This window comes from Streptomyces sp. NPDC029956 (genome assembly GCF_055574655.1).
This window is the reverse complement of record NZ_JBVHZJ010000060.1, coordinates 1-53,898: the sequence shown is the minus strand read 5'-3', so window position 1 is coordinate 53,898 and position 53,898 is coordinate 1. Positions and strand designations below refer to the sequence as shown.

Here is a 53,898-nt window from a genome sequence, read left to right as displayed (position 1 = left end):
TCCGCGATGTCCGCGTTGGCTCTGGCCGCTCCGCCCTCTCTCTCCTCGTTCTTCCCCCCCCCCCCCCCCCCCCCCCCCCCCTCTCCTCCCCCCCCCCCCCCCCCCCCCCCCCCCCCCCCCCCCACCTCCCCGTCAGGTCACCGCGTGGGCGCGGTCACGGCAGTGTCCACTTCTGGTTCGGTCCGGTGTGGCAGGTCCACAGATGGACGGCGGTGCCGTCGTTCCACACCCCGCCGGAGGCGTCCAGGCACTTGCCGGACCGCGGGTTGCGGAGCGTCCCGTCGGCCTGCGGCGCCCACTGCTGGGCGCCCGTGCCGTTGCAGGTCCACAGCTGCACCCTGGTGCCGTCGGCGCTGCCGCCGTCGGACACGTCCAGACACTTGCCGAGCACCTTCGCGGTCCCGTCGCCGGATACGGTCCAGCGCTGGGCGGCTGTGCCGTTGCAGGTCCACAGCTGGATCTTCGTACCGTCCGCCGTCAGCGAGTTGTCGACGTCCAGGCACTTTCCGTTGACGCCCTTCACCTCGCCCGTCCCCGCGCCGGCGCCGGGCAGCCGGTTGAGCGTGTACCACGCCTCCGTGCTCCACAGTGACTCGCCGCCGGCCGAGCTGAAGGGGCGTGGTGAGCGGACGTGAACGACTCGGTCGGCCTTCAGACCCGGGATCGCGAGGGTGACCGTGCGGCCGTCGGCCGAGAGGGTGGCTGACTGGACGGCGAGGGTCTCCTCGTCGACCTTGGGGCCGCCGTAGTCGGCGGTCGGAACGTACCGCCACTGCTTGACCTTGTAGTGCTCGACGAGGTCGGCGGCGGTCTGGGTGGACAGCGGCTGGGTGTACTCGAGCGCGAAGCCGCCGGGCACGGCCCGCATGGCGCGGATGTCGAAGGCGTCGGCGCCGTTGGGTGTGAGCTTCTGGAGACCGTGGGCGAGCTTGCCCTCCTGGCCCCAGTTGCCGCCCGCGCCGAGTCCGCCGGCGTAGAGCGCGCCGTCCGGGCCGACACTGATCCGCGTGACGCCCGCTTCCAGACCCTGGGTGAGCCGGAAGACCGCGCCCTGGTACTCGCCGCCCACCTTCTCCAGGTAGGCGCGCTATATCCCGCCGTAGGTGACATCACCGAAGAGCATCTGGCCGGCGAAGGGCCCCTCGGTCAACTGCAGAGGTGTGCTGGGTGAGTTGGCGATCTCGTTCTGCGGCAGCCAGAGCACCGGCCTGGTGACGGGCTGGTTGTCGAAGGGGCCGTCGGGGTTGGTGTAGTGGTTGAAGAAGCGGCCCTGCTTGATGTGCAGGAGCTTTGACGAGGGCAGCCAGCCGCCCTGGTTGTCGGTGACGAAGATGCCGCCCTCGGGACCCCATCCGATGCCGTTGGGGGTGCGCAGCCCGCCCGCGACGTAGGAGACCTCGCCGCTCTGGCGGTTCACTTTGATGGTGGTGCCCCGGTTCGACGCGGGCTGGGGGTCCGTGGTCGCTCCGCCGTAGTTGATCGAGACCGACAGGTTGAGGTAGAAGAACCCGTCCTTGTAGAGGAGTCCGAAGCCGAACTCGTGGAAGTTGCCACCGAAGGGCCACGTCGCGACCCTGCGGTACTGGTCGGTGACCTCGTTCCCGTCGGTGTCGTTCAGTTCGGTCAGTTCGTGCTTCTGCGACACGTAGAGCTTGCCTTCGACGTACTTGATTCCCATGGGCTCCTTGAGGCCCGAGGCGATCTTCTTGTACGTCACCCGGCCGGGCCCGGTGCTGCCCGTGACGTTCGACAGCAGGTAGACCTCGCCCGACGTGTTGTTGCTGCCACCCCATGTGGTCACGGCCAGTCGGCCGTCCGGCAGCCAGTCCATGGCGGACACCTGCGGTTCGAAGCCCGGGGGCCGGAGGTCGGTGAGGGTGTAGTTCGGGTGCACGCCGGCGAGGGGGAGGCCGTCGCCGGGCGAGTCCGTGCCGGACTCGCACTCCTTGCGCCCGGGCGCTGTCACGCGGACGACGTCGGCGTCGGTGCTGAGGGCCGAGTTCGGCACGACGGTGAAGGCAGCGGCGCCGGGCGGCTTCCAGGCCAGCGTCAGCTGTTCGCCGCCGCCGCGCTCGAAGTGCTCGATGCGCAGCGCGTGGTGGCCGGCCGTCAGGGCGACGGTGGCCTCCTTGGGTTCGGGTCCGTGCAGACCGCCGTGGTCGATGACCAACTGGTCGTCGATCCAGAGACGGGAGCCGTCGTCGCTGGTGAGCCGGAGGGTGTGGGCGCCGGTGGCGGGGGCGTGCAGATTGCCGACGGCGTGCGTGACGAAGTTGGTGTCGAGGCCGAAGTCGGTGGGGGAGGTCCAGTCGACGACGGGCATCAGCTTGTCGATGTTGGGTGTCTGGCCCGGCTTCAGGGCGCAGATGTCGTTGAGCGGGACCTGGACGTCGAAGACCCGCAGGGTGACGCCGGGTTGCTGCGGTGGCAGGGCGGCCTCGTCGGCGGGGGCCGGTGCGGCCGTCAGGCCGGACAGGCCAAGGGTGAGGAGGGAGACGAGAAGCGTTCCGGCCAGGCTGCGGCGCGGTCGGCGGGAATGCGGCTGTGGATGCACGTGACCTCCTGACGGGCCCCTCGGGAGAGGGGTTCGTTCGGGCGAGCGGGGGATCCATCGCAGCCGGGGCGCGCCGTCGTCCCGGTCAAGTAGAGCCGGAGGATGGGGAGTTGTGAGCGCCCCAGACCGCCGCGCCCGACAGAGTAGGGACTTCCGTCGACACCGTCCATGCTTTGTCCCGAACCTGGGAAAAGTGGCGGGGAGTTGTGCGGCCCGGGTTACGGACTCCGACAAAGCGCGCTAGCTTCCTTGAAATGAACCGGTCATAAGGCGACGGGTCGGTCGCTACGGCGTGACGGCGCGCGCCCGTAGACCCCCCGGCGGCCCGGCGCGACCGGCCGTCACCCCCCTTCACTTCGGGAGATCTTCTGTGCGCACGAGAACGCCCGGACACCAGCGCGTCCGTTTCCTGACCGCCCTCGCCTGCACCGTCGGATTCCTGCTCCCGGTCTTCCCCGCCGCCGCCTCGCCGCCGCTCCACGAGACGGCCGCCCGCGCGGCGGCTCCGGAGTTCCAGCAGGTCACGCTCGCCAAGGGCGTGGCCGAGACGGGTGAACCGATGACGCTGGCCGTGCTGCCGGACCGCTCCGTGCTGCACACGTCCCGCGACGGAACCCTCCGCCTGACGAACGCGGCGGGCACGACGTCGGTGGCGGGCAAGGTCGAGGTGTACAGCCACGACGAAGAGGGCCTCCAGGGCATCGCCGTGGATCCCGGCTTCTCCTCCAACCGACACGTGTTCCTCTACTACGCCCCCAAGCTCGCCACCCCGGGCGGCGACGCCCCCGGCAACGGCACGACCACCGATTTCGCCCCGTACGACGGGGTCAACCGGCTCTCGCGCTTCGTCCTCAGGGCCGACGGCACCCTGGACACGGCGAGCGAGAAGAAGATCCTCGACGTCCCCGCGTCCCGCGGCATCTGCTGCCACGTCGGCGGCGACATCGACTTCGACGCGGCCGGCAACCTGTACCTGTCGACGGGCGACGACACCAATCCGTTCGCCTCGGACAGCTACACCCCCATCGACGAGCGCCCCTCCCGGAACCCCGCGTTCGACGCCCAGCGTTCCGCGGGCAACACCAACGATCTGCGCGGCAAGGTCCTGCGCATCAAGGTCGCCGCCGACGGGTCGTACACGAGCCCGGCCGGGAACCTCTTCGCCCCGGGCACCGCCAGGACCCGCCCCGAGATCTACGCGATGGGCTTCCGCAACCCCTTCCGCATGAGCGTCGACAAGGCCACCGGCACCGTCCATCTCGGTGACTACGGCCCTGACGCCGGAAGCGCCAGCCCCGCCCGGGGCCCCGCCGGCCAGGTGGAGTTCAACCGGATCACCCAAGCGGGCAACTACGGCTGGCCGTACTGCACCGGCAACAACGCCGCCTACGTCGACTACGACTTCGCCTCCGGGTCCTCCGGCTCCTCCTTCAACTGCGCCGCCCCGAGGAACACCTCGCCGAACAACACCGGCCTCACCGACCTGCCGCCCGCCCAGCCCGCCTGGATCCCCTACGACGGCGGCTCGGTACCGGAGTTCGGCAACGGCTCGGAGTCCCCGATGGGCGGCCCGGTCTACCGCTACGACGCCGCCTCCACCTCGAAGGTGAAGTTCCCGCAGGAGTACGACGGAGACTACTTCGCCGGCGAGTTCGGCCGCCGCTGGATCAAGCGGATCACCTCCGACGGCTCGGGCACCGTCCAGTCCATCAACGCGTTCCCCTGGACCGGCACCCAGGTCATGGACATGGCCTTCGGCCAGGACGGCGCCCTGTACGTCCTCGACTACGGCACCGGCTACTTCAGCGGGGACCAGAATTCCGCCCTGTACCGGATCGAGCACGTCACGGACGGCCTCGCCCCGACCGCTCAGGCCACCGCCGACAAGACCTCCGGCACCGGCCCTCTGACCGTCGCCTTCTCCTCCGCCGGGAGCGCCGACCCCGAGGGCGGGCAACTCACCCATGCCTGGGCTTTCGGTGACGGCGGCACGTCCACCGCCGCCTCGCCCTCCCACACCTACACGGCCGACGGGCAGTACACCGCGACGCTGAAGGTCACCGACGTCACCGGCAAGTCCGCCACGGCCTCGGTCCGGATCACCGTCGGCAACACGGCCCCCACGGTCCGCCTCGAACTGCCTGTCGACGGCAGCGTCTACGACTTCGGCGCCGCGATCCCGTTCAAGGTGACGGTCACCGATCCGGAGGACGGCACCGTCGACTGCTCCAGAGTCAAGATCACCTTCGTCGTCGGGCACGACAGCCACGGCCATCCGCAGACATCCACCACCGGCTGCACCGGCACTCTGCGGACCCTGGCGGACGGCGAGCACGACCCCAACGCCAACATCTTCGGCGTCGTCGACGCCGAGTACACGGACAGGGGCGCGAACGGCCAGCCCGCGCTGACGACGCACGACCAGCACCTCACCCAGCCCACCCACCGGCAGGCCGAGCACTACGGTGCCTCCGCCGGTGTCCAGGTGGTCACCCACACCCCCGCCCACGGCGGCAGGACCGTCGGCTACATCGACAACGGCGACTGGATCTCCTTCACGCCGTACGCCCTCGGCAACGTCACCCGGCTCACCGCGCGCGTCTCCTCCGCAGGAGCGGGCGGCACGATCGAGGTCCGGGCCGGTTCCCCCACCGGGACCCTCCTCGGGACGGCCACCGTCCCGGTCACCGGCGGGTGGGAGACGTTCGAGGACGTGACCGCGCCGCTCGCCGGGGGCCCGGCCGGATCGACGACGCTGTACCTCGTCTTCAAGGGCGGCAGCGGCTCCCTCTTCGACATCGACGAGTTCTCCTTCGCCACCGCCCTCGCCGGCTCGGGCTCGGGCGAGGTCAGAGGCGTCGGCGGCAAGTGCCTGGACATCGACAACGCCCAGACCGCCGACGGCACGAAAGTCCAGCTGTGGACGTGCAACTCCAGCACCGCACAGCGCTGGACCGTGGCGAGCGACAACACGATGCAGGCTCTGGGCAAGTGCCTGGACGTGTCCGGCGGCGGCAGCGCCGACGGCACCAGGATCCAGCTCTGGACCTGCAACGGAACCGCCGCGCAGAGCTGGGCCCCGCAGACCGACGGCACGGTCCGCAATCCGCAGTCGGGCAAGTGTCTCGACGCCTCGGGCGGCGTCTGGAACGACGGCACCGCCGTCCACCTGTGGACCTGCCACACCGGCCCGAACCAGAAGTGGACCCTTCCGTGACCCGCAACCGCAGCCGTAGAAGAGAGGGCGACCCCATGCGTCCACGCACGCTCACCCCCCTGCGCACGCTCGTCGGTCTCGTCGCCGGTGCCGTCCTGGCCCTGGCCCTGGCCCCTCAGGCGGCGGCCCTGCCCGCCGCCCCGCACACGACCTCGTACTCCGGGGAGACCGTGGCCACGGCGGTCCCGGCGGCCGACCCCGCCTACAAGATCCTCGTCTTCTCCCGGACCGCAGGCTTCCGGCACTCCTCGATCGACGACGGCATCGCGGCCCTTCGTGGCCTCGGTGCAGCGAACAACTTCACCGTCGACGCGACCGAGGACGCCCAGACGTTCACCGGCGGCAACCTCGCCCAGTACAAGGCCGTCGTCTTCCTCTCCACGACGGGCGACGTCCTCGACGGTGCTCAGCAGACCGTCTTCGAGCAGTACATCCAGGGCGGCGGCGGATACGTCGGCATCCACGCCGCCGCCGACACCGAGTACGAATGGCCCTTCTACAGTGGTCTGGCCGGCGCCCTGTTCCACTCGCACCCGGCGATCCAGCCCGCCACCGTGAAGGTGGAGGACCGGGCCCACGACGCCACCGCGCACCTGGGCACCGGCTGGCAGCGCACCGACGAGTGGTACAACTACCGCACCAACCCCCGCACCTCCGCCCGCGTCCTCGCCTCGCTCGACGAGTCCAGCTACTCCGGCGGCACCATGGGGGGTGACCATCCGATCGCCTGGTGCAAGGACTACCAGGGCGGCCGCGCCTTCTACACCGGAGGCGGCCACACGGACGAGTCGTACTCCGACCCCGCCTTCCGGCGTCACCTCCTGGGCGGCATCCGCTGGGCCGCGGGAATGACCGAGGCGGACTGCCGTCCCGAGACCGGCTACACCAGCCTCTTCGACGGCTCGTCCACGACCGGCTGGCGCCAGGCCGGCCCCGGCGGCTTCACCCTCGCGGACGGAACCCTCACCTCGCAGGGCGGTCTGGGGATGCTCTGGTACGCCGGCCGGGAGTTCACCGGCGACTACTCCGTGAAGCTCGACTGGAAGATGTCCGGAGACGACAATTCCGGGATATTCCTCGGCTTCCCGGCCTCCGATGACCCCTGGTCAGCGGTGAACAACGGCTACGAGGTCCAGATCGACGCCACCGACAGCCCCGACCGCACCACCGGTTCCGTCTACGGCTACCGGTCCTCCGACATCCCGGCCCGGGACGCGGCGCTGAACCCGCCGGGCGAGTGGAACACGTACGAACTACGCGTCACCGGCGAACGACTGGAAGTCTTCCTCAACGGGCGCAAGATCAACGACTTCACGAACACCGACCCGGTCCGCAGCCTGCGACAGGGACACATCGGCATCCAGAACCACGGTGACGGCGACGACGTGTCCTTCCGCAACATCCGCGTCGACCACCGGGGCGGGCAGCAGCCGGACCCCCGCACGGGCGAGGTGAGAGGCGTCGGCGGCAAGTGCCTGGACGTCGACAACTCACAGACCGCCGACGGCACGAAGGTCCAACTGTGGACCTGCAACAGCACGGCCGCACAGCGCTGGACCGTCGCGGCCGACAGCACGGTGAAGGCTCTGGGCAAGTGCCTGGACGTGTCGGGGGGCGGCAGCGCCGACGGCACGAGGATCCAGCTGTGGACGTGCAACGGCACCGGCGCCCAGAAGTGGGAACCCCAGGCGAACGGGACCGTCCGCAATCCGCAGTCGGGCAAGTGTCTCGACGCCTCGGGCGGCGTCTGGAACGACGGCACCGCCGTCCACCTGTGGACCTGCCACACCGGCCCCAACCAGAAGTGGACCCTTCCCTGACACTTCGCACGGAGCACGGAGCACGGAGCACGGAGCACGGAGCACGGAGCACGGAGCACGGACCATGGAGCACGTGCCCGGCCGTCGTCACCGACGACGGCCGGGCACACTCGGTCCGCACGTCAACAGCGCTCGGCCGGCCGATGGGGAGCCGGCTGTAGGACTGCCTACGCGCGTGACCTGGCGGCAGGTGGAGGGCGCGGCGTGGCCTGCGGTTGGCGGTGGGCTGTAACCACGGGCATCCGCGGGTGCGCTTCGTGCCGCGGGACCGGCGGAACGAGCGGCTGGTGACCGTGGCCTGACCGTCGTGACCGTCGTGACCGTCGCGGCTCCAGCTCCCGGTACCGACAGACCTTCGACTTGCCTATCAGGAAAGCCGAGAGTAACTTTCCTTGCAGGAAAGTAATCGGGGACGGGAGGGCGATGGCCGTGAGCATGCGGGTGGATGCCGAACAGGCATGGCAGGATCTCCAGCGCATCCGAGTGCCGCAGGAGCGGGTGTACGACGAGTTCGAGCGCTCCGCGTCCGGCGGGCGCGGCATGACCCACGGCACGGCCGCGCTCATGTGGGTGTTCCTTGCCGGCGTCGGCATGGACCTGCCCCAGTGGGGCGTCGGCCTGTTCGTGGCCGCCTACGTCGGCCTGTTGAGCGTGCTGGTCGTGACGAGCAGCCGCAGGAGTCGGATGCAACTGCACCACACTCGCTGCCCCGGGCGTATGTGGGCCGCGTTCGGTGTGGCGGCGGTGCTGGTCGGCGGGACGATCGTGCTGTCGGACCACCTGACCGAGTCACTGGAGCCGATCTACGCCGCCCCCATCCAGGCCACGGCCGCGGTGGCTGTGTACCTGCTCTCCCTCGGTCCCGCCAACCGGTGGGCGGCCGATTCTGTGCGGAGCGGCGGCGAACCGGCGGCCGCCGAGGAGGCGGGCCGATGAGCACCCCCGCGGGTTTCGACGAGATGATCCACCCCGCCACCCGACTGTCGGTGGTCGCGCTGCTCGCCGCCACCGAGTGGGCGGAGTTCGCGTTCGTCCGAGACAGCCTCTCGCTCAGCGACTCCGCGCTCTCCAAGCAGCTGCACACCTTGGAGGCGGCTGGATACCTGGAGATCCAGAAGGAGGGCGGCGGCCGCAACCGCCGTACGAAGGTACGGCTGACGGACCGCGGCCGCACCGCCTTCGAGGGACATGTGGCGGCACTCCGCGTCATCGTCGACAGCGCCGGACCCGCGATCGGGGCGGCACAACAGCAGCCCCACGCGGAGGCGGGCCGATGACGGCGTTCGGGCGAGCCGACGTCCAGCCTGTGATCCAGGTACGCGATCTGACCATGGCGTACGGTGATGTCGACGTTCTGGGCGGTGTCGATCTGGACGTCCACCGCGGCGAGGTCTTCGCGCTGCTCGGGCCCAACGGCGCGGGGAAGACCACCACTGTCGAGATCCTGGAAGGCTTCCGGCAGCGCTCCAGCGGGAAGGTGAGCGTCCTCGGTACGGATCCCGAGCGGGGCGGTGACGCGTGGCGAGCCCGGATCGGCCTGGTCCTGCAGCCCTGGCGAGACCACCGCCGCTGGCGGGTCGCCGAGCTGCTGACCCACTTCGCGACCTACTACCCCGATCCGCGCGACCCGGCCGAACTGCTGGCCCTGGTCGGCCTCACGGACCAGGCCGGCCGGCAGGTGCACCGGCTGTCCGGAGGCCAGCGCCGGCGCCTCGACGTCGCGCTCGGCATCGTCGGCCGCCCCGAACTCCTCTTCCTCGACGAGCCGACCACCGGCTTCGACCCTCAGGCGCGGCACGAGTTCCACGTCTTGGTCGAACAGCTGGCCCGCGACGAGGGCGTCACCGTCCTGCTCACCACCCACGACCTGGCGGAGGCCGAGCGGCTCGCCGACCGGATCGCCATGCTGGTCGGCGGCCGGATCCGGGCCTGCGGCACACCCGCGGAACTGGCCCGGCGAGCCGCCGCCCAGGCCGAGGTCCGCTGGACGGCCGATGACGGGACGCCCCGCCGCGAACGCACAGAAGACCCCTCACGGCTGGTCTGGGACCTTCACCGGCACGCGGACGGCCCGATCGCCGACCTGGAGGTCCGCCGTCCGACGCTGGAGGACACCTACCTGCACATGGTGCACCGGGAGGCCGACGGCACGGACGAAGTCAACGGCACGCACAGGGACGCGGACCAGGAGGCGCCGGCCGCATGAGGGGGGACAACATGACGAACATGACGAACAGCTGGCGTGCCGGGCTCCAGCGCGGCGGAATCGAGGTGCGGCACCTCCTGCGCAACGGCAAGGAGATGTCCGGCCATCTGACCAACGTGGTCGTCGCGCTGCTCGTCGCCGCCTACATCAGCGACGACGTGCCCGGGACCCGAACCCCGATGACACATCTGGTGCTGGCGGGCTTCGCCGCCTACCTGCTGTTCCAGGTCGGGCTGATCAACCTCCCGCAGATCCTCGTGACCGAGCGGGAGGAGGGCACCCTGCTGCGGCTGCGCGCCACGCCCGGCGGGATACCGGCCTACCTCGTCGCCAAGTGCCTGCTGGTGGTCGTCCTGGCGGTCGGCACCCCGGCGCTGCTCCTGGTCGCCGGGGCGCTCCTGGTGGACGGGCCACTGCCGCACGGGCCGGGCGACTGGCTGACGCTGCTGTGGGTCACCGCGCTCGGGCTGCTCGCCGTCGTACCGCTCGGCGCGGCCATAGGCGCCGTACTGCCCAACCCCCGCGAGGCCCTGGCGTTGATCATGCTGCCCACGATGGGGCTGCTGCTCACCTCGGGGACGGTGTTCCCGATCACCGCACTGCCCCTGCCGGTGCAGCACGTGGCCGCAGCCTTTCCGCTCAAGTGGATCGCGCAGGGCCTGCGTTCGGCGCTGCTCCCGGACTCGGCACGGACCGCCGAGGCGGCCGGCTCTTGGGAACTGCCCATGGTCGCCCTGGTCCTCGCGGCCTGGGCGGTCCTGGGGCTCCTCCTCGCGGTACCGCTCCTGCGCCGCGCCGCACGCCGCGAGTCCGGCTCGCGGCTGATCGCCCGCCACCGCAAGGCGGCACAGAGCGGCGCGGTGGCCGCGTAGGCAGCCTCGCGACCGCCGGGCTACGCCGTGGCCCGCTTCGACGGCACGGGCCGACGCGCCGGCACACGCCCGCAGGCGGGTCGGAACCCGGCCGGCGGCCTGTTCGACCTTGCGATGCGGACCTGCCGCAGGCCCCGCCACCGTGGGAACTCGACGGCGGGGCCTGCTGGCCTGCGCGATCGACGGCGCCTTGATGGCCTTGCCAGCCAGCCCGGCGAACCGTGCTCGCCCGCTTCCCCGGGCAGCCCGAGCGGGGCCGGCACGGTCGGCCTGGCCTGCGCCGCCGCCTCACCGGCCAGCAGCTTCGCCCGCGGATCCCCCCACCTGGAGGAGTTCTTCGCGAACACCTGGTTGCTCCGCAGCATCCGGTGGAACTGCTCCAGCACGCAGAAGCAGAAGGTGCAGGCCTTCCCGTCCGCCGTGCCCGGCTCCAGGTGCGGCGGACGGAGCACCAGGCGCCGCCGCCACGGGCCGGCCGGCAGGCCGGTGTCCATCTCGGCCGGGCCGGCCTTCTTGCCGACCATGAGGTCCGGCAGCGACCTCAACGCGCTCAGGACTTCGAGATCAGTGACAGCGCCGCCATGCGGTAGCTCACCGCAGCTCACCCGGAGCGGACCTCCAAACTCCCGAAGTAGGCCGGCAAATGGGCGGTCAGGGCGAGGCTTGCGGGATTTCCCGGTCGGGCGCGGCCATGTCGAGCAGGAGCAGGGCGTCGTGGTCAGGGGTGCGGGGTTCGGCGGTGTAGACGCCGATGCGCTGGCCGGGGGTGCCTTCCAGATGCATGGACTGGGAGGTGAGCGTGATGGAGCCGACGCGGGGGTGGTGGAAGGTCTTCTGTGCGGGCTTGCGGCCCGTGACCTCGTAACGTTCCCACAGCCGTGCGAAGTCGGGGCTCTTGAGGAGGAGCTCGCCGACGAGGTTGGTCAGGTCCGGGGCGTCCGGAGCGGTACCGGCGGTGGCGCGGAGGCGGGCGACGCAGGCGGTGATCTGGCGGTCCCAGTCGGTGAACAGGTTCCGCGAGGCTGGGTGGAGGAAGAGGTAGCGGGCCAGGTTGCGGTGTTTGGCGGGCCAGTCCTCCAGGCCGGCGTACAGGGCGAGGCCGCCGGGGTTCCAGGCCAGCATGTCCATGCTGCGGCTGATGACGTATGCGGGGTTCGGACGCAGCGATTCCAGCAGCAGTTTCAGGTGGGGGCGCACGGTGCGGCTGGGGGCGGGGGGTGGTTCGGGGGCGTATCGGGCGGCGCGGGCGGCGAGCTCGCGCAGGTGCTGGTGTTCCTGGTCGTCCATGTGCAGGGCACGGGCGAGGGAGTCGAGGACGGCGGGACTGGGGCGGGTCTCCTTACCGCGTTCCAGGCGCACGTAGTAGTCGATGCTGATGCCGGCGAGGGTGGCCAGCTCCTCGCGGCGCAGGCCGGGGGTGCGGCGGATGCCGGCGCCGACGGTGAGGCCGACGTGCTCGGGGCTGGTCTGGGTGCGGCGGGCGCGCAGGTAGCGGCCCAGCTCGGCGCCCTCGCTGTTCGCGCTCTGGGATGCCATGACCCCAGTCTCACCCGGCGGGTCGCCGCGCCGCAGACGGGAGGGTGGCCCTGTCATTACCCCTGAAGAGTCCGCCCTGCCACACCGGGGCGATCCGAGCGACGGTTGATGAGGAAGACGCCGCCCCCCTCGGTGTCGCCAGGGTCCGACCGGCATGACCTGCTGGGCCGGGCGAGAGCGAGGGGACGGGCAACGCCACCGAGCGAAGAAGGCGAGATGCGGTACATCAAGCTGCGTGACCTGGAGGTTTCCCGGATCGGGCTGGGTGCGATGGGCATGTCCCACGGCTACACCGGCTCGGGCACCGATGAGGCGGAGTCGATCAGGACCGTGCACCGAGCCCTTGAACTGGGCGTCACGCTCATCGACACCGCCGAGATCTACGGCCCCTACAGCAACGAGGAACTGCTCGGGCGCGCGCTCAAGGGGCGCCGGGACCAGGTGGTGCTGGCCACCAAGTTCGGCCGGGTGTCGCACGCCGGCGACGGCGCGTGGAACCTGGACTCCGGCCCGGCCAACATCCGCACCGCGGTCGAGGGCTCCCTCAAGCGCCTGGGCACCGACCACATCGACCTCTACTACCAGCACCGCGTCGACCCGAACACGCCGATCGAGGAGACCGCCAGCGCCGTGAAGGAGCTGATCGACGCGGGCAAGGTGCGTGCCTTCGGGCTCTCGGAGGCCGGCCCGGACACCATCTGCCGCGCCCACGCAGTCCAGCCGGTCACCGCGGTCCAATCCGAGTACTCCCTGTTCACCCGCGGCATCGAGGACCGTGTCCTGCCCGTCCTGCGGGAGCTGAACATCGGTCTCGTGCCCTTCTCCCCGCTGGGCCGCGGCTTCCTGACCGGCACCGTCCGCTCCACCGACCAGTTCGACGAGAACGACTTCCGCCGCGACAATCCGCGCTTCACGGGCGAGAACTTCCAGCACAACCTGGCGCTCGCCGACGAGGTCAAGGCCCTGGCCGACGAAGCAGGTGCCACACCCGGTCAGGTGGCGCTGGCCTGGCTGCTCGCCCAGGGTGACGCCATCGCCCCGATCCCCGGCACCAAGCGCGTCAGCCGGGTCGAGGAGAACGCCTCCGCCGATGCCGTCACGCTGACCGCCGAGCAGCTCGACAAGCTCTCCACCCTGCCGTCTGCCGCCGGCGACACCCACACCGAGGCCCAGGCCCGCATGCTCGAACGCTGACCACGCCCCAGCACGCCACGCGTCGCGTGGCGCCCCCACCCTCGTTTGGAGCAACACCTTTCATGCGTGCAGCAGTGATGTACGGAGCCGGCGACGTCCGCGTCGAGGACCGGCCCGACCCGAAGATCGTCCAGCCCGCCGACGCCGTGGTCCGCGTCCTCGCCTCATGCGTGTGCGGCAGCGACCTGTGGCCCTACGCCTCGATGCCCGCCACCGGCGCCGGCCGCCCCATGGGGCACGAGTTCCTCGGCGTCGTGGAAGAGACCGGTTCGGACGTGACCAGCCTGAAGGCCGGTGATCTGGTCGTCGCCCCGTTCACCTACAGCGACAACACCTGCGACTACTGCGCCAAGGGCCTGCACGTCTCGTGCCGCAACGGCGGCCGGTACGGCTTCGACGGTGTCGACGGCGGCCAAGGCGAAGCCGTACGCGTCCCCCACGCGGACGGCACCCTGGTGAAGCTGCCGGTGGCCGCCGACTCCGCGCTGCTGCCGTCGCTGCTCGCGCTGTCCGACGTGATGACCACCGGCCACCACGGCGCCGTCACCGCAGGCGTCGGCCGCGGGGATGCGGTGCTGGTGGTCGGTGACGGCGCGGTCGGCCTGTGCGCGGTGATCGCCGCCAAGCGGCTCGGGGCCGAGCGGATCGTGCTCGCCGGCCGCCACGAAGCCCGCACCGGCCTGGGCCGTGAGTTCGGCGCCACCGACGTGGTCGCCGAGCGCGGCGAGGTGGGCATCGCCCGGATCCGCGAACTGACCGGCGGCGTGGACAAGGTCATCGAGGCGGTCGGCACCCGCCAGGCCCTCGACACCGCGCTCGGGGCGGTCCTGGACGGCGGCACCATCAGCCGCCTGGGCGTTCCCCAGCACGAGCAGGGCCCGATCGGCCCATCCGCGTTCATGCGCAACATCACCCTGACCGGCGGCGCCAGCCCCGCCCGCGCCTACATTCCCGAACTGCTCGCCGACGTCCTGGACGGCACCATCAGCCCCGGCCGCGTCTTCGACCAGACATCCCCCCTCGACCGGGCACCGGACGCCTACCGGGGCATGGCCGACCGCCAGGTCCTCAAGGCACTCCTCCGCCCCTGACCAACGCCCCCACCCCCGCACAGTGAAGGACATCCCGCTCATGCAGACCGTCACCCTCAACAACGGCGTCGAGATGCCGCTCCTCGGCTTCGGCGTCTACCAGATTCCCGCCGAGGACACCGAGCGCGCCGTCTCCGAGGCCCTGGCGGCCGGCTACCGCCTGCTGGACACCGCCGCGGCCTACGGCAACGAGGAAGCCGTCGGCCGTGCCATCAAGGCCAGCGGCATCCCGCGCGAGGAACTGTTCGTCACCACCAAGCTCTGGGTCCAGGACGCCCCCGCCCAGGACAACACCCGCCGCGCGTTCGAGACGTCCCTGACCAAGCTGGGCCTGGACCACCTCGACCTGTACCTGATGCACCAGCCCTTCGGCGACGTCTACGGCCAGTGGCGCGCCATGGAGACCCTCAACCGCGAAGGCCTGACGAAGGCGATCGGCGTCGCCAACTTCTACCCCGACCGGCTGATCGACCTGATCGTCAACAACGAGATCACCCCGCAGGTCAACCAGATCGAGACCCACCCCTTCTTCCAGCGCGCCGACTACCAGGACCTCATGCGCGAGCACGGCGTGCAGATCCAGTCCTGGGGCGGCTTCGCCGAAGGCAAGAACGACCTGTTCACCAACCCGCTGCTCGCCGAGATCGGTAAGGCGTACGACAAGTCCGTCGCCCAGGTCGTCCTGCGCTGGCTCACCCAGCGCGGCGTCATCGCCATCCCCAAGTCCGTACGCGCCGAGCGGATGGCCGAGAACATCGACGTCTTCGACTTCGACCTCGCTGACGAGCAGATGGCCCAGATCGCCACCCTCGACACCGGCAGTTCCCTGTTCTTCGACCACCACGACCCCGAGATGGTCACCTGGCTCGCCGGGCGCCGCCTGGACACCTGAAGGCAAGACACCCCCTGTCGGCCGCGGGTGCCCCGAACGCCGGGGGCATCCGTCCGGCCCAACGCTCATCACGGCGCACCGGGAGCCGTCCACCATGATCACGCCACAGCACCATGCCGCCCTGCCGAGCCGGCGCACCGTTCTGCGCGGCGCGCTGCTGACAGCAGCCGCCGCTTTGAGCGCGCCCCACCTGGCCGGCTGCTCACCGCCCTCACCACCACCCGCCTCCCCCACCCCCGCCCAGTCCGCCACGACGACCGGAAACAACGTGAAGCGAGTCCTGCTGGCCTACTTCTCCCGCCCGGGCGAGAACTACCATATGAGTCGTAACGGGCTGCCCGCCCGGTGACCGCTCGTGCCGGGCACGTCACAGACCGGCCGGATGCAACTGGAAGCCGCAGGGGGCATCAGTCCGGCACGGAACGGATTCCCACGTCGCCACAGCTTCTGGACTTCAGGTTCCGCCGACTCTGTCGATCTGCTTCCCCGCATGGCCGTCCGGGCCGGGGAACACCACCGGGCGAGGGGGGAACGAGGCGCGGGGGCAGTGGGGGATGCATGACAACCACCGAGACCAGACCTCGGCGTGCCGTCGCCGGCAGATCAGGCAGGGGAACTCGGCGATGTCCACTCCATCCGGCAGGACGGGCGCGGGTCGCCCCCGCCGGCCGGTCGTGAACACCGGACAGGCGCGGAATCCAGGGGGATCGCGGAGACTGGAGAGATGACGGAAACCGGGAGGGAGACGGTTCGGCGCCTGGAGCAAACGATCCTGAAGCTCCTGCAGCGCCGCGCTCCTGGCGCGTCGATCTGCCCGTCGGATGCGGCGCGCGCCGCCTATCAAGGGGACGACGACGGCTGGCGCGCCCTGATGGAGCCTGCCCGTCTCGCGGCCCGCCACCTGGTCGACGAGGGAGAGGTGGAGATCACCCAGGGCGGACATCCGGTTGCACCGGGCAAGGCCCGAGGCCCGATCCGCATTCGACGGGCGTGATGACCCAGCCCCACCCCCACAGGCTGACCCGTTGCCGACCGACCGCCTGAGGGCATCGGCCCCTCCCTGGCGAACGGCTCCGCCCGTAGCCATGGGCGTGAACGCCGGCGGACAGGCACCGGGACCGGACGTGGAGTTGTTCCGGAGCGATCCGCCGGCCGGGCGACCTGAGGCGGGCGACATCTGCCGGGTCGGGGTGCCACCGACCGTCGTACACGTGACGGCAGTGGACCACCACGACCCACCCCGCTCGAGATGGGCTGGCTGCCGCGTCCACGTCTCACCGTGAGCGTGCTGGGCCGCGGGGTGTCCTCTCGCGACCCCCGACCGGTACGGCCTGCCGAGATCCGCGGCAACTTCATCAGCCGAATCGCTGAAGCGTCCAAGCCGTCGCCGGCCTGCTGTCCCCTCAGCAGACCGCGGACGTGGGCCCTCGCTGACCGGGGTCGGCACCGGTCCCGCCGAAACCTCCACATCACCGCTGACCGTACTGCCGACGGACTCGGTGGTCTCGATCTCGTACAGGGCCGTGGTGGTCAGGCGCTCGCCGGCGGAAGGTATCGGGAAGCGGAGCAGTTCCCCTCACTCCACGTCGAGCCCCTACCTTGAACTCCGATGGAAGTGGCAAGTGGCTGCGAAGGCAGGTGAGTCGGCTCATGTGGACAGATCCGGCGGATTCGGTGTCCGTCAGCGAGGTCGGGTTCGGGGACTACTACCGGGCGCATGCGGGGCCGCTCGTCGCCCTGTCGCTGCTGCGGGGCGCGGACCTGTTGGAGGCGGCGCGACTTGCTCAAGACGCGATGACAGTGGCTCGTCGGTGGATGGACCTGCTGGTCGCGAACGAGGCTGGGGCCGTCAAGGACACCATGACACCCGTGGTGACCCCGCAGGCGCTGCGGTCCTGGACGTGCCGGATCACCATCGGCGGCGGCTGCGGAGTGCTCTGCCCCGTGGACGGGTCGGTGCCCGCCCTGCTGGGGAAGGGCAGCACCGACGCCCTGGTGCAGGCCCGGACGGTGGTGGCGCGCGCCCCGCTGCGGGATTTGAACCAGCGTCAACTCGACGTCATTGCGTTTCGGCTGGCCGGCTGTGCGCCGGGAGCGATCGGGTATGAGCTGGGCCTGTCCATGCCGAAGGTCCACCGCACCCTGCATCACGTCGGCAAGCTGCTCGCGGCGGCGACGGGAGTACGGCAGGCCGGAGGTGTCGAAGAGCCGGGGAAGGCCGAGGAGTCCGGGGCGTCCGAGGGATCCGCGGAGGCAGACGGCGGGTTCGCAGAGCTGCTGGGCGAACTGACCGCCGCGCTGGATCCCGTACTCGACCTGCGAGCCGGGCTGGAAGAGGTGAGTGGCTCCGTGGCTACGTACGGGACCACTGCTGGCCGCGCCCCCGTTCCACCGCCGTGGAGCCTCAACTCTTCGCTTCCCGTGCCGCCCTTCGGCGTACCAGCGCTGCACTCGCTCGCCGAGCCCGCGCCATCCGGGGTACGGGCGTACGCGGCCGGCCTCGCCCGGTGCGGCGCGCAGCGTCGCGAGGCTGCGCTCGGAGCGTTTCCCGCGGCCGAGGTGGCAGCCGTACGCCTCGGAGCAGCGTTCGCCCTTCAGGTGGACCGATTCCGGAGGGAGGCCGAGAGGTCCGGGACACGGGCCACCAGGGACGAGTTCCGCAGGGAGGACGCCCGCGCGTTCGCGGTCGCACTGGCTCAGGACGCCGCGCTCGCCGCGCCGATGTTCGACGCGGTGAAGGACCTCGACGTCCCGCGCCGGGTCGGCTTCCTGTCGGCAGGCCTTGGCCAGGACGACCCCTGGACGAATGAAGTCTCCTACGACGGGATCGAAGCCTCCCTCGCCCTGGCCCAGTTCCGGCGCGCGGCGGTACGGGCGGCGATGCGCGCGTCGCACCGGCCCGGTGCGGACACCCCTCCTCCGCCCGGCGGCTCGCTCGCCGAGGCCCTGACCCGGTCCCTGAGCGATACCCACCGGATGATCCGCCAGCTCGACGCGCTGAACAGCGACCTCTCGCGTGCCGAGTCGACCCTGCCGGACGGCTACTACGTGGACATGACCCGGGACTTCGACCTCCATCAGACTTTCCACGCAGACCTGGCGCTCGGTATCGACGCCGTACGGGAGGCCCTGTCCCAGCCATGAAGTGTGTCCCCTCGATGGGGCGGTCGTGACCGATGGGCGGGCGGGTCTGCGCACGGCGGAAGGCGGCACCCGGCCCGCAGGCACGCGGGCGCACCGACGCTCGGCGCCGCCGACGACTCCACCGTCGGCCACGGGGTCGAGGGCGCCGCGCAGCTGACGTACGTGCCGTCGGGGGTGACGTCCGCGAAGCGGTTGAGGAGCGCCTCGCGCGGGACGCGGAGGCCGTGGAAGCGGATGCGGCCGTTGTCGACGCCGTTGGGGCCCGTCTTGCGGCCGTCGTCCTCGGTCTCGATGCCCGGCACGACCTCGGCGCCGGAGCCCAGCGGTACGAGGAGGGCGTGGACGCCGCGGCCTCGCCGCCGACCTCCAGCTGGGCGAAGACGACTGCGAGCTCGGCGTGGCGGGCGGCGTTGCCGACGTAGACCTTCCGGGCCGCGTCGCCCTCCGTGGTGACGACGAACTCCCGGGGGTCGGCGTCGTAGCGGGCGACCGTTCCGAGCGCCTGGACCCTGGAGCCGTGTCCGGCCTCGGTCATCGCGAAGCAGCCCATCAGTCGGCGGCGATCAGGTCCGGCAGATAGGGCGTCGTGGTGGCACGCGCTGCCCAGGTGCAGGATCGCGCCGCCGAACAGCCCGAACTGCAACCCGACTTTGACCAGCAGCGAGAGGTCGCCGAAGGCCAGGCTCTCGTAGGCCGCGACGGACGCGCCGACGTCGTCCCCGCCGCCGTACGCCGCCGGGAAGCCCAACCCGGTCTGGCCGGTCCCGGCCATCCCGACCACGATGTCGCGCACCCGCTCACGGAACGCGTCCATGCCGAGCCGTTCAGCGTCCTCGAGGACGGAGGAAGGGGCCGCCAGATTGGTGCGGACGAGGTCGCGGATCTCCGCGTACTCCCCGTCGAGCAGCCCCGACCAAGCCTTGACGTCGATCTCGGACTGTACCTAGCCGCTCGTGGCGGCGGGAAGTGGCGTCAGGTGCCCCGTGATGCCGTACAGGCCCACCGAGAGGTCTGCAGGCCGCCCGGATCGGGCTCTGCGAAGCTTGGAGGCAAGCCCTGTTCGGGACGGAGGACAATGGCCTGCCCAAGCGACTCAGACAGCCGTGGCCGGAGCAGGCACCGGGCGGGGGCGAATCAGGTCGAGGCCACGGGCGGATGGCTGGTACGAGGACTGGCCCCGTGGCCACCAGCCGGATCCGCCACGGGTACGACCCGCCGGACAGAACCCCCAGGAGACGAAGCGTGACCGAGACCAGCGAACCCCGATCCGCCGCCACCGAAGCGCAGGGTGAGCAGAGGGGCCGACTGCAACGTCTGTTGCGCTACCTCCCCTTGATCGCCCCGGTCCTGCTGTGGACCGTGCCGTGCTGGGTCCTCCTGTACACAGGTCAGCACTGGCCGCTCCCCGGCACGCTGATCTCCACCGCCCTGTTCGCCCTCGGCCTGATCGGCATGCCGTTCGCGATGACGCGCGGCCACGGTCGGCGCCAGCACGACCGGGCGGCGATCGTCGGTGACACGCTGCTGGGCGGCATCTGGGTCCTGTTCACCTGGTCCGTCCTGCTCGGTGTCCTGCTGCGGCTCACCCTGACCGTGGCCGGTGTCGGCGACGGACAGGACCGGGCGCGCATTGTCACCTGGTGCGTCCTCGGCGTATCCGCGGTGTTGCTCGCCTGGGGGTACGTCGAGGCCGGACGCGTGCCACGCGTGCGGCGACTCGACATCCGACTCCCGCGTCTCGGAGCCGGATTGGACGGCACCCGGGTCGTTCTGATCACCGACACCCACTACGGTCCGCTCGACCGCGCCCGCTGGTCGGAACGGGTCTGCGAGACGGTGAACAGCCTGGAAGCCGACCTGGTCTGCCACACCGGAGACATCGCCGACGGAACAGCCGAACGCCGTCGCGCCCAGGCCGTCCCGCTGGGCACCGTGCGGGCGGCCTGGGCCCGTGTGTACGTCACCGGCAACCACGAGTACTACGGCGAGGCCCAGGGATGGGTCGACCTGATGGGCGAGCTGGGCTGGGAGCCGCTCCGCAATCGTCATCTGCTGTTCGAACGCGGTGGTGACACCCTCGTGGTCGCCGGTGTCGACGACGTCACCGCCGAGGCTTCCGGGCTGGCCGGGCACCGGGCCCACCTCGCCGGAGCCCTGCGCGGCGTCGACTCCGACCTCCCCGTCCTCCTCCTCGCCCACCAGCCCAAGTTCATCGACCGCGCGGCAGCACAGGGCGTCGATCTCCAGCTCTCCGGCCACACCCATGGTGGTCAGATCTGGCCTTTCCACTACCTGGTTCGCCTTGACCAGCCGGCCGTCGCCGGCCTCAGCCACCACGGCACTCGCACCTTCCTCTACACCAGCCGCGGCACCGGCTTCTGGGGTCCGCCCTTCCGCGTCTTCGCCCCCAGCGAGATCACCCTGCTCGTTCTCCGCTCCCCTCGGCAGCCCGCGTCGCGCTGACGCCGGGGAGCGGGCGTCACGCTCGTTCTGAGCGGTCCACGAGGCGGGGGAGCGGCCGCCCTGGCTCCGACAGTCCGGTGGCGCTTGAGCGGTGAGAGCCGGCCACGTCCGCGTACCGGATCTCGTGGCCCTCGTCGCGAAGCTGGGCGACCGCCTGGCCGATCACCGCCTCGTCACTGTGATGCCCTGGGCTTGATCGAAGGACAGGGCGACGGCGGCGAGGACCAGGTGCTGAAGCCCGATCGGGTCGAGTGCCTCGACCTCCCACTGCACCCGCCGACCGGAGTCGAGCCCGTGCCGGCGTGCGAACCCTGTCCTACGCGGGTCGTCAGCCTTCCCCTCGGCCGCGGGCAGCTCGTGCTCGCGTACCGAGGATGCCGCTATGAACCGTTTCATCAGCCGCAAACGAGCAGTCAGGGCTTCGTGACCGCGGCTCTCTTCGGCTGGCGGGGCACGGTCTTGGACTTGTCGAGATGCCCGTACACCGTCGACCGGGGCACACCGGACAGGTCGGGGATCTCATGGACGGTCTTCTCGCGGGCGTCGCAGAGCTGCTGGGCGAGCGCGGCCTGGCCCTTGGTGAGCTTGGGCAAGCGGCCGCGGGCTCGCGCGTGGGCGAGCCCGTCATCGGTGTTCGCGGCGAGGTGGGGATGTCCTCGGTCGCGACGTTGCCGACGCCCCTGTCCCTAAGCAGATCAGCCCTTCGCCTCGCGCACGTCCTTTCCCTGCTCGGCGAACGCCTTGAAGTCCTGCATGTGCTGTTGAGACTGCTTGCGGAAGGTGCCGGGCATCAGGAGCCCTACCAGCCGCAGCAGCAAGCCGCTGAATCGGTACTCGTTCTCGCTCACCCAGAGCGTCGACTCCGGACCGGCCTCGGTCAGCCGGTCGCGCACGGCGCTCCACATGCCCTCGCCGACAATCTCGCGGTCGAAGTGAACGACGCTCCCTTTCGGGATCCCGTGCAGGTCTGCCGGTTCACGGCGTGTGATTGTCTCGGTGCCCTCGAACTTCTGCTGCCCCATCTGCATCACGACCCGCGACTTGGTACCGACCTGCCCGTGCACCCCACTCAGCGGCTCGTGCAGCACCAGCCCCCGCAGCCACTTCGGCAGGTGTGCCGGATCGGCGAGCAGCAGGACCACCCTCTCCCGCGGCAGGCCGATCTCGATCGAGACGGTGTACTTCATTGGCGGAGCCTCCGGGTTCCTGAGCGAACGGGCAACTTCACCAGAGTGTCGGTGATCTCCCGCTCCCGCTCGTGCAGGAGCGCGGTGGATGGGATCAGGCGCACTGGGACGAGCCGGGAGCACGCCTGTCGGGGGGTGCAGCCACCGACCTCGTCGTGGTTGGTGACGGTGTCGGCGTCGTCGGGTCCGGGAGAAGGCCGCCCTGCCCAGCGAGCCCATCCCGGTCGCCATCGACAAGAGCCAGCACCAGTGGGTACTCACCCTCGATCCGGCTGACCCGGACGAGCCCTCCCGAGGTGCGCGACGGGCATGGCGTCGCCAGGTCCTCTCTGCCAGAGGATCACGCAGGGGAGGCGAAGCCAGGGTGGGTGCGGGGCCACCCTCGACCGGCTGTCCGACGTTCGACCGATCGCCGGCATGGGCGGCGGCTTTCCGAACCCGAGCCCCCGGGCCCAGTCCGCGGCCGCAGGCGTCCCGTTCGGCTCCCGGATCAGTCGCCTTGTGGAGTCCGTCGACGCCATGCGACTGCTCGGGTCGGGAGAGGGTCGCGACGGTTCAGGCACTGTTCGCCGGGACCTCGCGCCAGGCCTTCGGCTGGCTCGACTGCTACGTCACGGCCGGCGCCCGGCACCTGGTGATCCGCCTGGCCACCGACAACCACGAGGCGGACCTGGAGCGTTCTCCGACCCCTTCCTGCCGCTTCTCCGTGAGGAGCGCCCATGACCACGTATGTACTTGTCCACGGCGCCTGGCACGGATCCTGGGCCTGGGACCGGATCGTGCCCCTGCTGCACGCCGCTGGGGCGCGTATGCTCACCCCCGACCTCGGCGCGTCCGGCAACCACGGGGCTCCACCACGACGCCGCTACGGTCGCCGCCGCCCTCGACACCGTCCCGGAAGGCGAGGAGTTCGTCCTCGTCGGCCACAGCCATGCCGGTCTCGTCGTCCGAGAAGCGTGCGGACCTGCGGCCCGACGCCGTCGACCACCTCGTCCTCGTGGACGGCTGGGCCGGACCCGATGGCGCGAGCATGTTCGCACCGGCGCCCGACGCCTCTGTCGCTGCATACGCGCGGCGGCGGCTGCTTCTGGGGACGGGCAGCCAATCCCGTCACCGCCCCCGGCTGCCTTCGGCGTCGTCGACGCCGCCGACGCAGCCTGGCTCGCCCAGCACCTCGTCCCGCAGGCACTGCGTACGTTCACCGAGGTCACTCGCCTGACCGGCGCCGTCGACTAGATTCCCGGCACCGCCGTCCACTGCCTCCCCGCGACCTACCCGTTCGAACGCTTCGGCGCCGATCTCGGTTATCGGGCGGGACGTGGTCGGCGTCGCTGCAGTCGGCTTCCAGAATCTGCTCTGCGGCCGCACCTTGAGGCAGTCGGGGTCGAGCGCACGATGCCGGCACGCCCTGCGGTTCCTTTTGCTCGAACGGCTCTTCTTCCAGTAGCCCTGCAAGGACGTCATGCCCCTGCTGCTTCCCGATCGGCTCGTCAGTGACCTCGCAACCTCACGGTCACCGGTGCGCCGTGCACGCTTCCCCCGGTGGACGTGAGCCAGGATCTCCAGGGTGAGACCGACTCAAGCAGGGGAAGGTTCCCGCGGTGCGGGGAGCGAGGGCAGCAGCGGCGGAGCCGGCCTGGCCTGGTCCGTCCTCGTCACGGGTTTCGCCTTGGGCGTGTTGGCGCCGACGCTGCACAACGCCACCCTGCCCCGCGCCGCCGCCGACGTCGGCATCGACGCCCAGGGCCAGGACCTTGCGCAGGTGCTTGTGGTCTGTGCTTCCTTGGCCGGGCTGTTCTGGGCGGGCCGGGCCGTGGACGTGCACGGCGCGCGCCGGGTGGTGTTGTGGTCGCTGGCCGGGACGTGCGTGGGCGGTCTGCTGCTGGTGGCGGCGGTGGGCCCGGTCACGTACGGCGTGGGGCTGGTCGTGGAGAGTGCCTCGATCATGGGGGTGGTGGCCGGTTATGTGGCCTCGGTTCCCGTGGTCCACCTGACCGGGCGACTCGGCCGGGTGGTCGGTGTCTCCTTCGCGGCGATGGCGATCGCGCTCACCTCGGGTGTCGCCCTGGTGCTGGCGGCCAACGAGGCCGGGGACTGGCGTGTGGCGGAGGCCCTACCGCCACTGCTTGCCGCGGTTCTCTTCCTGCCGGCGTTCCGAACCATGGTGGATGAGCGGCTGCCGACGAGGCCTCCTCCTGACGTCTCCACGGCCTTCAAGGTGGGCTGCCCCGTCGTCGTACTGCTCGGAGGCGTCCTGCAGGCTGCCCCGTTGCGCAGCTGGCTGGATGCCGGGGTGGTCACCCTTCTTGCGGTGACACTGGCGGTGCTTGCAGTCTGCTGCCCACCGGGCCGGGCATTCTTCCGGGTCCGGCCGCGTCAGCGCCGGACGGAGGCCCGCGAACCCGCAGAGGTGGAGTCCCGCGTGCGTGCGGCCGTGTTGGCGGGAGGTGTTTGGGGGTTCGGGCAGTCGGCGCTCGCGACGGTCTTGCTGGTCTTGCTGACCGATCGGGGCGGTGCCCAGGCAGAGGGCCTGGTGGCATGGGCGGGCTTTGGCGTCGGGTTCGCCGTCGCCGGCGTGTATGCCGCCCGCAGCGGAATCGCGGCGCGGCCGGCGGCCGCGCTCGGGCTGACCCTGGCAGCCGTCAGCGTGGCCGTCATGCCTGTCCTTCCTCACGGTCACAGCACTGTGGCCACCGTGATCGCGGTTCTGCTCTCGGTGCTGGTCGGATTCGGGGTCGTCCTGCCCCAGGTGCCCGTCGTCACCCGCTACCTGGTGAGTCTGCCCGCGTCAGGGCGCGGTGTGACGGCCACGGCCTATCCAGCCTCGGTGGTCCTCGGCGGGGCCGCCGTCACCGGGATTCCCTACGAAGCGGTGATCTCGCCCTCGACGCGCGGCGACATCCAGGAGCTGCTGTGGATCACTGTCACGGTCCTCTCGCTGGCCGCCGTCGTACTGGGTAGATCCGCCGTCGCCATCGCGGTGGCGGGCGGGGCCGTGGCCCAGTACGTGCTGGTAAGGGTGGTCAGCGAGGAGCGGTATGCGCAACGCCCGATCTCCCTGGCCGCATTCGCCGCCACCGGCGTGATCGTCGGGCTCGCCGTATGGACCCGCGGTCGTCAGGGCGAACGCCTGGCCCAGGCGCTGGCGGCTGCGACCGCTCTGCAGCAGGCGGTCCTGCGGCCCCTGCCGACCCGGACCGGGGAGCTGGAGACGGCCGGCCTGTACCGGCCCGCCACCGCCGACACCGGCATCGGGGGCGACTTCTACGACGTCGCGAGGACCCCGTTCGGCACGCGGATCCTGATCGGCGACGTCCGGGGCAAGGGGCTCCAGGCGGTGCAGACCGTCACCGATGTCCTGGGTTGCTTCCGCACCCAGGCCCACGAGACGAGTGGCCTCACCGAACTCGCGGCGCGTCTCGACAGGCACCTCGCCCGCGCCGCGCTCTCCCGACAGGACGGCGAACTCTTCGCCACCGCAATCCTGTTGGAACACCACGACGGTACCGGCCACCTCGACGTACTGAACTGCGGCCATCTGCCTCCTCTGGCCGTCGGTCCTGGCCACCAGGTCCGCGAGGTGCAACTGCCCGCCCTCCTCCCCTTGGGGTTCGGCGGCCTCGACCCACACACCGTTCCCTCCCCCGTACGCCTGAGCCTTGCCGACGACACCGTCCTAGTCCTGCACACCGACGGCCTCAGCGAGGCCCGCAACGCAGCCGGCGCGTTCTACCCCGTCATCCCGCGTCTGCGTACGGCCCCCACCAGCCACCCGCGCGACCTGATCACCCACCTGATGACCGGCCTCACGCAGTGGACTCACGACTCCGGAGACGACATCGCCCTCATCGCTCTGACCAGAAGCCCCGAGCCACCGGACGCGGGTGCACCCCCCTCGCCCTGACCACGTTCCTGCGCCCGCCCGCTGCGCCGCGCTCCACCGTTCGCGCGGCCGCTGGTGCGTCAGCGGAGCCTCCATAGTCGTCTGCTGAGTCTGAGCGTGGAATGCTGCCGCGGTGCCGGCTTGATCGAGGCCGGCGCCGTGGTGGTTTCAGCGCAGCTTGTGGAAGAACTCCCGCACGTCGCCGACGAGCAGGTCGGGGGCCTCCATGGCGGCGAAGTGGCCGCCGCGGTCGAATTCGGACCAGTGCACGACGGTGTGTTCGAGCTCGACAGTGCGCCGGATCGACACGTCCGTGGGGAACACCGCGACCCCGGTCGGCACCGTGGAACGCTCACTGGCTCCCCAGGCTCCTGCATGCGCGGTCTCGTAGTAGCTGTTGGCCGAGGACCCGGCGGTGCCGGTCAGCCAGTACAGCATCACGTTGGTGAGCAACTGATCCCGGTCCACGGCGTCCTCGGGCAGTTCGGCAGCGGGATCGGTCCACTCCTTGAACTTCTCCACGATCCAGGCCAACTGCCCGACCGGGGAGTCGTGCAGGCCATGCGCCAAGGTCTGCGGCCGGGAGATCTGGATCATCGCGTAGCCGGACTGCTCGGTCTCCAGATACTGCAGGATCTCCAGCCGCGCCCGCTCGGCCTCGGTCAGTTCTCCCACCTCGTCCGGGTCGACCTCGGTGAACGCGGCCAGCCCGTTCGCGTGCACACCGACGACCTTGTCGGGGCTGAGCCGGCCGAGTCCCGGGGAGATGACCGCGCCGGTGTCGCCGCCCTGCGCGCCGTAGCGGTCGTAGCCGAGCCGGTTCATCAGCTCGGCGAACGCCCTGGTCACCCGGTTGGTGTCCCAACCGGCCTCACGGGTCGGCCCGGAGAACCCGCTGCCGGGAATCGACGGAATCACCACGTGGAACGCGTCCGCCGGGTCGCCGCCATGCGCCCTGGGGTCGGTCAGCGGGCCGATGACGTTGAGGAACTCCACGATCGAGCCGGGCCAGCCGTGGATCAGGATCAGCGGCAGCGCGTCCGGCTCGGGCGAGCGCACGTGCAGGAAGTGGATGTCCTGCCCGTCGATCTCGGTGGTGAACTGCGGGTAGGAGTTCAGCTCCCGCTCGTGGACGCGCCAGTCGTAGCCGTCGCGCCAGTAGTCGGCCAGCCCCTTGAGGTAGCTCACCGGCACCCCGCGGCTCCAGCCGGCATCGGGCAGGTCCGCGGCCCACCGGGTCCTGGCGAGCCGGTCCCTCAGGTCGTCCAGGTCAGCCTGGGGAATGTCGATGGTGAACGGCCGGATCTCGCTGTTGGTGTCCATGCCGACAAACATAGGAGCCGGTTAGGACAGATCCGGTCCTAGCTCGATGGCAGACTTCACAGCATGTGGGAAACCTCGACACGGCTACTGCGACTGCTCTCGCTCCTGCAGACCCGGCGCGACTGGTCCGGCGGCGAACTGGCCGAGCGACTGGAGGTCACTCCGCGCACCGTCCGCCGCGATATCGACCGGCTGCGCGACCTCGGCTACCCGGTGCTGGCCACCGCGGGCACCGCCGGCTACCGACTGGGTGCCGGCGCGGACCTGCCGCCGCTGCTGCTCGACGACGACGAAGCCGTCGCGGTCGCGATGGGCCTGCGCACAGCGGCCAACGGTTCGATCACCGGCATCGAGGAGATCTCGGTGCGGGCCCTGGCAAAGCTCGAGCAGGTGCTGCCCTCCCGGCTGCGCCACCGGATCAACGCCCTGCAGTCGATGACCGTGCCGATGGTCAGCGCCGGCCCCACCGTCGACCCGAGCACCCTCACCGCCATCGCCGCCGCCTGCCGCGACTCGCTGCGCCTGCGCTTCGACTACCGCACCCACGACGGAACCACCAGCATCCGCACGACCGAGCCCCACCGCCTGGTGCACACCGGCCGGCGCTGGTACCTCATCGGCTGGGACGCGGACCGCGAGGACTGGCGCACCTACCGTGTGGACCGTCTCGACCCGCGTACACCCACCGGCCCCCGGTTCACCCCGCGCACCCCGCCAGACCCCGATCTCAGCGGCTACACCTCACGGGCGATCTCCACGTCGGCCTACCGCTACCAGGCCCGGTTCACCCTGCACGTCAGCGCGAAGACCGCGGCCGAGCGGATCGCCCCCACCACCGCAGCGGTGGAGCCGATCGACGAGCACAGCTGCACCCTGCGGGCCGGATCCAACTCGCTGGACGAGCTGGCCATCTACGTGACAACCAAGGGCTTCGACTTCCAGGTGCACGAACCCCCAGAACTTGTCGAGCACATCAGGATGCTGGCGGCCCGGCTCACCAGCGCGACGGATCAGTACGACGGCCAGGCCGAGCCGACGGGGAGGGGCGGCCACGAGCGGGCCGGCGCGGAAGCGGAGGCAGGCCCGCAGCCCGCCGGTGAGTAGCCGGTGGAGAGGGCGACCCCTTTGACCGCTGGGACATCGCCTCCCTTGTCCGATACTCCAGCTGTAGATCGACGAACCACGTGTGCTGCATCGTCTGCTGTCGCCAGGGGCGAGCCGGCGCGGTGGGGCGACAAGGGCCTGTTCGTCTTCCGTTTTCCTCGCCTGAGAAGCGGTCCCGAGGCGGGTCCCGCCAGTGATGACGCGTGCCGCTTTCGGCGTTCACATGAACGGGCTCTGTCGCTGATCTTGTGATGTTGCGCTTGGCGGACACGGCGGGCCCGACACCGGATGGTGACGGACCCGCGGAGTCTTTGCCCTCTGCTCACACACCCGAGGCCACCACCTGCGACCGCTCATGCCAGGGTCGCTCCGCTCGCAGCCCAGGCACGTTCTGGCCCAGGTTGCCACGGCCTGGGTGGGGTTCTGCATGGTGAGCGGGCCGCCGGTGGAGGCGGAAGCCTCTTGGAGTGAGCTAGAAGCTGCCGTTCCTGGCCGGCCAGGTACCCCAGTTCATGCCCGGGTGCAGGCCGCCGGTACCGCGTCCTTGGTACCGGTAGAACCAATCCTCTCCGTTTACGGCGAGGAGGTCCGGGCGGTCGTCGCCGGACGAGTCGCCGACGGCGATGAGGGAGCGCATGGCGTTCCACCCACCGCCGATCAGGACACGGGTGCCGAAGGCGCCGGCCTTTCCGGGGTAGAGCCAGAGCCTGCCGGTGGATGCCTCGCGTGCGTACAGGTCGGCGCGGCCGTCGCTGTTCATGTCTCCGACGCCCAGGAGGGCGTTCATGCTGTTCCAGCCGCCGCTTCCGATCAGCTTCCGTACGCCCAGGGTCCCTCCTGTTCTGCCGGGGTAGAGCCAGAGCTTGCCGGTCGCCTTCTCGACGGCGATCAGGTCGGAGCGGCCGTCGCCGGACAGATCTCCGAAGGCGGTGATCCGGCTCATGCTGTTCCAGCCGCCGCCTCCCAAGAGTTTCCGCGCGCCGAGTCCACCTGTCCCGGTGCCGGGGTAGAGCCAAAGCCTGCCCGTGGTGGCTTCACGGGCGACGACGTCCTCACGGCTGTCGCCGCTGAAGTCCCCGTGCCGGACGAGCGCGTTGAAAGCGTTCCAGCCACCGCTCCCGACCAGCCGTCCTGTCTCATCCCCGGGAAGGAACCACAGGCGCCCCGCAGGATCACGGACCAGGATGTCCGCCTTCCGGTCAGCGTTCATGTCGCCGAATCCAGACAGTGTCGGCGAAGTCTCTGCGTACCAGTTGTCAGGGAAGGACGGCGGCGGAGGCTTCCATTCGCAGTCCCGCAAAGAAGGAACGAACTTGACCGACTGAATGTTGCGGCCTTCGCTCAGACTGAGAAGTGAACCGCTGTCGACGTAGGTGTAGCTGGCTGACCAGTCGTAATGAGGCTTCTCGTACAGGCAGGCGAGCCGTGAAGTCCGGTTCATGACCAGACGGAACGTGCCGGCCCAGGTGCCCAGCGTCGCCCTTTCCCCGCTGAACTTGAGCATCGAGCCCGCGCCGTTGTCGGTCTGCCAGGCGCAGAAGTACCCCGACGGGCAGTCCCGGACGTCGGCGTGTGCGGGCGCCGCTGCACCGCCGACCAGGCCGAGTGAAGTGAGCCCCAGCGCCGCGGCCGTTGAGCCCAGACGCCGAAGCAGTGATGTACGCATGCGTTCCCCTCCCAGATCGCGGGGTTCATACGTCCGCGCGATCAAGGGAGGAGTGTGCCACGGTGGGCCGGCGCGGGGCCCACTGGCTTTGGTGCAGCGCGGAATCTTGGGGCAGCGTCTGGGGACCTTGCTGCCGCGCAGTCAGCGGCTTGAGCCCCGGGTAGCGGCATGTGCCGAAGCGGGACTCGGCATGCACGGCAGGTGCTGTTGCCGTCCGACCCGCTGGATCGCCGCTCTGGTGATGCTTGGTCAGCGTCTGCAGGAAAGCGAGGGAGCTCGGGATGAGGGTTGTTCTCCGTCGTTCGGCTGCCGCTGTTGGCCACAGGCCGAGGCTATGGCGCGGGCGAGCCTGCGCGGCGCTTGGTCATGCGTAGAGAAGGCCCCGCTTTCGTACGAGGCCGAACCGGGCTCGGCCGACCATCTCGCGTTTGAGCATCTTGATCCGTTGACGTGGCCTTCGGCGACGTCTGAGCTCCAGGGCAGGGTGAGGCCAGTGACGACCGCATCGCGGTCACGGTCGATGCCCGCGGCGAGTGTAGGGAGGCTGGGGATGTTGTCTCGCCGAGCGGCATCGAGCCGCTGCGGCAGCCGTTCGCCCTGGCGCCCGTTAGGCATCTGGCCGAAGGAGCGTACGTGGCCGGCCGACGTTGCCTGGCGTCTCAGAGAGGCGGCGGGGGGGGGGGGGGGGGGGGGGGGGGGGGGGGGGGGGGGGGGGGGGGGGGGGGGGGGGGGGGGGGGGGGGGGGGGGTTCCCCCCCCCCCCCCCCAGGTCAGCCGATCAACTTGTGCAGCACGGGCACGCTGGCTCCAATGGCTGTCACGCCCGTCGCGATGGCTGCGGGCGCGGAGTTGTCGTGGAGCATCATGAGTCCGCCCATGGCGACACCGATGATGACCCTCGGTCGTCTGGCGGGTTGTCATCACCGGTACCTCCTGGGCACCTGATCGAGCCCAGTCCCGGCCGTTCTCTTGGGTGGTGCGCGCCTCGTGGCCGGCGGTCCTGCTGCTCTCTGCCTGAGAACACCCGCGCCGATCACGGCTACGCTCAATACGCCACCCTGGGCTCGGGCAGCAGTCCCGCAGGGACCTCTTGCCGGGCACCTGCGGCATGCCGATGGGCACGGGCGATGGTGGAGTCGACCGACACCGCCCACTCGATCGTCCCGACCGCGTCATCGTGCGCCTGGACCTGCGTGAGGATCCGATCCCAGGTCCCGTCCGCCGTTCACCGGCGCAGCCGCTCATGGCAGGTCTTCCACGGCCATACCGCTCCTGCAGATCCCGCCATGACGCCCCCGGGCGTATCTTCCACAAGAGCCCGTCGATGACCTGGCGATGATCCCGCCACCGGCCACGACGCCCGTTGGAGCGCGGCAACAGCGGCATGTTCCGCCCCCAGACCGCATCGGTCAATTCACCACGACGAATCATCCGACCACCATCGAACCCCGACCTACCCCATGTCCTCAAAGGGCGTTCGGGACAAGCCAGGGTCAGCGACGCGGCCTGTCCGATACCGCCGCCTGATCGTTCTCAGGCGGCTCGGCTGACGTCCAGCCGTTCGGACGACGGTTCGTAGCCGGCTGCCTTGTAGGCGGCTACGGCGGCAGCATTCGAGGTCGGGGTGCTGACGAGTGCGCTTGACGCACCCAGTTCACGCAGCGCCGCCGCAGCGGCGAGGCTGATCGCCGTCCCGTAGCCGCGACCGCGATGGTCGGCGTGCACGCCCACCGGCTCCAGCAGGCCGGGCTTGCCGGGCCCGGCCGACCAGACCGTCGCCGCGGCCACCGCGTTGTCCTGGTCGTCGTAGCCGATCAGGCAGCGGGCGTCGGCGTAGACCGGCCCGGCCGCGAGGACGTGCCAGATCTCCTCGGTGAACGCCGGGCTGCCGAACGCCGAGCGGTGCACTGCGGTCCGCACCCCCGCCGTCTCCTGGCCGGCTACCTCGATGCGGAGGCCGGAGTCCTTCACCGGCTGGGCAAGGTCGTGGCGCAGCGGTGTCCACGGCTCGTCCAGAATCCAGCCCGCCTCCAACAGGACCTCGCGGAGCAGGGCGCCGTTGGGGATTTCGAGGCCGACTTTCCCGGGCGGCAGGACCCCGCGCTCCGGATCATCGAGGTCCGCCAGCAGCTGGCGCGCCAGATCACCGTCCTGTCGCAGATCCGGCGCGGTCGTCAGGCGCAGCACATCAGGGTCGTCCAGGTATCCGACGGCAATGAGCCGTCCGTCCACGCTCCAGGTGCGGACGGCCGCGGCCAGCCTCTCCGCGCCCAGCGCCCAGGCCCAGCCGAGGTCTCCCGGATGGAGTTGCAGCGGCGTGCGGTCGTCCTGCCATGCGCGGAGGGCATCCACGACCCCGGTCAGCCCATCGACGCCGGGCTCGTTCAGAACGATCGTCATGTCCCGCATCTCACACCATCGCGGCGACCGGCCGCACCTGGTTTCGCTCAGACAGTCAGATCGGCAGGACACGCCCTGGCTAGCCGGGTGGGTGTGGTCTCGTCCATCGGGCGGCCGTCAAAGGTCCTGCGCCACGGGAAGTGAGACTCCGAAGAACCTGATCCGAGCCTGAGTTCCGGCAGCAGATGTTCACCAGTCACGGTTCTGCGTCTGACACAAGGCGAGGAACCCGGTCATGTCGGGGGTCGGCTTTCCTTGAAAGCCTGCCCTGAGCCACGTGCGAAGGCCGTTTCTGCGGGGACGTCCTCGTAGGGCGGCAGGCCCCGCCGCCTGAGTTCAGCGCGTGGCGGGCCTGCTGGGACAGCCGTGGGTGACCTCGACGACCACCCGCCACCGCCGCCCGTCGGTCTTGCCCTGCGGGCCACCCCGAACAGCGGGCCGCGTAAGACCAGGCCGCTGCGGCGTACCGCCGCGTCACGGGCATCGGCCTCCATCGCGGCCTCTACCGACTCCACCGGAACCCTCACCACCACCGGCCCCCCGTCCTGGCCCGCATCCTCTTCGCGCATGAAGCCGTCCTGGCGGCCTCCGTGCGGTGACATCACGGTTTCGCCGGATCGTCCACCGTCCCGGGTGTCGCCCTGGCAGCGGTGGGGCCCGAGTATCCCGGCTGTGTGCCCGCCGGGACGGTGTGTCAGACCATGGCGAGCCGGTCCACCAACAGCACCACCCTCGGCTCGGCGTCCTCGGGCAGCAGGCGGCCCGCTCGGGTCAGGGTCGCCAGGCCGTGCAGAGCCGCCCAGAACACCTCGGTGAACATCCCCGGGTGGACGCCGTCGCCTGCTACCTCGGCGAGGGACTCGAGCAGGGAGGCGAACGCGTCCTTCAGTGGCTCGGGGGTGTCCTCCTGCGCGTACGCCAGGCCGCCGTCGAGCTGGAACAAGGCGTCGTAGACCGCCGGGTTGTGCTCGGCGAAGTCGAGGTAGGCGTGGGCGAGGGCGGCGACCCGCTCGCGCGGGCTGTTCGCTCTGGAGGTCGCGTCACGCACCGCCGCGGCCAGCTCGGCTGCGCCTTCGAGGGCGACGGCGCCGATGATCTCGCGCTTGCCGCGGAAGTGGCTGTAGAGGACGGGCTGGCTGTATTCGATGCGTTCGGCGAGGCGGCGGGTGGTGACCGCGTCCCAGCCTTGCTGCTCGGCGAGTTCGCGGGCTGTCGCCACGATGAGGCGCTCGCGGTCCGCCCGTTCGCGTTGCTTGCGTTCTTGTACCGACATGATTCGATCCTAGCACTGCTAGACAATCGAGCGGCAGCAGTACTAGCGTTGCCTCATCAGCTAGCAACGCTAGATACCGGAAGGGTCATCATGCTCAACGCACTTGAGGTCGTCACCACGGTGGTCGTCGGCCTGATGGTGGGGGTGGAGTTCTCCGTCGCCTTCGTCATCAACCCGATCTTCAACGCACTCCCCGAGGACAGCGGCCAGCTCGGCCGCGCCCATGGCGGCCGGATGCTCGGCGCCGTGATGCCGGTCTGGTACATCGGCTCACTCGTCCTCGCCGCGATCTGGGCCATCGCCGGATGGAGCCAGGACGGCGCCGGCCTCGTCGTCACCGCCGGCGCGCTGCTGATCGTCAGCGTGATCATGTCGATCCTGCTGCTCGTCCCGATCAACAACCGTGGCAAGACCTGGACTCCCGAGAACCGGCCCGCCGACTGGAAGCAGCAGATGAAGCGCTGGGACCGCTACCACTACGTCCGCGTCGCCGTCATCATCGCCGCCTTCACCCTGCTTGTCGCCGCCCGCACCTGACCGAGGACCGGACGTCGGCACCCTCGAACTCCGCTGGTTCCCCAGACGCCGGCCCCCGCAACACCCGTGGCGCGCTCGGCCGAGTTCGCGTCCCGCGCCGCCTGGCCAGGCCCCCTCCCGTACGACTTGCCAGGCGCTCACTCAGCCCGTAGAGACTCGCAAGGAGAAGCTCCATGTCGCTCAAGAAGATCAACACCGTCCTGGCCGCCACTTTCATCCTGTTCATCCTCTGGTTCGGGACGGAGTACATCCTGAGCCCGGAGACGACGGCGCCGGGCTACGGCCTGCCGAGCTGGCCGTCCGGCGACGGCGACGGCTTCCTGGTCGTCAAGGGAATCCGTGATGTCGTCCTGGCCCTGGTTCTGGGCATCCTGCTGGTGACGGGTCACCGCCGGGCGCTGGGCTGGGTACTGCTGGTTGAGGCTCTCGCCGCCTACGGCGACATGACGAACGTGCTGGCGCACCACGGATCCGTGGCCACCGCGCTCGGCGTCCACGGCCTGACCGCGACCCTGATGGTGGTCAACGGCCTGCTGATCATGCGCGAGACCCGAAACGTCGCGGCCGCTCCGAAAGAGCTCGCCCCGCAGCCCGCCTAGCGCGGATCGGGCCGCGGACCGAGGCTGCGCAGCGCTGCCTGCCGGTTCGCCGTAGCAGATACGCGAACAGGGCGAGATCGGTGAGTCGGGCCGTAGGGAGGGGCGGGGCGTCACCGCGATGAGTCCGTGGGTGGTGGCCGTGCGGGTGATGGTCTCCGCGAGTCGTGTCGTGGACCGGCCAGAAAATCGAACAGGCGTATGATTCAGGTGTGGCTGATACCCCTCCCTTCCCCGATGACCTGATCGAGACCCAGCAGCGTCTCCACCAGGCCCGCGCCGAGTTCACGGCCCTGTGCCGGGCCCTTCCCTGGTCGGTGGAGCCGCTGCCCGGCTGGACCGGCGCGGTACACCCGCACACGGGAGAGGTCACGGGGGGCCGCGCGCCTTCCCCCGGGTACACGCCGGAGGAGCAGGCCGAGGAGAAGCGCCTGTGGGACCTCGTCCGTGAGCTGTCGGTCGCGGTGTCCACGCATCCGTACTGGGCCGCCTTGGGGAAGGATGCCGGCTGGTGAAAGCCCGAGCGGAGCTGAAGCGGCACCCCAAGGCCCAGCCGGACGCCGCACGTGCTGCCGGCGATGCCCAGGCGGCGTGAGTAGGGGGAGTCATGGGGATGCCGGCAGCCGTTCGACTGGAGAAGAAGAGGGTGCTGCTGGGGTGGCTGCGGTACCAGGCCGCGGTCACCGAGCGGGAGTTCCGGGACCTGGAGGCCCAGGACGCCGAGGACAAGCGGCGCAGGGAGGTCACGCGCCGCGAGCAGGCGTGGGTGGTCTCGGCGCCCCGCACTTCCGACGGGCATCCGATGCTCCACCGGGGAAACTGCGGCCCCAGGGCCCATTACAGGGCCGGGGAGCTTCCGGACGTGGACGGTGTGCTGGGCACGGCCGAGGAGTGTCCGGACCTGGAGATGTGCGAGGCGTGCGCGCCGTGGGGGAGTCTCGGCATCGACAAGCCCGTCGGACGACCCGCGTTGCCGGCGGAGGTCGAGTTCCCCTGAGCGGGGCTGGACTCTAGAAGACGACGCCGCCGCGTGCCCTTGCCCTACGGCCACGTCCGGCGGGGGACGCCGCGGGCGGGGTGCCGTAGGCGTAGGTGGTGCGGATGTGCCCATCACGAGCGTGGACGACGACGTGCGCAGGGGTGTGTTCCTTGGCCCGGTGGCGTGCGGAGTCGATCGCGTCCTTCTGCGTCCGGTGCGGCTCGTGCAGCATCCGGCGGCCTTCCCTTCCCTCGACCTGCCACTTCACGCCTGCGGCTGCAGCCCTCTCCCCGGACGGTGCCACGTGATAGACGGTGTGCTTCGCTGCCATGACTCCTCGTTTCCACGTTCAGGCTGACTTCCGGCGCCTCGCCGACGTTGCCTTCTTCGCGGTCTTCTTGGCCGGCATCGCTTTCTTCGCGGCCGCCATCTTCTTCGGCTTCGGCATCTTGTGGACGGTCGCCTCGCCCCCGTCGACGGTCTCGCCGCGGCGTTCGCGGGCGTCGGCGACGGACTTCTCCAGCGCGGCCATGAGGTCGACGACCGGCGCCGCCGCCTTCTCCTCACCCTTGGCGGGCTTTGGCGCCCGGTGCTCGGCCTTCGCCTCGATGACCTCGTGGAGCGCCTCGGTGTACTGGTCGGTCACGTCCAGGTCGGCGAGGGAGGCGACGGTCATCGTCTCCATCAGCTCGAGCGCGCCTTCGAGCTCGTCGTCGGTCAGCTCGGTCTCGGGCGGGGTGATCTCCTCGGAGGAGCGGATCTCGTCTCCCCAGTGCAGGCCGGACAGGAGCAGGGCGTCGCCGAGGGGGCGGAGCAGGCCGAGCCGTTCGCGGCCGCGGAGGGCGAACTTGGCGACGGCCACCTTCTCGTTGCGCTCGAGGGCCTTGCGGAGCAGCACGTACGGCTTCGCGGCCACCTGTCCGTCGGCGGTCAGGTAGTACGAGCCGGCGCCGTACTGGACGGCGTCAACGGAGGACGCGGGAATGAACGCCACGATTTCGATCGCCTTGGCCGTGGGGAGGGGCATGTCCGCCAGGTCCTCGTCCGTGATCGGGATGACGTGGCCCTTGCTGATCTCGTAGCCCTTGCCGATCTCGTCCTCGGTGAGGACCTGGCCGTCGCTCTCGCAGATCTTGCGGTACCGGATCCGGCCGCCGTCCTCCACGTGCACCTGCCGCAGGGAGACGTCATGTCGATCGGTCGCATTCTCAAGCTTGATAGGTACTGTGACCAGGCCAAACGACACTGCACCGGACCATAGCGGGCGGGGCATCCGCACTCCTTCAGGCCCCCTGGACGTGCTCCCAGGCTAGGCAGACCTCGCCCGTGATCGCACGCCCCTGCGGCTACCCGGTGACGCGGACCCGGAGCTCGTACGGCGCGCCGCTGCTGATCGCCTGCGCCTGCTCGAGCAGGCCGCCTCCGGTGAAGCCGAGGAGCGCGTCGTCGGCCGCAGTGCGGTTGGTTCAGCTTCGCGGATCCGCATCCTTGCCTCCCCGGGTGGAACTGCAGCCGGTGGCCGTGCCCGAGACGGGAGTGACGCCGCTGCCCGCCACCTCGGCCATCCGCACCCAGGCCGTGACACTCGGCCCCGAGGAGTACGACGACCAGGACGACCACGACGAAATCGCGCCTGACACATACGACCCTGCACGATCGGGATGGAGGCGGGAACCCGAAGAACGCTTCGGGAGGCAGCGCGAAGTGCTCGGGTCCCTCGGAGGGAGCCCCTCCTACCTCGAGCACGACCGACTGCCCGCATGCCCCTCCTGCGCCGGCACGATGGATTTCGCGCACCTGGAGGAAGGGATCTCCCGGCAGACCGGGATGAACCTGGGCGGCCAGCTGGGCTACGTCTTCGTCGCCTCGCCTGCCGCGAAGGTGCCTTTCACACTGACTGAGCACACCGGACGCCGGGGCCCTCGGTCCAGGACGTGCCCCACTCGGATGGCGTCGGCCCGGCCAGCCTCTGGCAGGCGTGCAGGAGCAGCTGCTCGTTCTCGGACGCTACAACCGAAATGACAGGCTTCGCGCCGTCGGCCGCGCCGCGCCCCCGAAACCGCTGGCGCTGTACCTGGCCGGCGGCCGGGCTCGGCCCCGTGTCGTACCTCCGTGGTACTCATTTCCCATGAGCCAGTTCCGCGACTTCCATTTCAAGTTGCTCGTCATCGAGCAGCTCATGTACGGCCCCGAGCCGCTCCTCCCGGTCTACGACCTGCCCGCACGGCTGGCCGACCGGGGGATCGGCGACCCGGCGTCCCACGTTCTGGAGAACGGTCTCCACGCGGAGATGCTGCCGGAGTCCCGGGCCCATTTCGAGGCCCTGGAAATCCCGGCCGAGCTGCTCGCCGGCGTCGAGGAGCTGTGCTTCGACGCAGGGGCGGACGTCTTCCGACACTGCGCCCCCGCCTGGGACGGCGAGGACGACCTGTTCGACGTCCGCTCGCTCGACGACCTCGCCCTGTTGCCCAACCTGCGGGAGGTCACCTTCGTGGAGGACGGCGTCCTGGCCGTGCCGGACGCGGCGGAGGTCTTCGCCGCGCGCGGCATCGACACCGACTGAGCCCCGTCCCCGTCATGGCTGGTCGACCAGCGACCAGCCATGACGGTTGACTTCCAGGGCTTATGCTGGCAGGAATCCTGCCAGCACAAGCTCTTCTGGCGGGGAGTCAGTTCTGGTTGTCGGGGCGATGCTTCTGTACGCGATGGATTCGTTGCTCACGCTTGCGCCATGATCGTCCGTACAAGTCCTGGATCGCACCGCACCGTCCTGGACGTCGAGGTGTCTCTCTTGTGGAGAGACAGCTTCTTCAATGAGGTGGAGGACCTTACAGAGCAGGTCCACGTGGCGGCCGCCGCTGATGGGGCGCTCGGCCGTCTGGTTCAGGTACGCGAGGTTTCTGTGTGCCGTGCCCTCATTCTCCGTGACTGACGAGCACCACATGGAGCTGTCTCGGTCCGTGAACGCCCTAGACACGGTCGAGTTCGATGTCACTGGTGGCGGAGGGACCGGAGATCCACGTCTGCGGACGGGCCGGGTCGAGACGGGGTAGTGCCTGTGGCACGGAGGCGACGACCTGGTCGGCGCGTACGACGCAGAAGTACAGGTCGGGGGAGAGGGTGAGGGCGCGGCGGCCCTGGCCGGGGCCGCCGTCCAGCACGATGGTTTGAAGGCATGGGCCTCGAGGCCGGGGTCGTCGGCCTGCCGGGCGCTGGCCAGGGCCTCGGATTACTGGGAGCGGACGTCATGGGGGCGGCCTGAGTCGAGGGCGAGCCCCCGCGGCCACGGCGAGGTTTCCGGTCGCGGAGTGCAGTCGGCGCCCCATCGGTTCGCTGTACCGGCCCTGCCGGATCCAGACGTACGCGGTGTCAGCGCGCTGGCCGCCTGCCGGACGGTGCTCCACCGCCCAGGCTCGGCCCTCCGCGCGCGTGAGCCCGGCGCCGGTGGTGCGCGGCCTGGACGATGATTCGGCTGGGGTCCCTTCACCTCTTGCGTCGCCATGTGACTTAACCGGATCCGTTCCTCTCTAGACAACGTTGTCAGCACTCGGCAGAGTAGGACCCTGCACAGTTCGGACGGTTCTAGAGAGGTTGCGCGGATGGTGTACGGAGCGCTGGACATCGGTGGTACCAAGATCGCCGGGGCGCTGGTCGATGCCGGGGGACGCGTGATGGTGCGGGCGCAGCGGCCGACGCCCGCGCGTGAGTCCGCCGAGGCGATGATGGCCGCGGTGACCTCGGTGGTGGACGAGCTGGCCACCCGTCCCGAGTGGGCTTCGCTGTTCTGCCTGGGGATCGGGAGCGCCGGACCGGTCGACACCGCCGCGGGCACGGTCAGCCCGGTCAACATCCCGGCCTGGCGTTCCTTCCCCCTGGTGGAGCGGGTGCGGAGCCATCCCGCCGTCCCGGCGGGCATCGAACCGGTGCTCGTCGGCGACGCGGTCGCCATGACGGCGGCGGAACACTGGATCGGTGCGGCGAAGGATGTGGCGAACGCCCTGTGCATGGTCGTCTCGACCGGCGTCGGTGGTGGCCTGATCCTGGGAGGTTCCGTACATGCGGGTACGACCGGGAACGCCGGTCACATCGGACACATCACCGTCGACCAGAACGGTCCTGAGTGCCCCTGCGGCGCCCTGGGATGTGTCGAGCGCTACGCCAGCGGCACGGCGATCGCGGCCTACGCGCTCGAATCGGGCTGGACGCCCCCGGTCGGTCTTCCCGCCACGGCCCGTGAGGTCGAGGTCTCGGCCCGTGCCGGTGACCCGAAGGCCCTCGCCGCGTTCGACCGGGCCGGCCGCGCCCTGGCCGCCGCCATCGCGGCGACGGCCGCGCTCGTCGAACTCGACCTGGTCGTCGTCGGAGGTGGGGTCTCCCAAGCAGGCGAGGTGTTGTTGGTGCCACTGCGGCACCATCTGAAGTCGTACGCCGTCCTCGACTTCACCCGTGATGTCCCGGTCGCGCCCGCCCGGCTGGCCCTCGACGCCGGACTGATCGGCGCGGCCGCCGCCGGCATCACCGCCCCCGGGCTGTCCCGCGCCGGGGCTGGCACGAGGGGGCGGACGGCCACCTGACGTCCGGCCTCCACCGGTTGCGCGGCCTTCTCTTCGTGCCCGCGCACACCGGAACCGAGCGCCCTCGGCGGGCGCCGTGGCGTCCCCGTCCTCCCACCTCACCGTACGTACTCCAGGAAACGACCATGTACCTGCTCCGCAACACCGTCCAGACCTACGACTGGGGCTCCCGCACCCTGCTGCCGGAACTCATGGGCGTGCCGCCCACCGGAGCACCCCAGGCCGAACTCTGGATGGGTGCCCATCCAGCGGCGCCCTCCCGAGTGTTCAGGGGTGAAGCCCTGATACCGCTGGACCGGGTCGTCGCCGAGGATCCGGAGGGCGAACTCGGAGCGGTCACCATGCGCCGGTTCGGGCCCCGCCTCCCCTTCCTGGTCAAGCTCCTGGCCGCTGATGCGCCGCTCTCCGTACAGGTGCACCCAGACCTCGCCCAGGCCCAGGCCGGATTCGCCCGGGAGAACGCGCTGGGCGTGCCCCTGGACGCGCCGCACCGCAATTACCGCGACGACCAGCACAAGCCCGAGATGATCGTCGCCCTCACCCCGTTCCGGGGCCTTTGCGGCTTCCGGAGCCCGGCGGACGCCGCCGACTTGCTCGACTCCCTGAAGGTGCCCGCGCTGCGTCCGTACGCCGCGACCCTGCGTGTCGTTCGTGGGCCCCAGGCGCTCGCGGAGGTGTTCCGGGCCTTCCTCCGCCCGCCGGCGGGCCTGCTCGACGCTGTCGCCCGGGCGGTGGCGGGCTCGGAAGAGCCTTGCATCGCCGCCTACGACAGAGTCGCACAGGTGTACCCGGGCGACTCCGGGCTGTTGTCGGCGCTGATGCTCCGGTACGTGGAGCTGAGCCCCGGCGAGGCCTTGTTCCTCGGCGCCGGAGTCCCGCACGCGTATCTCTCCGGGCTCGGGGTGGAGATCATGGCGAGCTCCGACAACGTTCTGCGGTGCGGACTGACCTCCAAGCATGTGGACACGGAAGAACTCACCCGGGTCGTCCGCTTCGACGCACCCCCGCCTCGCGTCCTGACCCCTCGGGAGGGGACGGGTGAAGAGGTATATCCGGCGCCGGTGGACGACTTCCGCCTGACGCGGTACGTCCTCCGCGCCGGTGAACCGGGGCGGCGCGTGGCGCTGGACGCCCCGCAGATCCTCCTCTGCATCACGGGGGCCATGACCACCTCGTCCTCCGAGGAGACCCTCGACATCGGCCCCGGGCAGGCCGTGTACGTACCCGCGGGTGCCGAGGCCGTTCTGGCAGGGGCCGGCACGGCCTTCCGCGCCACGACGGGTACGGCGGAACGCCTCGGATGAGCGGTGGTCAGCAAAACCGCCGCTGAACTTAACCGGTTATGTCCAAGCTATTGTTATCGACCGTCACGGCCTCTAGCCTCAACTCGGCCGCCAGAACCGGCAGGAGAACTCGCTGATTCACGAAGGCGACGACCTGACCCGTATCTGCGGTTAATCCCCACTGCCCGGAATCGAGCCGCAGCAATATCCGGGCAGTGGGGACCGGCGGCGGTCCGCCCACCACTCGTGGGCCCACCCGGGGCTACCGACCCCGATCAGCCGCGGTCTCACTCCATGTCAGGCACCACCGCCCCCACATTTCCTCCCGGGGCGCGGTACCGAGTTGGGAGCACCACATGAACAGGACACGGGTCTTCTCGGCAGCGACGCTGCTCGCCCTCGCCGCCACGATCACCTCGGTCCCCGTCACCGCCCAGGCCGCCGAGCGCTCCAACGGCTTCCGCGTCGTGGACGGACGGCTCGTCGACGCGACCGGCAAGGACTTCGTCCTCCGCGGCGTCAACCACGCCCACACCTGGTACACGGACCGCACCGGGCGGTCCCTGGCCGACATCAAGGCCCTCGGCGCCAACTCGGTCCGCATAGTCCTCTCGACCGGCACCCGCTGGACGAAGAACGACGCCGTCGACGTCGCGGCCGTCGTCTCCCAGTGCAAGACCAACCGGCTCGTCTGCGTTCTGGAGGCCCACGACACCACCGGCTACGGCGAGCAGAGCGAAGCAGCCACCCTCGCCGAGGCCGTCGACTACTGGATGGAGGTGGCGAACGCCCTCAGGGGCCAGGAGAAGTACGTCATCGTCAACCTCGGCAACGAGCCACACGGCAACGTCGGCTACACCGCCTGGACGCAGGACACCAAGGACGCCATCGGCCGCCTGCGCGCAGCCGGCTTCGACCACACCCTGATGGTCGACGCGCCCAACTGGGGACAGGACTGGTCGGGCACCATGCGCGAGAACGCCCCCGCCGTCTTCGCCTCCGACCCCGACCGCAACACCGTCTTCTCCCTCCACATGTACGGCGTGTACGACACCGCCGCCGAAGTCGAGGACTATCTCGGCAGTTTCGTCGACCGCGGACTGCCCATCGTCGTCGGCGAGTTCGGCTACGACCACTCCGACGGCAACCCCGACGAGGGCGCCATCATGGCCGCAGCACGCCGGCTGGACATCGGCTATCTGGGCTGGTCCTGGAGCGGCAACGGCGGCGGCGTCGAGTACCTCGACCTCGCCACCGGCTTCGATGCCGACCGGCTCAGTGCCTGGGGCGAACGACTCTTCCACGGTCCCGACGGCATCCGCCAGACCTCCCAGGAGGCCGGCGTCTACCGGCGCGGCTGCTCCATCGCCTACCGCCTGGACGACTGGGGAACCGGCTTCAACGCCGACGTCACCGTCCGCAACACCGGCGAACAGCCCCTCAAGGGCTGGAAGCTCGACTTCGCCCTCCCGGAAGGCACCACGGTGAACTCCGCCTGGAACGCTTCCGTCACCCAGACCGGCCGACAGGTCCGCGCCACCAGCGAGTCCTGGAACGAGTCCGTCCCGATCGGCAGGGCCGTGAGCTTCGGCGTCAACGTCGCGGGCCCCGGTGCCGTGCCCGCCTCCTTCAGCCTCGATGGCGTCCCCTGCGCCAAGGGCTGACCCCCCGTCTCGCACCTGCCGCGCCGGGTGCGTGAGGAGCGGGGTCCGTCGGCACGCCTCTCACCCGGAACCCGTTCCTCGTCTGCTTCCGGCGCCCCCTGGGGGACGCACGACGTACGTCGAGGCGGGCCTGTCGACCCTCTCGGAGTCAGGGACGGAGTGGGTACCTGACGGGCGCCCTTGTGGGTGCCCTCGATGATCTCGAACAGGGTCCGGGCCACCTCCTCCCCGAAGTGGTGCACGTCGTGACTCATCGCGGACAACGGTGGATGCGTCAGCCTGCACAACTGCGAGTCGTCCCACGCCAGGAGGGAGACGTCGTCGGGTACCGAGAGGCCCATCTCCGAGGCGACCGCCGCCCCGGCGACGGCCATGATGTCGTTGTCGTACACGATCGCCGTCGGCCGGTCCGGGGACATGAGGAGACTGCGGGTGGCCCGAGCCCCTTCCTCTCCCACGAAGCCGGTCGCCACCTGCCGCCCTCCGTCCAGGCCCAGCTCGGCCATGGTCGCCTCGAAAGCAGTGGCGCGGATGCCGCTGTGGCCCAGGCCGGTGGGGCCGCCGACGCGGGCGATCCGCCGGTGCCCGAGCGCAGCCAGGTACCGCACCGCCTCGGCGGCTGCGGAGGCGTCGTCCGTCCAGACCGAAGGGAACCCGCCGGTCAGCGACGGGTGCCCGACGGCCACCACGGGCATGCCGAGGGCCCGGAGGGGCGGGATCCGCGGGTCGTCCTGGTGGAAGTCGACGAGGATCGCCCCGCCGACGGTCCTGCTGCGCCACCACTCCTGGTAGAGGGCGGCCTCCTCGTCCAGGTCGCGGACCAGCCGGAGGAGGAGGGAGCAGAAGCGCTCGGCGAGGACGTCCTCGATGCCGGAAATGAACTCCATGTAGAAGGGTTCGAGGCCGAGGAGCCGGGCCGGCCGGCAGATCGCCAGGCCGACTATGCCCGCCCGCTGGCCGGAGAGGTTGCGCGCGGTCTGGTTCGGGCTCCAGCCGAGCTCCCGGGCCGCCGCGAAGATACGCTCCCGGGTCGTCGGGGACACCCCGGGCCGGTTGTTGAAGGCGATGGAGACGGCGCCTTTGGACACCCCGGCCAGCGCGGCGACATCGTTGATCGTGACACGCTGGGCGGGGGCGCGAGAGGCTGGGGCGCTCACACCGCCCCCACGCTGAACAGGGCCCTCCGTACGGCCTCCGGATCGTCGCCCGCCCAGCCGCGGACCGCGATCCGGACCTCCTCGCCCGGCAGCAGGGTGACAAGCCCGCGGTCGGCGCTCGCCGCCGGTGCCAGCCGGTCCGCCTGGAGCAGGAGATCCCGGACGAGGGTTCGTGCGGTGATCACCACGACCGATCCGCCGTCGCCGGTCGGCTCGATCCGGAGGTCGTAAAGCGGCACCGGATAGGCGAACTCCTTGTCGTACACCGGGAGGTGGACCGACCGCAGGCCGTCCGCGTCGGCGACCAGGAGCTCCTTCGCGGAGACGGCGTCCGGCAGCAGCGAGCCCGGGACGACCAGCCGTACCACCGTCCGGGCGGCGGCCTCCAAGTCGAACACGGCCTCCCGCAGCACCACGCCGTCCGCGCCGAGGCGGCGCAGGGTGACGGTGGTGCGCCAGGTGGCGCCGGACTGGTTGTCGAGGACCAGGACCGGACCCTCCTCGGTGGGCACGAGGCTGAGGAGCCGGTCGGCGTAGACGCGGCGCAGCTCGTGATAGAGCGGCTTGAGGTGCCCGTCGCCGTCGATCGCGGCCCAGGAGCTCACCGGCCAGCAGTCGTTCAGCTGCCACACCACTGTGCCGGCGCAGAGGGGCCAGTGAGAGCGCCAGTGCTCGATGCCGGCGGCGACCGCGCGGGCCTGGACGACCTGGGCGAGGTAGTGCCAGCGGTCGAAGTCGCCCTCGGGCAGGCCGAAGTGGCGCTCGATGCCGCGGTTCAGCTTGCCGTTGCCGTCCTCGGCCTTCTGGTGGTGCAGCATGCCGGGGGAGTCGGGGGAGAGGTCCTCGCCCGACAGGGCGCGCCGCAGGGTGCTGATCGCGGGCGGTGCCTGCCAGCCGAACTCGGCGCAGAAGCGGGGGACGTCGGCCCGGTACTCGGCGTAGTCCTGCCGGTTCCACACCTCCCACGAGTGGTGGGTGCCGTGCCGGGGATCGTTGGGGTGGTGGTCCCAGGAGCCGGACCAGGGGCTGCCGGCGGTGTAGGGGCGGGTGGGGTCGAGCTCGGCGACGACCCGGGGCAGGATCCCCAGGTAGTAGCCCTCGCCCCAGGAGTCGCCGCCGAGTGGGGCCTCCCACTCCCAGTCTCGGAACCCCCAGAGGTTCTCGTTGTTGCCGTTCCACAGGATGAGGCTGGCGTGTGGCATCAGTCGGACAACGTTGTCACGCGCCTCCGCCTCCACTTCCCCGCGCAGCGGCTGTTCCTCGGGGTAGGCGGCGCAGGCGAAGAGGAAGTCCTGCCAGACCATCAGGCCCAGTTCGTCGCAGATGTCGTAGAAGGCGTTGTCCTCGTAGATCCCGCCGCCCCAGATGCGGACGAGGTCGATGTTGGCCTCGGCGGCCTGGGTGAGTCGGGTGCGGTAGCGCTCGGGCGTGACCCGGGACGGCAGCACGTCGTCCGGGATCCAGTTGACCCCGCGCGCGAAGATCCGTACGCCGTTGACGACGAAGGTGAAGCCGGTGCCGTGCTCGTCGGTGGAGCGGTCGACGGTGACGGTACGGAAGCCGATCCGCCGCGACCAGGAGTCGAGCGGCGTCCCGTCCTCGTCCAGGAGCTCGACGGCGAGTCCGTACAGCGGCTGGGAACCGTGTCCCCGAGGCCACCACAACTCCGGCTCGGAGACCTCCAGGCGGAGCACCGCCTCCGCCCCCTCGAAGGAGGTCTCGGCGGCCACGCCGGCGACCGTGGCCCGCAGTGTGAGGGGGCGGCCCGCCCCGCTGTCGGTGCGCGCGGCCCCGACCCGCAGCTCGACGCGGCCGGTGGTGCCGTCCACGGTCACCAGCGGGCGGACCTCGGCGAGCCGGGCGGTCGACCAGTGCTCGATCCGCACGGGCCGCCACATGCCTGCGGTCACGACGGTCGGGCCCCAGTCCCAGCCGAAGGAGCAGGCCATCTTGCGGATGTACTGGAACGGCTCGGGGTACACGTTGGGCCGGTCGCCGGTGAGGGCGCGGACCCGCTCGGCCTCGTCGTAGGCCGAGTCGAAGCGAACCTCCAGCGTTCCGGCCCGTCCCGTGACGTCGAAGCGGTGGACGCGGTGCATGTTGCGGGTCGAGCCGAGGGACACGCCGTCGAGCAGGACCTCGGCGGCGGTGTCCAGGCCCTCGAAGACCAGCTCGCTCCGCTCGTGCCCGCCGTCGTGGGCGCCGAGGTCCATCACGTACGACCACGTCCGGAGCCCGACCCAGGCGATCCCCGTCTCGTTCACCCCGAGGAACGGGTCCGGTATCACCCCGCTGGTGAGCAGGTCAGTGTGGACACAACCGGGCACCTGCGCGGGGAGCAGTGCGTCCTCGTGGCGCAGGCTCCACCCCTCGTGCAGCTGGGTGACGTCCTTCATGGTGTGCGGCTCCAATCGCCTGGCGGTGGGCGGGATGCGTGTACGGGCCGACAAGTTAGCCGTACTTTTACTTAACTGTCCATGAACCGGTCAAGCTTGGCCCTCCATGGTGCACTGCCCATCGGGCACGGGGGTATCAGCCCCTGGCAATCGACTGACCCGGGTAACGATTAGGCATCACGCTGGAAATCAGTACTTTACCGGTTCACGACCGGCTGACATAGTGCCGTCATCCCACCGATGACCTGAGCCGTGACTTGAAGGAGTTGGGCCATGGGGAACAAGAAGACGACCGCGCTCTCGGGCGCTGTGCTGGCCGCCGTGACGCTTGCGCTGTCGGCGTGCGGCGGCGGGGGCGGCGGTGCCACCGGTGAGGTGGCCGCTCCTCCGTCGGATCCGAAGGAGGTCTCCGGCGAGATCAAGGTCCTCACTCAGCGGACCGATCTGGCACAGAACGGAACGCTGGAGAAGTACGCGGCTGAGTTCAACAAGATCTATCCCAAGGTGAAGGTCACCTTCGACGGGATCACCGACTACGAGGGGGAGGTGAAGATCCGTATGAACACCAAGTCCTACGGTGACGTGCTCTTCATCCCCGGTGCGGTGGCCAAGAATGACTACCCGAAGTTCTTCGCTCCCCTGGGGACGACCGAGGAGCTGTCGAAGTACCGCTTCAGCGACAAGACCGAGGTGGACGGCAAGGTCTACGGCATCGCCCAGTTCGGAACCGCCAACGGCTTCGTGTACAACAAGGCGCTGTGGAAGAAGGCCGGTGTCACCGCCTGGCCCAGGACGCCGCAGGAGTTCATCGCCGGGCTGAAGGCGGTCAAGGACAAGACCGGCGCGACCCCGTACTACACCAACTTCAAGGACGGCTGGCCACTGGTTCAGTGGACCGCCAACAACGGCTCGGTCGGCTGCGATGCGCAGGCGAGCAACAAGCTGGCCGGGCCGGTCTCGCCGTGGAAGGAGGGTGGCGAGCTGCGCACGATCGACGGCCTGCTCCACGACATCGTCAAGCAGGGTCTGTCGGAGAAGGACCCGACCACCACCAACTGGGAGAACTCCAAGTTGTTGCTGGCCGACGGCGAGATCGGCGCGATGATGCTGGGCTCCTGGTCGATCACGCAGATGCAGGGCGTAGCGAAGGACTCCGGCATGAACCCGCAGGACATCGGGTTCATGCCCTTCCCCGTCCAGAAGGACGGGAAGTTCTGTGCGGCGCTGGTGTCCGACTACCAGCAGGCTGTCAACGTGCACTCGGACAACAAGCCCGCGGCGCGTGCCTGGGTGGACTGGTTCACCGAGAAGTCGGGCTTCGCGGAGAAGGAGGGCGTCGTCTCCGCGGTGAAGTCCGCTCCCATGCCCGCCACGCTCAAGGAGTTCGTTGACAACGATGTCATCTTCTTCGACCGCTCGGAGGCCAAGACGGCCGCGGTCAACGACATCGACGACGCCGCAGAGATTGGGCTCAACAAGCAGGACTACCGCCAGAAGCTGATCGACACGGCCCGCGGCGCCGAAAAGGGCAGCTTGGAAGACTTCTTCGCCGGCCTGAACAAGAGGTGGGACGAGGCGGCGAAGACCGTCGGTAGCTGATACCGGCGGAGTGGGCCCCGGCCGCACGACGCCGGCCGGGGCCCCTGGACCTTCCGCGGCAGCGGACACGAAAGGCCGACATGACCCAGATCACCGACACCGCACCAGAGGGCGCCGCCATGACAGGGCGATCCAGCAAGGACAGGACCAATGCCGACACGGGGAACGACCGGCGCCGCCCGTCGGGACCCCGGCGCGGCCCCGCCGCCGGGCAGACGAGGGCGTGGCGCGACTCGCCACTGCGGCGGATGACGCCGTGGCTCTTCCTCGCGGCCCCGCTCGCCCTGCTGATCACGTTCACGTACGTCCCTGTCGCGAGCATGATCTCGTACAGCTTCACCGACTGGGACGGGGTGAGCCCGGACCGGGAGAACGTGGGGTTCGACAACTACGCTCAGATCTTCACCCGCCCCGAACTCTTCCGGGTGTTCTTCGTGAGCGGCTACTACCTTGCCGCGTCCGTGGTCCAGATCGTGGTCGCGCTGTACTTCGCGGTGATCCTCAGCTTCAACCTGCGGTTCAGGAATCTCTTCAAGGGCATCCTGTTCTTCCCCTACCTCATCAACGGCGTCGCGATCGGCTTCGTGTTCCTGTACTTCTTCCAGGAGGGCGGCACGCTCGACTCCGTGCTCGACTGGTGCGGCGTGACGACCGATCACCCTTGGCTCGGCGACCCCACTTCGGCGAACGTCTCCCTCGCGGGTGTCTCCGTCTGGCGCTTCACAGGGCTCAACTTCGTCCTCTTCCTCGGCGCAATCCAGTCCATCCCCGGCGAGCTGTACGAGGCGGCGGAGCTGGACGGGGCCGGGAAGTGGCATCAGTTCCGGCACATCATCGCCCCGAGCATCAAACCCGTGATCAGCCTGAGCGCGATCCTGGCGATTTCCGGCTCGCTGTCGGTCTTCGAGATCCCCTACATCATGACCGGCGGCGCGACCGGTACCCAGACCTTCGTCATCCAGACGATCAAACTCGCCTTCCAGTTCAACAAGACCGGCCTGGCCTCGGCCGCGGCCGTGGTACTGCTCCTGATCATCCTGCTGATCACCTGGATCCAGCGCCGGCTCGTGCCCGACGACAAGGTGGACCTCGTATGACCTCCCGCGACCTCACCGCCACCCTGCACCACACCCACACCCGCACCCGCCGGCGCCTGCCCGTCGGGAGCGTACTGAACTACCTGTCGCTGATCGCCGCCTCGGTGGTCGTGCTCCTGCCGCTGGCCGTCGTCTTCCTGACCTCGCTCAAGACCTCCGAAGAGGTCGGTGAAGGCAGTGCGCTGTCGCTGCCGGGCAACTGGTTCAACCTCGACAACTACGTCACGGCGTTCAACGACGGCAAGATGCTGATGGCCTTCGGGAACACCGCGTTCATCCTGGTCTTCTCGATCGGCGGGACGGTGATCATCGGTTCCATGACCGCGTACGCCGTTGACCGCTTCGACTTCCGGGGCAAGAAGCTCGTCATGGCCGGCTTTCTGGTCGCCACCCTCGTACCGAGTGTCACCACCCAGGTCGCGACCTTCCAGGTGATCAACGGCTTCGGTCTGGTCGACACCCGCTGGGCGCCGATCCTGCTCTACATGGGCACCGACATCGTCTCGGTCTACATCTTCCTGCAGTTCATCCGGGGCATCCCCGTCTCGCTCGACGAGGCCGCCCGCCTTGACGGCGCCAACGCCTTCACGATCTACCGGAAGATCATCTTCCCCCTGCTCAAGCCGGCGATCGCCACCGTCGTCATCATCAAGGGGATCACGACCTACAACGACTTCTACATCCCCTTCCTCTACATGCACTCCGAGGACCTGGGGACGATCTCCACCGCGCTCTTCCGCTTCAAGGGCCCCTTCGGGGCACACTGGGAGGCCATCTCGGCCGGCGCGATCCTGGTCATCCTGCCGACGCTGGTCATCTTCCTGCTGCTGCAGCGCTGGATCTACAACGGCTTCTCTCAGGGAGCCACGAAGTAGCCCCGGAACGGAAGGACGAGGCCGGGCCGTACGAGGGGACGGCCCGGCCCCGCACGGTCTCCCCGTGGACGGGAGATCAGCGCGGGCTCGGCTCCGGAGGCGGGGCAGAGGTGCTGCCCCGGGGCACGAAGCGGGCGTACCCCTCACGCATGCTGCCGACGTCCTCCCCGCCGATCAGGGCGAGCAGCGCGGTCGCGGAGCGAGCCCCGTACGCCGGGATGTCGCGGGTGACCGCCGACAGCATCGGGCGCACCACCTGCGTCAGGGGCGACTCGTCCCAGGCGACGATCGACACGTCCGCCGGGATCGAGAGGCCCAGCTCTTGCGCCACCGACAGCGCGGCCACCGCCATGATGTCGTTGTCGAAGACGATCGCCGTCGGCCGCCGGGGCGAGATCAGCAGGCCCCGCGCGGCACGCGCCCCCTCGTCACCGGTGTAGTCGGTGTGCACCACGGTCGCCTCCGGGATCCCCGCCTCCCGGCAGGCCTCCGCGAGCGCCGCGTCGCGGACCACCGTGTGCGCGAGCCCGGCCGGGCCCGCCACCCGCGCGATCCGCTGGTGCCCCAGCGTCGCCAGGTACCGCACGATCTCGTGCACGCTCTCGCCGTCGTCGGACCAGATGGCCGGCAGCCCCCCGGCCTCCTCCGGCGGGCCGATCGCCACCGCAGGCAGGCCGATGTCTCGGATGGCGTCGACTCTTGCGTCATCGGTCTGCAGGTCCATGAGGAAGACGCCGTCGACCCGCCGTTCGCCCCACCAGCGCCGGCAGACCTCGATCTCCTGCTCCTGGTCGGCCGCCATCTGGAGCATCAGGGCGAACGCGTGCTCAGCGAGGACGGTCTCCACGCCGCTGATGAACTCCATGAAGAACGGCTCCACCCCGAGCGTCCGCGCCGGGCGCCGCACGACCAGTCCGACCGCCTGCGCAAGCCCGCCGGTCAGCGCCCGAGCAGCGCTGTTCGGGCGCCATCCCAGCTCCTCGGCGATGCCCTTGATCAAGGCACGGGTGCCCTCCGAGACTCCGGGCTGGCCGTTGAGCGCGTATGAGACCGCCACCTTCGACACACCCGCCCGACGCGCGATGTCCGCCATCGTCGGCCGCTTCACTGCCACCCCAGCTCCATCCTGAACCCTCGATACCCCGACCCTACCGCCAGGCCGTGTGCGCAGTGGCAGGTCTCAGCGGGGGCAGTGGGTGGGGCGGCACGCCCCCAGGTTGGGGTTCGACGACGAGGCCTTCGCCCGAACACGCTTTCCACGCAAGCTAGTTGAAGCAGATGACATGCCCCGGCTTCATCTCTGCGGTCGCTCGAAGTTTACCGGTAAATTAGTTTCCCGGGTGAGTCGCCCCGCAGATTCAACACGTACCCTGGACACCCTGCTGACCACCGTCGCCAAGCACAAGACCTGCAGCTCAGTCCGGTCTGAAACGATCAACAAGACGGTTCGGGACCGGACGAGAAGGCCAACGACGCCGCGTCGGTGTCCGCACAGCGGGCCGCCTTGTCGCCTTCTCACTCGGCAGCTGGCAGCAGCGCTGTCCGATCGACTGATCTGCTGCATCCTTCCGGTCCGATGCCTTGGATCTGCGTGAACCTGCGAGGCAGAGGGATGTTCTAAGGGCTGTCCCGTAAAGATCTTTGAGTCGGTAGGCCATGACCGGCTCCTGCCCGCGCGGCTTGCCTATCGGCCGAGTGCGAGGTTGTGCAGGTGGGCGATTCCGCTCATTGCGTGATGGACGCCGTCACCCTTCAATCGGCAGTCTCGGAGGATCTTCCAGGTCTTCATGCGGGCGAAGGCATGCTCGACACGGGCGCGGACCTGGCGATGGGAAGTGTTGTGCTCTTCCTTCCAAGTCGGCAGTTTGCTCTGCCCGCGCGCGCGCGGCGGTGCGGGATGACCAGGCCGGTGCCTCGGTGGCCGCCGTCGGCGATCACGGTGGTGCGGCCGACTGCGTCTTTGGCTCCGGACAGCGCCCACGCCTTGCAGTCGTTGCGGTTGCCGGGCGACGGCCGGCCGACCACGACGACGCGTCGGTTGTCGGCGTCAATGACGACCTGGTGGTTGGTGGAGTATCGGTAGTTCTTCGACTGCTCGGCTACTGCGTGGTCGTGGGTGGGCACCAGCGTGCCGTCCACGATGAGCACCGTGTCCTTGCGGAACCGTCTGCGGGGCTTGAGCGCGAGCAGGGGGCCGAGGTGGCCGATGATGCGGTCAGCCGCGGACTTCGAGATATCGAGCAGTGGTGCGAGCTGCCGTAGCGTCAAGTTGGTGCGCCAGTAAGCCGTGACCAGCAGTACCCGGTCTCCAGCGGCAAGCTCCACGGTCGGCCTCTGCGGACCGCGTCAGCTCCTTCGCGCCGCAACTGTGTCACCAACGTGTCACAACAGAGGGGACTCAGCCCAGTGAACGGGGCTATCCAGGAAGGCCTTGACGCCGTGATCACGCCAGACACCGCAAGATCTCTTCACGGGCCGCAGTGCCGGCTTGCGGGTAGTCAGGAGGGACATCGCTGCGATTCCACAGCCCTGAGCAGACGCTCGCGGTCGTCCACGCTGATCAATCCGTCCGGAAGGGTCCCTTCCTCCAGCAACGCGCGCAGGTCAGAAGCGTGTGCGGCGAAGGCAGCCCTGCACCACTCGCGTTCCGGCTGATCGCAGTCCTTCCCGAACATCATCACCTGGCGTTCATCGTCGGCGTTGACGGGCAGAGACAGCTCCGCGGCAAGGATCAAGAGTTCTACAAGGTCGGGCCGCACCACGATGCCAGGGACGGCTGCCAGGCGGATCAGGAAGGGCAGGACGGCCGGCATCACGGCGCTCACGCGGAAGGCGCTGTTCATCAGGACGTTCTCCAGTACGGGCAGAGCCGCGGGGCCGGCTACCTCATCCAGGAGACTGCGGAGCAGGACCGGGATCCCCGCAGGGCACCCGGGAATCCGCGACCAGTCGACATCCGTGCAGCCCAGCAGCGCGGGGTGGTCGCATGCAGCTCGCTCCATCTGCGGATACTTGCGGAGGAACTGAGCGACGGCAGCCTCTTTGACCGCCGCATCCATCACGCACATCTCTCTGCCCCTGCCCTCACGACTTCGCCCCGAACGGCGTCCGCGAAACTCTTCCCGGGGCAGGCGCCAAACGCAAGTGCCAGGCCAGTAGCCGCCACCTCCCGCCCTAGGGTAGCGGCGCCCCAGCCCGGCACTGGATTTCGGGACAGCCCTTAGAGGTCGTTTTCGTCCAATGTTTCATCCCGAGATGGGATGCTCTGTGACTTTCTTCGGGTCGCGCCAGGAGATGGTGTTCTCACTGGTGAGGCG

At 69.9% G+C, this 53,898-nt stretch carries 41 protein-coding genes and 7 pseudogenes; 27 read left to right on the top strand and 21 right to left on the bottom strand.

Annotated features, from left to right (window positions below):
- Positions 1 to 154: 154 nt before the first annotated feature.
- Positions 155 to 2,554, bottom strand: a pseudogene (locus tag ACZ4XX_RS33470) (lectin).
- 370 nt (positions 2,555 to 2,924) lie between these two features.
- Here ACZ4XX_RS33470 and ACZ4XX_RS33465 point away from each other — a divergent pair.
- From ACZ4XX_RS33465 to ACZ4XX_RS33440, 6 genes are all read left to right on the top strand, one after another.
- The gene (locus tag ACZ4XX_RS33465; RefSeq protein ID WP_468511616.1) at positions 2,925 to 5,771 is read left to right on the top strand and encodes a PQQ-dependent sugar dehydrogenase; all 2,847 of its coding nucleotides are present in this window, start codon (positions 2,925 to 2,927) and stop codon (positions 5,769 to 5,771) included.
- Between the two features lie 35 nt (positions 5,772 to 5,806).
- Positions 5,807 to 7,591: a ThuA domain-containing protein gene (locus ACZ4XX_RS33460; protein WP_468511615.1), complete on the top strand. Its 1,785-nt coding sequence runs from the start codon at positions 5,807 to 5,809 to the stop codon at positions 7,589 to 7,591.
- A 423-nt stretch (positions 7,592 to 8,014) separates the two neighbouring features.
- On the top strand, positions 8,015 to 8,527 hold the full coding sequence (locus tag ACZ4XX_RS33455) for a hypothetical protein (RefSeq protein WP_468511614.1): 513 nt from the start codon (positions 8,015 to 8,017) through the stop codon (positions 8,525 to 8,527).
- Positions 8,524 to 8,868, top strand: coding sequence for a transcriptional regulator (locus ACZ4XX_RS33450; RefSeq protein WP_468511613.1), 345 nt, complete (start codon positions 8,524 to 8,526; stop codon positions 8,866 to 8,868). Before ACZ4XX_RS33455 ends, ACZ4XX_RS33450 begins: the two co-directional genes overlap by 4 nt.
- Positions 8,865 to 9,797, top strand: a complete 933-nt coding sequence (locus tag ACZ4XX_RS33445; protein ID WP_468511612.1) for an ABC transporter ATP-binding protein — start codon at positions 8,865 to 8,867, stop codon at positions 9,795 to 9,797. Before ACZ4XX_RS33450 ends, ACZ4XX_RS33445 begins: the two co-directional genes overlap by 4 nt.
- Before the next feature lie 20 nt (positions 9,798 to 9,817).
- Entirely contained in the window at positions 9,818 to 10,669 is an 852-nt protein-coding gene (locus ACZ4XX_RS33440; protein WP_468511620.1) for an ABC transporter permease, read from the top strand.
- A 221-nt stretch (positions 10,670 to 10,890) separates the two neighbouring features.
- Here ACZ4XX_RS33440 and ACZ4XX_RS33435 read toward each other — a convergent pair.
- A pseudogene (locus ACZ4XX_RS33435) lies at positions 10,891 to 11,226 on the bottom strand (Tn3 family transposase); the annotation flags it as partial.
- A 94-nt stretch (positions 11,227 to 11,320) separates the two neighbouring features.
- Positions 11,321 to 12,205 (bottom strand): helix-turn-helix transcriptional regulator, encoded by an 885-nt coding sequence (locus ACZ4XX_RS33430; protein WP_468511611.1) that lies wholly within the window; start codon positions 12,203 to 12,205, stop codon positions 11,321 to 11,323.
- Positions 12,206 to 12,421: 216 nt separating this feature from the next.
- Between ACZ4XX_RS33430 and ACZ4XX_RS33425 the strand changes: the two genes are divergently transcribed.
- From ACZ4XX_RS33425 to ACZ4XX_RS33400, 6 genes are all read left to right on the top strand, one after another.
- Entirely contained in the window at positions 12,422 to 13,399 is a 978-nt protein-coding gene (locus tag ACZ4XX_RS33425; RefSeq protein ID WP_468511610.1) for an aldo/keto reductase, read from the top strand.
- 62 nt (positions 13,400 to 13,461) lie between these two features.
- On the top strand, positions 13,462 to 14,490 hold the full coding sequence (locus ACZ4XX_RS33420) for a zinc-binding dehydrogenase (RefSeq protein ID WP_468511609.1): 1,029 nt from the start codon (positions 13,462 to 13,464) through the stop codon (positions 14,488 to 14,490).
- Positions 14,491 to 14,530: 40 nt separating this feature from the next.
- Entirely contained in the window at positions 14,531 to 15,382 is an 852-nt protein-coding gene (locus ACZ4XX_RS33415; protein WP_468511608.1) for an aldo/keto reductase, read from the top strand.
- 94 nt (positions 15,383 to 15,476) lie between these two features.
- Entirely contained in the window at positions 15,477 to 15,731 is a 255-nt protein-coding gene (locus tag ACZ4XX_RS33410; protein ID WP_468511607.1) for a hypothetical protein, read from the top strand.
- A gap of 375 nt (positions 15,732 to 16,106) precedes the next feature.
- On the top strand, positions 16,107 to 16,376 hold the full coding sequence (locus tag ACZ4XX_RS33405) for a DUF3253 domain-containing protein (protein WP_468511606.1): 270 nt from the start codon (positions 16,107 to 16,109) through the stop codon (positions 16,374 to 16,376).
- A 656-nt stretch (positions 16,377 to 17,032) separates the two neighbouring features.
- On the top strand, positions 17,033 to 18,526 hold the full coding sequence (locus ACZ4XX_RS33400) for a hypothetical protein (protein WP_468511605.1): 1,494 nt from the start codon (positions 17,033 to 17,035) through the stop codon (positions 18,524 to 18,526).
- A gap of 152 nt (positions 18,527 to 18,678) precedes the next feature.
- Here the strand turns inward: ACZ4XX_RS33400 and ACZ4XX_RS33395 are convergent.
- Positions 18,679 to 19,457 (bottom strand): annotated as a pseudogene (locus ACZ4XX_RS33395) (acyl-CoA dehydrogenase family protein); the annotation flags it as partial.
- A gap of 311 nt (positions 19,458 to 19,768) precedes the next feature.
- Between ACZ4XX_RS33395 and ACZ4XX_RS33390 the strand changes: the two are divergent.
- Positions 19,769 to 20,989, top strand: coding sequence for a metallophosphoesterase (locus ACZ4XX_RS33390; RefSeq protein ID WP_468511604.1), 1,221 nt, complete (start codon positions 19,769 to 19,771; stop codon positions 20,987 to 20,989).
- Between the two features lie 162 nt (positions 20,990 to 21,151).
- Here ACZ4XX_RS33390 and ACZ4XX_RS33385 read toward each other — a convergent pair whose 3' ends face one another.
- The 4 genes from ACZ4XX_RS33385 to ACZ4XX_RS33370 all read right to left on the bottom strand — a co-directional run bounded on the left by ACZ4XX_RS33385 (position 21,152) and on the right by ACZ4XX_RS33370 (position 23,640).
- The gene (locus tag ACZ4XX_RS33385; protein ID WP_468511603.1) at positions 21,152 to 21,385 is read right to left on the bottom strand and encodes a hypothetical protein; all 234 of its coding nucleotides are present in this window, start codon (positions 21,383 to 21,385) and stop codon (positions 21,152 to 21,154) included.
- A 17-nt stretch (positions 21,386 to 21,402) separates the two neighbouring features.
- Positions 21,403 to 21,582, bottom strand: coding sequence for a hypothetical protein (locus ACZ4XX_RS33380; protein ID WP_468511602.1), 180 nt, complete (start codon positions 21,580 to 21,582; stop codon positions 21,403 to 21,405).
- Positions 21,583 to 21,684: 102 nt separating this feature from the next.
- On the bottom strand, positions 21,685 to 22,176 hold the full coding sequence (locus ACZ4XX_RS33375) for an SRPBCC family protein (protein WP_468511601.1): 492 nt from the start codon (positions 22,174 to 22,176) through the stop codon (positions 21,685 to 21,687).
- Between the two features lie 1,110 nt (positions 22,177 to 23,286).
- Positions 23,287 to 23,640 (bottom strand): hypothetical protein, encoded by a 354-nt coding sequence (locus ACZ4XX_RS33370; RefSeq protein WP_468511600.1) that lies wholly within the window; start codon positions 23,638 to 23,640, stop codon positions 23,287 to 23,289.
- 103 nt (positions 23,641 to 23,743) lie between these two features.
- Between ACZ4XX_RS33370 and ACZ4XX_RS33365 the strand changes: the two genes are divergently transcribed.
- Complete coding sequence (locus ACZ4XX_RS33365; protein WP_468511599.1) at positions 23,744 to 26,080, top strand: MFS transporter; 2,337 nt, start codon at positions 23,744 to 23,746, stop codon at positions 26,078 to 26,080.
- Positions 26,081 to 26,227: 147 nt separating this feature from the next.
- Here the strand turns inward: ACZ4XX_RS33365 and ACZ4XX_RS33360 are convergent, their stop codons facing one another.
- Positions 26,228 to 27,382 carry an epoxide hydrolase family protein gene (locus ACZ4XX_RS33360; protein ID WP_468511598.1) on the bottom strand — a complete coding sequence of 385 codons (1,155 nt, stop codon included), beginning with the start codon at positions 27,380 to 27,382 and terminating at the stop codon, positions 26,228 to 26,230.
- A gap of 63 nt (positions 27,383 to 27,445) precedes the next feature.
- Here ACZ4XX_RS33360 and ACZ4XX_RS33355 point away from each other — a divergent pair, with 63 nt between their 5' ends.
- Positions 27,446 to 28,486 carry a helix-turn-helix transcriptional regulator gene (locus tag ACZ4XX_RS33355; RefSeq protein ID WP_468511597.1) on the top strand — a complete coding sequence of 347 codons (1,041 nt, stop codon included), beginning with the start codon at positions 27,446 to 27,448 and terminating at the stop codon, positions 28,484 to 28,486.
- A gap of 472 nt (positions 28,487 to 28,958) precedes the next feature.
- Here the strand turns inward: ACZ4XX_RS33355 and ACZ4XX_RS33350 are convergent, their stop codons facing one another.
- The 4 genes and pseudogenes from ACZ4XX_RS33350 to ACZ4XX_RS33335 all read right to left on the bottom strand — a co-directional run bounded on the left by ACZ4XX_RS33350 (position 28,959) and on the right by ACZ4XX_RS33335 (position 33,824).
- Entirely contained in the window at positions 28,959 to 30,152 is a 1,194-nt protein-coding gene (locus ACZ4XX_RS33350; RefSeq protein WP_468511619.1) for an FG-GAP-like repeat-containing protein, read from the bottom strand.
- A gap of 1,086 nt (positions 30,153 to 31,238) precedes the next feature.
- Positions 31,239 to 31,582, bottom strand: a pseudogene (locus ACZ4XX_RS33345) (transposase); the annotation flags it as partial.
- A gap of 102 nt (positions 31,583 to 31,684) precedes the next feature.
- Positions 31,685 to 32,551: a GNAT family N-acetyltransferase gene (locus ACZ4XX_RS33340; RefSeq protein WP_468511596.1), complete on the bottom strand. Its 867-nt coding sequence runs from the start codon at positions 32,549 to 32,551 to the stop codon at positions 31,685 to 31,687.
- A 694-nt stretch (positions 32,552 to 33,245) separates the two neighbouring features.
- Complete coding sequence (locus tag ACZ4XX_RS33335) at positions 33,246 to 33,824, bottom strand: TetR/AcrR family transcriptional regulator (protein WP_468511595.1); 579 nt, start codon at positions 33,822 to 33,824, stop codon at positions 33,246 to 33,248.
- Between the two features lie 90 nt (positions 33,825 to 33,914).
- On the opposite strand from ACZ4XX_RS33335, the gene ACZ4XX_RS33330 reads away from it, so the two are divergent.
- The 4 genes from ACZ4XX_RS33330 to ACZ4XX_RS33315 all read left to right on the top strand — a co-directional run bounded on the left by ACZ4XX_RS33330 (position 33,915) and on the right by ACZ4XX_RS33315 (position 35,954).
- Positions 33,915 to 34,361, top strand: a complete 447-nt coding sequence (locus ACZ4XX_RS33330; protein WP_468511594.1) for an anthrone oxygenase family protein — start codon at positions 33,915 to 33,917, stop codon at positions 34,359 to 34,361.
- Positions 34,362 to 34,534: 173 nt separating this feature from the next.
- Complete coding sequence (locus ACZ4XX_RS33325; RefSeq protein WP_468511593.1) at positions 34,535 to 34,960, top strand: DUF4267 domain-containing protein; 426 nt, start codon at positions 34,535 to 34,537, stop codon at positions 34,958 to 34,960.
- Positions 34,961 to 35,169: 209 nt separating this feature from the next.
- A complete protein-coding gene (locus tag ACZ4XX_RS33320; RefSeq protein WP_468511592.1) occupies positions 35,170 to 35,472 on the top strand; it encodes a hypothetical protein in 303 nt (100 codons plus the stop codon).
- 98 nt (positions 35,473 to 35,570) lie between these two features.
- Positions 35,571 to 35,954, top strand: a complete 384-nt coding sequence (locus tag ACZ4XX_RS33315) for a DUF6233 domain-containing protein (RefSeq protein WP_468511591.1) — start codon at positions 35,571 to 35,573, stop codon at positions 35,952 to 35,954.
- A gap of 13 nt (positions 35,955 to 35,967) precedes the next feature.
- Here the strand turns inward: ACZ4XX_RS33315 and ACZ4XX_RS33310 are convergent, their stop codons facing one another.
- Together ACZ4XX_RS33310 and ku are read right to left on the bottom strand one after the other, a co-directional pair.
- The gene (locus ACZ4XX_RS33310) at positions 35,968 to 36,267 is read right to left on the bottom strand and encodes a DUF2188 domain-containing protein (RefSeq protein ID WP_468511590.1); all 300 of its coding nucleotides are present in this window, start codon (positions 36,265 to 36,267) and stop codon (positions 35,968 to 35,970) included.
- An 18-nt stretch (positions 36,268 to 36,285) separates the two neighbouring features.
- On the bottom strand, positions 36,286 to 37,209 hold the full coding sequence (gene ku / locus ACZ4XX_RS33305; RefSeq protein WP_468511589.1) for a non-homologous end joining protein Ku: 924 nt from the start codon (positions 37,207 to 37,209) through the stop codon (positions 36,286 to 36,288).
- An 855-nt stretch (positions 37,210 to 38,064) separates the two neighbouring features.
- Between ku and ACZ4XX_RS33300 the strand changes: the two genes are divergently transcribed.
- Positions 38,065 to 38,499, top strand: a complete 435-nt coding sequence (locus tag ACZ4XX_RS33300; RefSeq protein ID WP_468511588.1) for a DUF6892 domain-containing protein — start codon at positions 38,065 to 38,067, stop codon at positions 38,497 to 38,499.
- A gap of 168 nt (positions 38,500 to 38,667) precedes the next feature.
- The gene (locus ACZ4XX_RS33295; protein WP_468511587.1) at positions 38,668 to 38,868 is read left to right on the top strand and encodes a hypothetical protein; all 201 of its coding nucleotides are present in this window, start codon (positions 38,668 to 38,670) and stop codon (positions 38,866 to 38,868) included.
- A gap of 37 nt (positions 38,869 to 38,905) precedes the next feature.
- Here the strand turns inward: ACZ4XX_RS33295 and ACZ4XX_RS33290 are convergent.
- Positions 38,906 to 39,103: pseudogene (locus ACZ4XX_RS33290) on the bottom strand (LUD domain-containing protein); the annotation flags it as partial.
- A gap of 432 nt (positions 39,104 to 39,535) precedes the next feature.
- Between ACZ4XX_RS33290 and ACZ4XX_RS33285 the strand changes: the two are divergent.
- From ACZ4XX_RS33285 to ACZ4XX_RS33275, 3 genes are all read left to right on the top strand, one after another.
- On the top strand, positions 39,536 to 40,510 hold the full coding sequence (locus tag ACZ4XX_RS33285) for an ROK family protein (protein ID WP_468511586.1): 975 nt from the start codon (positions 39,536 to 39,538) through the stop codon (positions 40,508 to 40,510).
- A 125-nt stretch (positions 40,511 to 40,635) separates the two neighbouring features.
- The gene (manA, locus tag ACZ4XX_RS33280) at positions 40,636 to 41,814 is read left to right on the top strand and encodes a mannose-6-phosphate isomerase, class I (RefSeq protein WP_468511585.1); all 1,179 of its coding nucleotides are present in this window, start codon (positions 40,636 to 40,638) and stop codon (positions 41,812 to 41,814) included.
- Between the two features lie 335 nt (positions 41,815 to 42,149).
- Positions 42,150 to 43,457: a cellulase family glycosylhydrolase gene (locus ACZ4XX_RS33275; protein WP_468511584.1), complete on the top strand. Its 1,308-nt coding sequence runs from the start codon at positions 42,150 to 42,152 to the stop codon at positions 43,455 to 43,457.
- Between the two features lie 119 nt (positions 43,458 to 43,576).
- Here the strand turns inward: ACZ4XX_RS33275 and ACZ4XX_RS33270 are convergent.
- Both ACZ4XX_RS33270 and ACZ4XX_RS33265 read right to left on the bottom strand, forming a co-directional pair.
- A pseudogene (locus ACZ4XX_RS33270) lies at positions 43,577 to 44,614 on the bottom strand (LacI family DNA-binding transcriptional regulator); the annotation flags it as partial.
- On the bottom strand, positions 44,611 to 47,010 hold the full coding sequence (locus tag ACZ4XX_RS33265; RefSeq protein ID WP_468511583.1) for a glycoside hydrolase family 2 protein: 2,400 nt from the start codon (positions 47,008 to 47,010) through the stop codon (positions 44,611 to 44,613). The pseudogene ACZ4XX_RS33270 and the gene ACZ4XX_RS33265, both read right to left, overlap by 4 nt.
- A 273-nt stretch (positions 47,011 to 47,283) precedes the next feature.
- Between ACZ4XX_RS33265 and ACZ4XX_RS33260 the strand changes: the two genes are divergently transcribed.
- The 3 genes from ACZ4XX_RS33260 to ACZ4XX_RS33250 all read left to right on the top strand — a co-directional run bounded on the left by ACZ4XX_RS33260 (position 47,284) and on the right by ACZ4XX_RS33250 (position 50,581).
- Positions 47,284 to 48,609 carry an ABC transporter substrate-binding protein gene (locus ACZ4XX_RS33260; RefSeq protein ID WP_468511582.1) on the top strand — a complete coding sequence of 442 codons (1,326 nt, stop codon included), beginning with the start codon at positions 47,284 to 47,286 and terminating at the stop codon, positions 48,607 to 48,609.
- Between the two features lie 119 nt (positions 48,610 to 48,728).
- Entirely contained in the window at positions 48,729 to 49,706 is a 978-nt protein-coding gene (locus tag ACZ4XX_RS33255) for a carbohydrate ABC transporter permease (RefSeq protein WP_468511618.1), read from the top strand.
- Complete coding sequence (locus ACZ4XX_RS33250; protein ID WP_468511581.1) at positions 49,703 to 50,581, top strand: carbohydrate ABC transporter permease; 879 nt, start codon at positions 49,703 to 49,705, stop codon at positions 50,579 to 50,581. Before ACZ4XX_RS33255 ends, ACZ4XX_RS33250 begins: the two co-directional genes overlap by 4 nt.
- 76 nt (positions 50,582 to 50,657) lie before the next feature.
- Here the strand turns inward: ACZ4XX_RS33250 and ACZ4XX_RS33245 are convergent, their stop codons facing one another.
- The 3 genes and pseudogenes from ACZ4XX_RS33245 to ACZ4XX_RS33235 all read right to left on the bottom strand — a co-directional run bounded on the left by ACZ4XX_RS33245 (position 50,658) and on the right by ACZ4XX_RS33235 (position 53,649).
- Complete coding sequence (locus ACZ4XX_RS33245) at positions 50,658 to 51,689, bottom strand: LacI family DNA-binding transcriptional regulator (RefSeq protein ID WP_468511617.1); 1,032 nt, start codon at positions 51,687 to 51,689, stop codon at positions 50,658 to 50,660.
- A gap of 576 nt (positions 51,690 to 52,265) precedes the next feature.
- A pseudogene (locus ACZ4XX_RS33240) lies at positions 52,266 to 53,037 on the bottom strand (transposase).
- A 42-nt stretch (positions 53,038 to 53,079) separates the two neighbouring features.
- Positions 53,080 to 53,649: a hypothetical protein gene (locus ACZ4XX_RS33235; protein WP_468511580.1), complete on the bottom strand. Its 570-nt coding sequence runs from the start codon at positions 53,647 to 53,649 to the stop codon at positions 53,080 to 53,082.
- Between the last annotated feature and the right edge of the window lie 249 nt (positions 53,650 to 53,898).

What these genes read in the sequence shown, in the direction of transcription:
- ACZ4XX_RS33460 (WP_468511615.1), top strand. Translation starts at nt 5,807, where the DNA reads ATGCGTCCACGCACGCTCACCCCCCTGCGCACGCTCGTCGGTCTCGTC.
- ACZ4XX_RS33455 (WP_468511614.1), top strand. Translation starts at nt 8,015, where the DNA reads ATGGCCGTGAGCATGCGGGTGGATGCCGAACAGGCATGGCAGGATCTC.
- ACZ4XX_RS33450 (WP_468511613.1), top strand. Translation starts at nt 8,524, where the DNA reads ATGAGCACCCCCGCGGGTTTCGACGAGATGATCCACCCCGCCACCCGA.
- ACZ4XX_RS33445 (WP_468511612.1), top strand. Translation starts at nt 8,865, where the DNA reads ATGACGGCGTTCGGGCGAGCCGACGTCCAGCCTGTGATCCAGGTACGC.
- ACZ4XX_RS33440 (WP_468511620.1), top strand. Translation starts at nt 9,818, where the DNA reads ATGACGAACAGCTGGCGTGCCGGGCTCCAGCGCGGCGGAATCGAGGTG.
- ACZ4XX_RS33430 (WP_468511611.1), bottom strand. Translation starts at nt 12,205, where the DNA reads ATGGCATCCCAGAGCGCGAACAGCGAGGGCGCCGAGCTGGGCCGCTAC.
- ACZ4XX_RS33425 (WP_468511610.1), top strand. Translation starts at nt 12,422, where the DNA reads ATGCGGTACATCAAGCTGCGTGACCTGGAGGTTTCCCGGATCGGGCTG.
- ACZ4XX_RS33420 (WP_468511609.1), top strand. Translation starts at nt 13,462, where the DNA reads ATGCGTGCAGCAGTGATGTACGGAGCCGGCGACGTCCGCGTCGAGGAC.
- ACZ4XX_RS33415 (WP_468511608.1), top strand. Translation starts at nt 14,531, where the DNA reads ATGCAGACCGTCACCCTCAACAACGGCGTCGAGATGCCGCTCCTCGGC.
- ACZ4XX_RS33410 (WP_468511607.1), top strand. Translation starts at nt 15,477, where the DNA reads ATGATCACGCCACAGCACCATGCCGCCCTGCCGAGCCGGCGCACCGTT.
- ACZ4XX_RS33405 (WP_468511606.1), top strand. Translation starts at nt 16,107, where the DNA reads ATGACGGAAACCGGGAGGGAGACGGTTCGGCGCCTGGAGCAAACGATC.
- ACZ4XX_RS33400 (WP_468511605.1), top strand. Translation starts at nt 17,033, where the DNA reads ATGTGGACAGATCCGGCGGATTCGGTGTCCGTCAGCGAGGTCGGGTTC.
- ACZ4XX_RS33385 (WP_468511603.1), bottom strand. Translation starts at nt 21,385, where the DNA reads ATGAAACGGTTCATAGCGGCATCCTCGGTACGCGAGCACGAGCTGCCC.
- ACZ4XX_RS33375 (WP_468511601.1), bottom strand. Translation starts at nt 22,176, where the DNA reads ATGAAGTACACCGTCTCGATCGAGATCGGCCTGCCGCGGGAGAGGGTG.
- ACZ4XX_RS33370 (WP_468511600.1), bottom strand. Translation starts at nt 23,640, where the DNA reads ATGACGTCCTTGCAGGGCTACTGGAAGAAGAGCCGTTCGAGCAAAAGG.
- ACZ4XX_RS33360 (WP_468511598.1), bottom strand. Translation starts at nt 27,382, where the DNA reads ATGGACACCAACAGCGAGATCCGGCCGTTCACCATCGACATTCCCCAG.
- ACZ4XX_RS33355 (WP_468511597.1), top strand. Translation starts at nt 27,446, where the DNA reads ATGTGGGAAACCTCGACACGGCTACTGCGACTGCTCTCGCTCCTGCAG.
- ACZ4XX_RS33350 (WP_468511619.1), bottom strand. Translation starts at nt 30,152, where the DNA reads ATGCGTACATCACTGCTTCGGCGTCTGGGCTCAACGGCCGCGGCGCTG.
- ACZ4XX_RS33340 (WP_468511596.1), bottom strand. Translation starts at nt 32,551, where the DNA reads ATGACGATCGTTCTGAACGAGCCCGGCGTCGATGGGCTGACCGGGGTC.
- ACZ4XX_RS33335 (WP_468511595.1), bottom strand. Translation starts at nt 33,824, where the DNA reads ATGTCGGTACAAGAACGCAAGCAACGCGAACGGGCGGACCGCGAGCGC.
- ACZ4XX_RS33330 (WP_468511594.1), top strand. Translation starts at nt 33,915, where the DNA reads ATGCTCAACGCACTTGAGGTCGTCACCACGGTGGTCGTCGGCCTGATG.
- ACZ4XX_RS33325 (WP_468511593.1), top strand. Translation starts at nt 34,535, where the DNA reads ATGTCGCTCAAGAAGATCAACACCGTCCTGGCCGCCACTTTCATCCTG.
- ACZ4XX_RS33315 (WP_468511591.1), top strand. Translation starts at nt 35,571, where the DNA reads ATGCCGGCAGCCGTTCGACTGGAGAAGAAGAGGGTGCTGCTGGGGTGG.
- ACZ4XX_RS33310 (WP_468511590.1), bottom strand. Translation starts at nt 36,267, where the DNA reads ATGGCAGCGAAGCACACCGTCTATCACGTGGCACCGTCCGGGGAGAGG.
- ku (WP_468511589.1), bottom strand. Translation starts at nt 37,209, where the DNA reads ATGCCCCGCCCGCTATGGTCCGGTGCAGTGTCGTTTGGCCTGGTCACA.
- ACZ4XX_RS33300 (WP_468511588.1), top strand. Translation starts at nt 38,065, where the DNA reads ATGAGCCAGTTCCGCGACTTCCATTTCAAGTTGCTCGTCATCGAGCAG.
- ACZ4XX_RS33295 (WP_468511587.1), top strand. Translation starts at nt 38,668, where the DNA reads ATGATCGTCCGTACAAGTCCTGGATCGCACCGCACCGTCCTGGACGTC.
- ACZ4XX_RS33285 (WP_468511586.1), top strand. Translation starts at nt 39,536, where the DNA reads ATGGTGTACGGAGCGCTGGACATCGGTGGTACCAAGATCGCCGGGGCG.
- manA (WP_468511585.1), top strand. Translation starts at nt 40,636, where the DNA reads ATGTACCTGCTCCGCAACACCGTCCAGACCTACGACTGGGGCTCCCGC.
- ACZ4XX_RS33275 (WP_468511584.1), top strand. Translation starts at nt 42,150, where the DNA reads ATGAACAGGACACGGGTCTTCTCGGCAGCGACGCTGCTCGCCCTCGCC.
- ACZ4XX_RS33265 (WP_468511583.1), bottom strand. Translation starts at nt 47,010, where the DNA reads ATGAAGGACGTCACCCAGCTGCACGAGGGGTGGAGCCTGCGCCACGAG.
- ACZ4XX_RS33260 (WP_468511582.1), top strand. Translation starts at nt 47,284, where the DNA reads ATGGGGAACAAGAAGACGACCGCGCTCTCGGGCGCTGTGCTGGCCGCC.
- ACZ4XX_RS33255 (WP_468511618.1), top strand. Translation starts at nt 48,729, where the DNA reads ATGACAGGGCGATCCAGCAAGGACAGGACCAATGCCGACACGGGGAAC.
- ACZ4XX_RS33250 (WP_468511581.1), top strand. Translation starts at nt 49,703, where the DNA reads ATGACCTCCCGCGACCTCACCGCCACCCTGCACCACACCCACACCCGC.
- ACZ4XX_RS33235 (WP_468511580.1), bottom strand. Translation starts at nt 53,649, where the DNA reads ATGTGCGTGATGGATGCGGCGGTCAAAGAGGCTGCCGTCGCTCAGTTC.